Below are 57,671 nucleotides of genomic sequence, written 5' to 3'. Positions count from 1 at the left end.
CCGGACTCGAGGTGTTCACGTCGTCGAACGCCGCTGGGTCGTCGAGCGAAGTCCGGGCCGGCTCATGTTATACCGCCGCCTGGCCCGCGACTGTGAAACCCTCCCCGCCGATTCCCAAGCCATGATCCACACTGTCCCGATCAACAACCTCGCCAACCGCGTAACGACTGACATCTTCTCGCTGACTTTCACGTGATCTTGCCGGGGAGATGCCGAAGGCCTTGCCGTGCCGGGCGAGATCGGGCCTGTCCCGGAACCACGCGATCGCGAACAGAGCCTGAACCCAGCAGGTCGGCGCCCCGGAGCCCGTCCTGGTGCCGCGACTCTGGCGTTCGGTGCGCAGTAGGCCGACGACGAACTGATCGGTTCACGGGAGACGTCGAGCATGGCAGGACAGGCGATCACGTGGAGCCTTCTGGTAGTGGAGAGATCTTATGGTGAGACCTCTTTCACCGGAGGCTCCACGCCTATTTCGGGGCGTAGTGATCTGTCTGCGTGTCTACTCGAACGGCATGCCTGAGCTACGGAAAACCCTGCTATCCGAATCGATTCCGCTGAGAAAACTTCACTAGAATATAAGGTGCAATCTACTCAAATCAAACGCCCTCCAAGATGAATCGTGAGCATCCGCGCCAGGAGTTCCGGACACAGGCGGATCGCGCTCCACGACCCGTGGCGGCTGGAACTCCGTCACGTCACCTGATCGCGAAAAATATCAGCAATCACTACAAGTCTTATAGAAGGGTGTTAGTCTCCCGCATGTCTGTATCACACCTATGCAGGGGGCTAGGGAGTTATGACGCATTCATTATGGTATCTGGCGGTGCTTGCCAGGAGTCCTGGGAACTTTCACGCGCCCCTCCAAGTCTGGCCGGGCCATTCGGAAAAGCGTGAGCGAACCGGCCGTCCATGACCGGGGAGGGAGGACCGCGGACTCGTCCTGGGCCAAGGGGCGGTCGCCGAGGAGTTCTCCGAACCGAGGGGGGAGCCGGTCGACGCTGCGGTGGAGCGGCTGATTGAGACGACACTGGCGGTAGAGCATGGCTTCTTCCCTCCTTCCTGTGGGTCCTTGGCGGTAGCCGGATGCGCATCGACCACTCGGTGCGATCCGTACAGAGCCCATGGGTCTCCATAGCCGACTTCGCCGGACAGGTCGGCGCCTTCGCGAGACGGGGATCTTCGTCTTCTCCGTGGTTCGCCGGAACATCTCTGTCGCCCCCAATCGAGTGTGGACGGCCAGCGTGATATGGGAATCGCCAGCGGATTTGCTGCAGAGAGCGAGAATCCGAGGGCGCGATCGATTACGAGCGCCTAATCGGCACCGTTGCGACCCGCCTCTCAGGGTGGGCTCGCGCACCGACGCGCGGCTCGGTCAGGTGGTCATCGCCCTTGGCCTGGCGTGGGTCCTGATCCTTGTCTGCCTGGTCCACAGGCAGCTTCCAGATACGGTGTGGTATGCCTGGCGTGGCGGGATCATCTTGAGCGGGTCCGGCTCACCGCAGTCGCCCGTGGCAGACAACCGCGACTCTCGACACCGCGGCAGTGGTGGGTCCTCGTCTGCTTTCAGACGTCGCCCACGACCGCGGATGGCGGCGGTCAGGTCGGCGCAGTCCTCACCGTGTTCCTGTTGCCAGTCGCGGTCACCTATGAGCGACGATGGCGAGGGGGGCCGTCGGGCGAGGCGGGCGGTTCCCGCTCCTCATCGAGCCGGCCGCTTAGCGCCCGGTTCATCCCTACGTGCCGGTGGCAGGGATCCTCCCGCATGCCACGCGCTCCTCATGGGACACGGCAACTTCGCTCGCCGTGATCAGCAATCCGATCCTCTGATCTAAATCCTGTGCAAGATACGGCCGATACTTCGGAACAGGGAGACGCGTGGAGACCATGCTTAGCGTGCCGGAACCAGGGTGGGTAAACGCGTTGGGGTTCCTTGACCGACTGACGCCGCGGGAACTGGAGGTGTTCCTCCTGCTGGCCGACGGCGGGTCGAACCAGGAGATCGCGGACAGGCTCATCGTGAGCGAACGGACGGTACGCGCCCACCTGGCGCAGATCATGTCAAAGCTCCAGTTCGCCAACCGCCTGCAGGCGTGCATGGCGTCCTACACACACCGCCTAAGCCGCCCGGATGGCGAGCCGGCGAAGCACGAATATCGTCGCCAATGAGAATTGTCGGTCCGCCGGTCTGACGAAATGATTGCCATGTCCTTGGACTCCGGTAGCCGAGAGGAGGAATTCATGAAGGTTCACCAGGCTCCCGCACTCGTCGCGCGCGGCTCCTACGCGGCCGATACCGCCGGCTCCGGCTGCTGGGTAGGTGACCAGCTCGTGGGCCGTCTCATTGCGGAGGCGGCGGCGTGATCAGTGTTCTGGTCGCCGACGACCAGAAGAGCGTCGGGCACGGTTTCGCCGCGGCGCTGAACGCCCAGCCGGACATCACCGTCGTGGGTACCGCCGCGGACGGGGCCGAGGCGGTACGGCCGGCCAGGGAGTCCCGGCCCGACGTGGCGTTGGGCGAAGTATCGTCTGGCCATGGCCGATGATCCGCTGGAGTCGCTGCGCCGGCTCTGCCTCGCGCTCCCCGAGACCACCGAACGACTCAGCCACGGCGAGCCGACCTGGTTCGTCCGCGGCAGGAAGACGTTCGTGATGTACGCCGACCACCACCACGACGACCGGCTCGCCTTCTGGTGCGCCGCCTCGCCCGGCGTCCAGGAGGCCCTGGTCGCCGAGGCTCCCGAGCGCTTCTTCCGTCCGCCGTACGTAGGCCACCGCGGCTGGCTCGGCGTCCGTCTCGACGTTCCCCAGGACTGGACCGAGATCGCCGAGATCGTCGGGGACGCCTACCGGACCGTCGCGCCCAAGCGCCTGATCACCCGCCTGGAGTGAGTGGGGCCTACCCGAAGGCGGCGATACGGAACGACGCGGGTGTGACCGCTGCTTCGCAGGGGGGCGAGGGCGCGCATCGACCTGTCGGAACCTGTGAACGCCGAGACCCGCGACGCGTCGGCCAGGGCCGCCGTCGCCGACGGTTGACGTCACCAGTCCGCGGCGCCCACGGCCTCCCAGCGCAGCAGGTCTCCCGGCTGGCATTCGAGCGCCTCGCAGAGCGCGGCGAGGAGCGAGCAGCATCCGCAACACGAGTGCGACGAGTGCGACCCCCAGGCCTGCCACGACAGCCCCGCACATCAGGAGGATCATGCCCGGGGGGACGGCGTCGCCCGGCACCAGGATGACCGCGAGCGCGAACATCAGGAGGGCGGGGGCGTGACCGGCCCCACGCTGTACAAACACTTCTCCAGCAAGACCGAGATCCTCACCGTCGCGCTCAACCGAGACGATGGTCTTGCCCGCCTCATGACCGACCAGTGCGCACCAGCCCCTTGGATCCCGCCTGCGCCGAACCGCCCCCCGGAGTCCCCCGCCCGGCGGATGCCTCGCGTCTGCCCGTGTCCCTAGCCTGATCACGAAGCCAGGAGGGGACACATGAGACACGGTTGGCAGGACGCGGCGGCGAAGCTGGCGGAGGAGCGGCGCTGGGGGGACCTGTGGGACCTGGTCCAGCAGCGGGTCCCCCTCGTCGAGGCGGACCGCGTCCTGCCGCTGTTCGACGAGCGGTGGCGGCCGGACGGCCCGGCACGTCCCCTGTTCGACCTGCTCGCCGCGACCTCGGCCGGAACCGTGGAGGAGGCGTGCGCCACCCTGACAGCCGACCCCTTGCTCGAAATCCCCGTCGACGGCTGGATCACCACCGGCTCGCTGTCCCCGGACGGCCGATGGCTGGCGGTCTGCACAAGAGGCTGGACGTCCGTTCGCCGCCACGAACTCCAGGTGTTCGACCTCGACGACGGACGCCAGGTCGCCTGCCGGGCGGGCGACGCCGACTCCGGGGTGATGCTGAACAAGGGCACGTCCATCTTCAGCATGGACTGGATCCCACCGAACCCCTTCCTCGGTCTCGTGCGCAACGCCGCGGAGAGGACGATGTCGCAGCCCGAGGAGTTCTCCCTGATCGCGGCGCTGACCTGGCTGGACCACGACCGTTTCGCGGTGCTGGCCCGGCACTACCCCCACCTCGGCCGCGATCTGGAGCCCGCCGACTGCCACCTGACCTACTACACCGGCGACGGCGGGCGCATCGAAAAGGTCACCATGGAGGAGGACCTGGTCTGGGGCGAGCAGGGGCTGGACATCCTGCCGTCGCACATGGCCGCCGACCTGTCCTCCGGCCGGCTCGCCGTGGACGGCCGTACGCTGCGCATCATCGAACCGCCCTGCCATGTCCTGGCTCGCTCACCGGAACAGGAGCACTATCGCGAACTGTGTTTCCTCTCCCCGGACCGCCTGGCCGCGGCGGGCAACGAGTGCCTGGAGATCTGGCAGGCGACCGGCGCGACCCTGGAACGGGTACGAAGCATCGGCCTGCGCCCGCGCCGTAGGGGACACTGCCCGATCCTGATCCCGCAGCGCCACGAGATCATGATCCTGGACGGAACCCCTGACCCCAATAAGGGCGGCGAGGTCCGCTACCTCGACACCGAGACCCTGGCCGACGTCACAGGATCGCGTGAGCTGTCCGACTCGATCGGCATCGAACTGTGGCGCACCCCCGACGGCTCCCGCCACGCGCTGGCCACGGAAAGCGCGGTCTACGTGGTACGCGACCCGGCGGCCGGAGCCGTCGCCACCCTGGCCGAGCGCCCCCCAGCCACCCTCCGCTCGGCCGACCTCCCCGTGCTCGACTCCGTACGGCCCGCCACGGGGCCCGTGCGCCACCTGCTGACCCTGCTGCGGGCGGCGATGCGTCTTGCCTCGTAGGGCCGGTTCCCCGGCCGTTAACCTCGGTCTTTCGTGCGCCCAGCAGCGTCGTGACCTAGCGGCGGATCCCTGGGTTCGTAAGCTGCCGGTGTGAGTTCGGTCCGGGTAGCCGCCAGGAGGCCCGGTAGCAGACCGCGGTGTCAGGGGGCGCCTGGCGTCGGATCCGCGCGCCCGGGTCGCCGGGGGAGCGGGGACGCTGATCGGTGGCTCCGGTGCTCGGCTGAACGTCATTCCTTCGAGTGACGCGGACACTCCTCGCCTGCCCGCACAATTCTGCGCATGACTCCGATGAGCGTTCTACAGGAAAGAAAGATCGGCCCGGTCCACGTCCTCGACGCGGCGATCGGGATCGGGCTGGCGGTCTGGGCCGTCGGGCTGGCCTGGAGCCGTGACGGGATGATGACGCCTTTCCTGCTGCTGGCGACCCTGCCCCTGGCCTTCCGCCGGGTGAATCCGCCCGCGGCACTGGCCGCGACATTCGTCGGCGGCGTCGGGCTGCTCTTCACCGGGATCTATCCCATGTCCAATCTCGCGGTCGCCACATCCGCCGCCGTCGCCCTCTACACGCTGCTCAGGTTGCTGACGCGGCAGCAGGCCTGGGGGGTGACCGTGCTGGCCCTGACCGGGCTGTTCGTACTGGGCGTGTTGCTGAGCTGGGAAGGCAGGGGTGGGCTCGCCACCGCCGTGGTCTACGGGGCCATGATCGCGTTCTGTGTCGGTGGTATCGCGCTGCTGGCCGACCTCGCCCGCGCCCGGGGCGAGGTCAAGGAGGTCCGGCAGGAGAGCATGGAGCAGATGATCGCCGCACAGTGCGAGCAGGCCGCCATGGCCGAGCGGGCCAGGATCGCGCGGGAGATGCACGACATCGTGGCGCACTCCATCTCCAGGATCGCGGTGGAGGCCGAGACCGCCCCGTACACGGTCAAGGATCTCAGCGATCCGGCACGCGAGGGCTTCGAACAGATCGCGACCACCGCCCGCGAGACGCTGGTGGAGATGCGGCGACTGCTCGGCGTGCTGCGCACCGACGGCGGGGCGGGCGGCACCTCGCCGCAACCGGGCCTGGCACGCGTACCCGAGCTGCTGGAAGAGCACCGCAGGGCAGGGGGGACGGTCGATCTCGACGTCATCGGCGATGCCGTCCCGCTGCCCGCGGCCGTCGACCTGTCGGCGTACCGCATCCTGCAGGAGGCGCTGACCAACGCCCGCTCCCACGCGCCGGACGCGAACGTGCGCATCGAGCTCGCCTACCTGCAGGACACGCTGGCCATCAGGGTGAGCGACGACGGCCCCGGCCCTTCCCCGAACGCGGGCGGCCACGGCCTGATCGGGATGCGGGAGCGGGTGGTCATGCTGGGGGGCTGGCTCAACACCGGTACGGCGCCCGAGGGCGGCTTCCTCATCGAGGCGGGCCTTCCGCTGACGCAGGCGGAGGCGGCGGCGTGATCAGTGTTCTGGTCGCCGACGACCAGAAGAGCGTCAGGCACGGTTTCGCCGCGGCGCTGAACGCCCAGCCGGACATCACCGTCGTGGGTACCGCCGCGGACGGGGCCGAGGCGGTACGGCTGGCCAGGGAGTCCCGGCCCGACGTGGCGCTGATGGACATCAGGATGCCGGAGCTGAACGGCATCGAGGCGGTCCGTCAGATCGTCGCCGAGCTGCCCACCCGGGCGCTCATGATCACCACTTTCGACCTGGACGACTACGTGTACGACGCGCTCTCCGCGGGGGCGAGCGGGTTCCTGCTCAAGGACGTCAGGGTGAAGGATCTGGTGGAGTCGGTCCGGGTGATCGCGCGCGGGGACGCGTTACTCGCTCCCCAGGTGACCAGGCGGCTGATCGCCGAGTTCGCCAGGCAGCGGCCCCGCTCGTGCCCTCCCGCCGACCTCACCCCTCGCGAGCTCGAGGTGCTGCGGCTGATCGCGAAGGGTCAGTCCAACGCCGAGATCGCCGGAGAGCTGGTCGTCACCGAGCACACCGTCAAGACGCACGTCGCCCGGCTGCTGGCCAAACTAGGCCTGCGCGACCGCGCCCAGGCCATCGTCTACGCCTACGAGTCGGGACTCGTCGTCCCCTACGCCTGAAGCGGCACGTACCGGCATGTGCGGGCCCATACTCGCACCGACGACGAGGCGGATACTGGAACTGTCCGAATGGGGGCGGGATCGTGGCCGGCGTCTCGCGAAGGATTCGGACATCATCCGCCGGCACGGTGCGAACCGCATCGGTCAGAAGCTGCCAGTATTGCCCACGTTGGGGGTGAGGGGTGGCGCGGCTGGCGAAGGAGGCGTGTGGACGAGAGCGTGTCGTTGGCTCAGCTTGCCCATCGGCTGGAAGAGGTGGTCGGTGAGCTGCGCGGTATCCCCGTCGACGTCGAGCGGCTGGAGGACAGCGAGCTCGTCCGGCAGCAGATCGCGCAGGCCACTCACTCGGCGGGCGAGCTGCGCGCCATGCACCCGGTGGGCTCGTCGGAGAAGGGCCGTCAGGAGCAGAAGAGCAGACGCAGCGTGCTCGACGCCCTGCGGCGCGGCATGGCGATGCGCACGATCGTCCACGCGAGCGTGTTGGACGACCCGCGCAAGGCGGCCCGGATCAGGGAGCTGCACGCCGCCGGTAACCTGCACCGTGTCATCGAAGAGCCGATCCAGCAACTGCTCGTCTTCGACCGCGCAGTGGCGTTCGTCCGGATCACCCCCGTCGCCTACTCGCCGGGCGCCCTGGTGATCAGGCAGCAGAGTCTGATCACCACCCTCATCGACCTGTTCGAGCAGACCTGGGCCAGGGCCAGGGAGGTCACTGAGCCGACGCACCGGCTGACCCCGCGCGAGCGCGAGGTGCTCGCTCTGATCGCCGAAGGGCGCTCCAACAGCGCCATCGCCCGCGCGCTGTCGATCACGGAGGCGGCCGTCGGTAAGCACGTGGCCGGTGTGTTCGTCAAGCTGGAGCTACCCGCAACTCAGGACGACAACCGGCGGGTGCTGGCGGTGCTCGCCTATCTGCGCGGCGCGGCGCAGTAGTGCCAGGCCTACCTGGTTCTCGCCCCAGCCCCAATGCAGACGGAATCCGGCATGGACTTCAATGACGGCATGCAACGAATGACTGGATTGCTGGTTGGCGCGATCTTTGGCGCGGTCTTCGTCGTCGTCAACGCGCAGAGCCCGTTGAACGCCGTGACCGTGAATTTCCTGCGGGTGGCCGCCTGCCTGGGGGCCGCGAGTGTTGTCGCCATGTGGTTCGCCACAGCCCGGAGGAAACAGCCCGCCGTGGGCCCGCGGCGGAACATGTTCGGCCGTGGCTACCTGATCGTCGTCGCTGCCGAGGCGATCCTGCTCTTCGGCGGACTCCGGCTGCTCGCCGCCTGGGGACGTCCTGAGCAGACCAACGTGGCCTGGGTGGCGTTCGTAGTCGGTGTGCACTTCATCGCGTTGGCGCCTGTCTGGAAGGACTGGGGCATCGCCGTACCCGGTGTGGTTCTCACCCTGCTCGGTGCCGCCGGTCTCGTTCTGGCGTCGACGGCCGCCGTCGCCTGGGTGCCGTTCGTCAGCGGTGTGCTGTCCGGGGTGGTGCTCCTGACCGGCACCGCCACCTTCGGCTGGCGCGCCATGACAGCTCGGACGGCCTAGCCAGGCTGCCCGCTGCGGGATCGATCACGCAGCGGGCCGGGTGCTCACCTGGTCGGGACGAGCGGTTTTCGCGCACGGGAGGTCTGAACAGCGTGCGTGTTCCATCATGTTCGGTGAGGGGACTGCCCGGTGGGTGAGTCCGATGCCTTTGGAAGACGAACTGAATGGGAGCGTCATGGTCGACCGTCCTGACGGCTGGCGGATGCGTGACGGGCGGACGCTGGTCGCCGGGCCGGTGGAACCGTGGGACGCGGGTCCTCCCGGCCTCGATGAGATCTTCGGCGGTGAGTCCGCCGGCGCGGGCGGTGCGGGTGTCCGCACCCACTACGCGCTGGACGCCTCGGGAGCGGTGGACCGGGTGTACGACACCCGGGTGTTCTCGCTGGAGGACGAGTCGTACGTGACGGCGTACCGGGTCGAGGGGGACGCGCTGTACGCGCACCACTTCGTCTACGACCACCGGCACGCCGAGGGGCGGCACGAGAGATCGCTCGAATGCGCGGGGCTGATCCCGCTGGCTCCGGCACGGGTACCGCCGTGGGAACGGGTCCTGGCCGCGGTCGCCGAGCTGGCCGACCACGAACGGGCCGAGGCCGCGGTCCGCAGGGGCGGGCTCGACGCGGTACGCGCGTCCTTCGCCTCGGCGCTGCCGGACCACCCGGGGGACGGCGTGCTCCGGCTGGAGCTGACCCTGGAGGGGGAGCGGCCGGTCGTACGGCTGAGTGGAGGGCGCGTCCTGTGGTGGGCCACGACGGCGGACCACACCCACCGGGAACTACTGGCCCTGCTGCGGGGCGTCCTTCCCGCCGGATACGGCGACCGTCCGGTGGAGCTCGTACCGTCAGCGGCCATCGTCGACCACGCCCTCTGGGACCCCTGGAACTGACCGGGAACTCAGGCGGTCGGCACCACCATGGGGTGCCGGTGACCGGGTCGCCCTCCAAGGCCGCACGACCACCTTCACCGCCGACACCGCCGAGGAACTCGCGGCCCACGTCGTGCGCTTCCGATCAGGCTATCCCCTGACCAGACCCCAACCGCGGCGATAATCCGCACCGCTCACACCACCCTGCCCGATCAATGCCTTAAAACCGCGCTGTCCGCCAGGGCCTACACCATCGCAGGGCGAAACCAGGTGGATCACCCCCCGCCGATAGCCGTAAGAGTTCAATGATCAGGAAGTCGCTGAAGACCTCGGGGTAGGCATCTCTGGGGCGCGGGATCGAGGGGGTGACGAACGACGAACTGAGCGGTCCCGGGAAGCAGCGGATCGGGGAGGGCAAGCGTTCCTAGAGTATGAACGCTGAGATATCGCGGCTGGCGAAATGGGCGTCCCAGGCGCGGGGTCTGCCCGCGGTCCCGGCTGAGGTTCTGCTGACGGCCCTCTACCGCAGCCACAGGCTCGACCTGATACGGCTCGCGGTACTTCTCGTCGGCGATCGGGAGACAGCCGAGGACATCGTTCAGGATGTGTTCGCCCGGTTGCACGGCCGCCGCCCTGAGACCCTCACGCTCGCCTACGTCAGAACATGTGTGCTCAACGGCTCCAGATCGGTGCTCAGACGACGGATGGTGGAGTCGCGCTGGACGGAGAGGGGCAAGGAGACGCTCGACTCGTCGGAGACGGACGTGCTGCTCGGGGAGTCGCGCCGGGAGGTGCTGGACGCGCTGGGCAGGCTGCCGAAGCGGCAGCGAGAGACTCTGGTGCTCCGCTACTACCTGGACCTGTCCGAGTCGGAGACGGCCCGGACCATGCGCGTCAGGGCGAGCACCGTCCGGTCCACGACCGCCAGGGCACTGGCAAGACTCCACCGCGAGCTGGGAGGCAACGCATGAGCAGGATCATCGAGGACCGGCTGCGCGACGCGATGGCCGCCAGGGCACGGACCGTGCGGGACGATGGTCCACCCCCGCCTCTCCCCGGACCGCGCCGCCTCCTGTGGGGGAGGTGGACGTTGCCGCTCGCGGTCGCGGTGGCGACCGTTGCCGTAATGGCCGGAATCGGGGTGACCGTACGGGGCGGGGAGAGCGGACGACCGCCGGTGCTCGCGCCCGCGACAGCCCCCGCGCCGCCGTTCTATGTCGCGGCCGTGGTGACCTCCTCCACGGTCAAGACCAAGAATGCGACGCACACCAGCTCGACCCGAGGCCCGCTGGGCGTCTACGACAGCAGGACCGGTGAACGTACGGCGTGGTTGCCCGCGCTTGACCACAGCCAGGTCGCCGGACTTGGTGACGGCCGTACCTTCTTCATGGCCGGGAGAGAGCGGGAGGGCGCCCCGCTGCGGTTCTACCGGATCACCCTGACATCGGACGGCGAGATCGGTGAGCGGGTCGCGCTGTCGCTCCCCGCCGATCTGCGAACCGAGAGGCTTGATGTGCTGGCCGCCTCACCGGACGGGCGAAAGCTGGCGTACAGCGTCAGCAAGCCGTGGACCGACCTGCGAGAGGTGCGAGTGGCGGATGTCGTGACCGGCGAGGTGCGCCGCTGGCGTACCTCCAAACCCGGCGCCATCTACCGGATGGCCTGGGTGGGAGGCGCCCGCACACTGGTGTTCTCCTGGCAGGACAACGATCGGCCGTTCGGCCAGGAGGCGATGCTGCTCGACACCTCCGTCGCGGGCCGCGACCTGTTGTCCGCCAAGCCGGTCGACGGCGACACGACCTTCTTCGCCGCCAGGCCGGGCGGATCGAGCTTCGTCACCCAGGAAGGGGGGAAAGATGTGAGGGCTCCCTCCCTGGTCGAATTCTCAGTGACCACCGGTAGGCGAGTGCGCGCGTGGGTTCCCCAGGAGTGGTTCAAACCGGTGGCGTTCGACGCGTCGGGGCGGGTGCTGCTCGGTATCGTCCGAGGTGGGGCTCCTGCTCGGCTGGACGGTCAGCGGGTGACCCGGATCAAGACGCCCGAACTGCCGCAAGGGCAGGACGTAAGGCTGGAAACCACCTGGTAGGGGCATGGTGGCGCGCGGTTTCCGTGTTCGGGCCGCCTGGCGGGTGAAGGTCAGGCGGTCGGTACCACCATGGGGGTGCCGGTGACCGGGTCGGGTACGACGACGCAGGGCAGGTCGAAGACCTCCGAGATGAGCTCGGCGTCGACGATGTCGGCGGGGGCTCCCTCCGCGACGACGCGGCCGGCCTTCATCGCCACCAGGTGGTCGGCGAACCGGCAGGCCTGGTTGATGTCGTGCAGTACCGCGATGACCGTGCGCCCCTCGTCGCGCAGCCGCGCGAACAGCTTGAGCAGCTGGTACTGGTGGGTGATGTCGAGGAACGTGGTGGGCTCGTCGAGCAGCAGGTAGGGAGTCTCCTGGGCCAGCACCATCGCGACCCAGACGCGCTGGCGCTGGCCTCCGGACAGCTCCTCGACACCCCGCTCGGCCAGTTCCGCGACGCCGGCCGAGGCCATGGCCTCCTGCACGGCCCGCTCGTCCTCGGCCGACCAGGTGGACAGCATCGACTGGTGCGGGTAGCGACCCCGGGCGACGAGCCGCCGCACCACGATGTTCTCCGGGGCGACCAGGCCCTGGGGCAGGAACCCGATCTGTCTGGCGATGGCCTTGGGCCGGTAGCCGTTCACGTCGCGGCCGTCGAAGCCGACCGTACCGGCCGAGGGCTTGAGCAGCCGGACGAAGGAACGCAGCAGCGTCGACTTCCCACAGGCGTTGGCGCCGACGATGGCGGTGAACGCGCCGTCGGGCACGTCGAGGTTCACGTGCGCCGACACCACCCGCTCGCCGTAGCCGAGGGTGATGTCCTGGGCGGTCAGGCGCGCTGCCACGGTCGCCTCACTTCCTTGAAGAGCAGCCAGATGAGATAGCACCCGCCGATCGCGGTCGTCACGACACCGACCGGCAGCGCGACCGGCGCCAGCAGCAGTTGCGCGATGAGATCGGCGGCCAGTAGTAGCACCGCGCCGGTCAGCGCCGCGGGCACCAGGGGCACCCCGGCCTCGCCGGCGAGGCGGCGGCCGATCTGGGGGGCGGCGAGTGCGATGAACACGATCGGCCCGGCGACCGCCGTCACGGTGGCGGTGCAACCGACGCCGACCAGCACGATCAGCAGCCGGAGGCGGCCCAGGCCCACGCCCGAGGTGACGGCGAGCTCGTCGCCGAGCGCGGCCTGGTGCATCGCCTGCGACAGCGTGACGAGCAGCAGCGCGAGCACGCCGATGACCAGGAACGGCAGGCGTACCTCGTCCCAGTCGACGCCGTTCAGCGAACCCGCGCTCCACCCGGTCGCGGCGATCGCGACATCGAGCTCGGCACGGAGCACGATCCAGGAGTTGACCGCGGTCAGGATGGCGTTCATCGCGATCCCGATGACGACCAGCCGCAGGCCGCTGAGCCCCGCGTCCAGCGACAGCAGGTAGATGGCCGCCGCGGTCAGCAGGCCGCCCGCCACCGAACTCACGGCGAGCTGCGCGGAGGTCCCGCTCAGCAGCGTGAGCGCGGCCAGCGCGCCGGTGTAGGCGCCCGCGTCCAGGCCGATGACGTCCGGGCTGCCGAGCGGGTTGCGGGTGAGGTTCTGGAAGATCGCCCCGGCCAGCCCCAGGGCGGCGCCGAAGACGAACGCGGCGGCCACCCGGGGCAGCCGCCACTCCCGGATCACCAGGGCCGAGTCCCCATGACCGGCGAGCGCCGCGAACACCTCCGAGGGCGCGGCCCAGGAGGGGCCGTGGCTGAGGCCGAGGAAGGCCAGGGCCAGCGCGACGCCGGTGAGCACGAACGACATCAGGATCGTCCGGCGTTCGATCCTGACCGAGCGGGAGCCCGCGCGCAGCACGACGGCGTTCACAGCGACGCCGCCCCGTAGCGCCGGACGACCCAGATGAGCACCGGGCCGCCGAGGAAGGCGGTGACGACGGCCACCGGGACCTCGCCCGTCGGCAGCAGCACGCGCGATCCGATGTCGGAGACCAGCAGCAGGATCGGGCCGAGCACCATCGTGTAGGCCATCAGCCACGGAATCGAGCCGGCGGCCAGCCGACGGGCCAGGTGCGGAATCATGAGCCCCACGAAGGTGATCGGTCCGGCCACGGCCGTGGCGGCGCCGGCGAGCAGGGTGACGAGTACGAGAACGCCGAGCCTGGTCCGTGCGGTGTGACCGCCGAGCGTGTGGGCGACCTGGTCGCCCAGGACCATGGCGTTCAGCGGCCTGGCCATCGCCATGGCACAGACCAGGGCGATGCCGATCGCCAGCAGCGGGATGGTGTGCGACATCTGCTCGCGGCCGGCCAGCGCCCCGACGGACCAGAAGCGGAACCGGTCGAAGACGTCGGGAAGCATCAGGCGCATGCCGAGCGAGAGGCCCGCGAGTACCGAGCTGAGGGCGACGCCGGCCAGCACGAGCCGGAGCGGGGAGGTCCGGCCGACGGAGTAGACCAGGAGCACCGCGAGCACGGAGCCGGCGAACGCGAGCATCAGCTGCGCGAACTGTGACCCCGCGAGACCGAGCGCGCCGCCCAGGTTGATGACGAAACCGGCACCGGCGGTCACCCCGAGGATGCCGGGTTCGGCCAGCGGGTTGCGGGTCAGCGTCTGGATCAGTGTGCCCGAGGCGCCGAGGGCGGCGCCGACGAGGATGCCGAGGATCGTGCGCGGCACCCGGACATCGCGGACGATCAGATGATCGTCACTGCCGGCGTAGTCGGCGAAGGCACGCCAGATCTCGGCCGGTGCGATCGCGCGCGTTCCGACACTCACGCCGGCCACCGCCACCACAACGAGCAGCGCGAGGGCCGCGAGGAGGATCGCGGCCCGCGCCGGTAGATCAGTCCTCAAGCCCGGCAACTCCGCGCTTCCAGTATCCGGTGAACAGCGAGTCGAGCCGTCCCGCGCTCCACGAGCGCAGCGGCTTGATGTCGCCCGCCTCCCCGGCCGCGAACAGGAAGGTCCGCTCCTCGGGCAGGGGCAGGGAGCGCACCGTCTCCGCGAGCGAGGAGCGGGTGCCCTCGCGGACCAGCCAGACGACCTGCACCCCTTCGCGCGCCGCGAGCGGGTAGGCGTGCTCGGCGGCGTCGTCGGTCTCGATCACCACCTGGGCCGAGACGTCGGCCGGGGACTCCTCCAGCCAGCGCGCGACCGCGGGCAGCGCGGTGGCGTCGACCGCGAAGACGTAGTGGCCGTAGTTGTGGGGGAACGCCTTGGCCCCCGGCGGACCGGCGATCGTGAGCTCGTCGCCCACCTCGGCGGCGACCGCCCACGCCGACGCGACCCCGCCCTGGTGGAGCACGAAGTCCAGGTCGAGCTCGCCGGCCTCGGCGTCGTACCGCCGCACCGTGTACTTGCGCGTCGTGGGTATCGGCCTCGGCCAGTCGAGCTCCAGGTGGTCGTTGGCGACCGGGGCGCGGCGGGTGCCGTCCGGATCCGGGAAGACGATCTTGACGTGGTCGTCGGCCTGGTAGGTGTGGAACCCTTCGAGCCCGGGGCCGCCGACGGTCAGCCGGAGCAGGCGCGGGGTCACGTACTCACGCGCGAGCACCGAGACGGTGCGGACCCCGATCGGGTAGCCGATACGCGCGGTGCCGGTCCCGGACCGGTGGTGGGAGGCGACCCGGCCCTGCGGGTCGAGGCGGTCGATGCTCATCGGCCGAGCAGCGGCGCGAGCGCCTCGTCGATGGAGTCCAGCGCCTTGAGCGCCGAGCGGTACGTCGCCGCCTCGGTGTAGCGCAGCGGGAAGACGTTGCCGGCCTTGACCGCGGGCAGGTTCTTCCACAGCTTGGAGTCGAGGACGTAGCGCACCGGCTCGCTCACCGAACCGTCGCTCTCCAGCGTGTACGTGACGGCGTCGGCCTCGGCGAGGCTCTCCGGCAGCTCCTCGATCGAGGGGTGCTCGCTGACGTCGAGCGCGTTGCCGCCCTTCTCCTTGACCTCGCCGTAGTAGGTCACGCCGATGTCGGAGGCGATGTTGGTGCCCCACGACCCGGCGAACTCGCGATGGAACGTTCCCTTGGCGATGTCGCCGTAGGCGCCGACGTGGCCGAACTTCACGCCGTCCAGAGCGCCCCGGTACTTCTCGGTGAGCTCGGCGGCCTTCTTCTCGTACGCCGCCTTGGCGGTCTCGAAGTCGCCGAGACGGCCCGCGGCGTCGGACTGGCGTCGCGACAGCTCGCGCCAGGCGGAGGGGACGGTCGGGCCGAGGACGACGACCGGGGCGATGGACTCCAGCCGCTTCATGTCGAGATCGGCGAGGGCCGGCTTCGGGACGCCGATGACGATCAGGTCGGGCTTGGCCTTGGCGACGGCCTCGTAGTTGGTCTCGGCGGCCGTCTCTCCGGCGACCTTTTCGAGGCCGTTGTACGTCGCCAGGTCCTCCTCGGTCATCATCGCCAGACCACGTCTCCAGCCGGAGATGCCGACCAGGGGGGTGTTGGCCTCGATGAGCGCCGGCACCGCGTACCCGGTCGCGACGACGCGCTTGGGGTCGGCGGGGATGGTGATCTCGCCGTTGTCGGCGGCGAAGACGCGGGTCTCGGGCGCCGCGGCGGCGGACCCCTCGCCGGAATCGGTGGAACCGCAGCCGGCGACCAGGGCGAGTGTGAGGGCCAGAGCGCCGGCAAGGCGCCAGGGCTGTCGGGAGGACATGGGTGTGTTCCTTCGGGGTGTTTCAGAGCGGGAGAGTGGCCCGACCTCATGGTCAGACGCTACTTAGGTTAGCCTTACCAAAACCTTTCTGATATCGACGGGAGGCCATCCGATGTCGATGGGAAGTCACTCTGCGACCGGTGCCGGCCACTTCGGGACCGATCCGCTCTGGTGCGAGGAGTACGGCTACGGCCTGGGCACGCTCACCGGCATCCTCGTGCTCAAGTACCGTTCGGCGGCCGTGCTCGAATTCGGCCAGAGCAGGCAGGACTTCCTGCACCAGCTCTACTGGTCGCCCGACGGCGTGCTCTCCACCCGGCACGGTGCCGACGCGCAGTTCGTGGGCGCGCGGGAGGCGTTCTGGGCCCACCGCGCGGTGAGCCACGAGGTGCGGGCGGCGGACCGGCAGACCGTGTACCGGGTCTGCCTGCGCCAGGTGCCCGAGGTGCTCGGCGGGCTGCGCGCCGGCGCGGTGTCCATCGACGACGAGGCGGCCCGGCTCGTCCAGGCGATCGCCCGCCCGGGGTACGACGAGCAGGCGGCACTCGTCGCCCGCGAGCGCATCATGGCCGGACTCGGCGCGTCGACCCGTGACTTCGTCGGCCACCACGCCACCGGTACCGGATTCGCGATGACCGTCGCCCGCGCGCTGTCACACGACCCGGGCGACCCCGTCCTCCTTGAGGAGTGGGCCGAGCGGTTGCACGTCAGCGTCAAGACGCTACAACGCGACTTCGTGCGCGAGTTCGGCATGCCCTACTCGCAGTGGCGCACCAAGCTGCGCCTGCGTGCCTCGCGGGTGCTGCTGGAGAGCCAGCCGGTGGCCGAGGTGGCCCGCCGCGTCGGATACGCGACCCCCTCGGCCTTCATCACGGCCTTCGCCAGGGAGTACGGATGCACGCCCGGTCGCTACGCGTTGCGCGAGGCCGATTCGGCCTGACGGTCCGGATGGCGGTGCCGGCGCCCTGCTCGACGAGGTGCGCGGGGTCGTGCCTGGATCCGTGACGGCCGGCACCCTGGGGCGTCCGGTGTCCGCTCCTCATTTGGCTACGCACCAAACCGGGATATCGCCGATGGATAAATTCGATCCCGACGGGTCTCTCGTTCTCTCCGGCAGGTAGAACGTCGTTTTCGCGGAAGAAATCAAATCTCCTGTCGGAGAAGTAGATCCATCCGTTCCGTTTCCCCGTTAACTTGGGTGAATCAGCCGGCTGGTCAGGTGAGGGCGGTGGCGTGCGCGGAAAAGTTCTTCTGGCCTGGTTCGGCGCCAATGCCGAAGCGCTGATCGCGCTGGTGATCGCGGTTGTGGCGGGTGTGCTCGGGCTCACCGGTGTGGCATCGGTCGCGCATGTCAACAGCGCCATCCTGGTCACGCTCGCGGCGCTCTCGCTCGCGTTGCTGCGTGAGCGTTGGGGAAGGGAGTCCGAGCCGGATACTCGCAAGGCCCTGCTGGCTGCCGGGGCCGCCTTGGAGCAGTTGCCCGATCAGCTTGAGCGGATCAACGCCGTCGATGACGTGATCTCCGATGCCAGGGTCGCGCTGGACGAGGCGGCCAAGGTCAGGGTCCTGACCGGAAGCGAGATCTCCCGGGTCCTGGCCGAGGCCAGGAGCGAAGCCAAGGAATGGATTTTCAAGGGGGGCACGGCGACTTTCGTACGGGCGGTGGTGATTCCCGAATGTGTACGGCGGGCGCGGCAGAACCGCCGGGAGTTGAGTATCCGGCTGGAGATCCTCGATCCGATGAATTATGAGCTGTGCGCGCGATACGCGAACTATTTCCGGCGCATGGTCGACGACCCCAACGAGGACGAGAGATCCTGGACGGCCAAGCAGACGCAGGTGGAGTTGTACGCCACGATCTTCGCGGCGTGCTGGTGGCAACAGAGATACCCGCGCCTCAAGATCGCTGTGGGACTCTCGTCCACCATGACCATCTTCCGCTGGGACATGACGCAGGCGTGCGTGGTCATCACCGAGCGGGGCCCCCGCTTTCCCGCCATGCTGATCAAAGAAGGTCGCTTCTACTACGACTACTGGCGCAATGAACTGGACGAGAGTTTCAACCAGGCGCGGGCCGTGCCGTTGCGTCGCGCCCCGATGCTGAGCGATACGCCTACGGTGGAGGAAGCACGAGAACTGTTCACCCAGCTGGAGATGCAGCTTCCAGATGCCTACTCCGATTCGGACGTCGCAGCGGTCGTCAGGCACGCCATCGACGCCGACAACCCGTATGTGTGAGGTCGACCCGGTACGAGCTCTGCGTGACGGCGACACGGTGAGCCTGCGGCGGTGGGCGCGGGACACCATCGCCGAACTGTGCTCGGGACGCCGTTCCATCAAGGCGGTCCGGCACCCCCTGGAGTTCGTGTGCCTGCCCCTGCGTCGGGACGGATTGACCGGACTCTGCCTGCACCTGTGGGAAGGCGAGGGAGAGGAGGTGTATCCCGTCGTCCACGCGCACAGCTGGGACCTGTGCAGCTATGTGCTGTCCGGCACGGTGTTCAACGAGATATTCGAGATTCGTGACGACGCCGCCCGCCGGGGTCATCGCCTGTATCAGGTGGACAGTTCGGACGGTGTGGACGAGGCCCGGTTCACCGAGCGCTTCGTCACCTCCGTCCGCGAACGGCTGGAAGAGGTCCCGGAGGGACGGGTCTATCGCCTGGCGGCCGGGCAGTACCACCGCAGCGGGCATCGTGGCCGCACCGCCACCGTTGTGCTGGGAGAGCATCGTCCCGGAGTGCACAACCTGGTGCTGGGCCCGCTGGACGGTGAGCTGTCGACGAGCCGTCGTGAGTCGTACCCGGCGGACAGGGTCCTGGCCCTGTTGCGGCCCCTTGCCCATGCTCTGTGACGGGGCGGTACCGGATGGCTCGGGCGGGAGGGGCCCGGGGCCGGCCGATGAGGTCGGCCGGACCCGGGCGGTGTGCGGGAGTGTCAGCAGAGCAGCTCGAAGAGGGTCAGCCACCGGTCGGGGTGGACGAACGCCACCACCGTGTCGCGGTCCACTCGCGCCTCCGCGAACGCGGCGTCGACCCGGTGGGCCGCGTACCGCATCCGCAGCGAGGCGTGCAGCGAACCGCCGAGACCGGTGAAGCCGTACTCGACGAACTCGCGCCAGGCCGCGTCCCGCTCCGCGGGCAGCAGCCGGACACCGCGCGGCTCGATCCGCAGGATCGCCGAGTCGACGGCGGGCACCGGCCGGAAGCTCATCCGGCCGACGCGGCCGGCCAGCTCCCAGGAGTGACCCGGCCAGGTCAGTACGGTCAGCCTGCTCCAGCGGCCGAAGTCGCCGGACCGCTTGCGCGCGTACTCCAGCTGGGTGAGCAGGGTCGCCGAGGTGAGCGCGGGGGCGCGCAGGCACCAGTCGACGATCCTGGAGGTGATCGAGTACGGGATGTTCCCGGCGACCGCGAACGGTTCGCGCGGGGCCCGCGCGGTCAGGAAGTCACCCCTGATCACCTCGATTCTGTCGTCGCCGCGGGTGCGGGCGGCGAGCCTGCCCGCGTGTCGCGGGTCGATCTCGTACGCCACGACCCTCGCGCAGCTCTCGGCGAGGGAGAGGGTGAGAGCACCCTCGCCCGCGCCCGGCTCCAGGACCAGCCCGTGCGATCCGGCCGCGGCGGCCATCTGCCGGACGGCGTGCGGATCGACGAGGAAGTTCTGCGAGAGGGTGCGTCTGGCCCGGTCGCGGTCATCGCGACCGCCGCCGTTCCTTACCTTTCTCTGGGTGTGCGAATGGTTTCCGTGCGCGAAGGAGTGCGCCACAGCCGTCGCCCTTTCGGGTCCGAGGTGAAAAAGGTCTCGGAAAGGCCCTGGGCGCGCATCGGGGACGCGTGCGGAACGGAGTGGAGGTCGACGCGTCCCTAGCGGGCCAGAGCCCGGCTGCCGCGAGGACGGATCACGTAGCCGACCAGAAGGTTGGCGAAGTACATGCACATGGCTCTGGACGCTACGGGCCCCTCTCGCCGGCTCGCAACGGATTTTCCGCTCCGTCGGAGGGGATCTGTTCTGGTGTTCGCCGTGGCGGCGTGCTCAGATAACCGGCGTTTGCCGATAATGCGGAGATCTGTGTTCGTGATGGCCACCAGGTTGTTCGCGACCGCTCAAGGAGAGAACCACTGATGATCACTTTGAACAACGGGGTCTCCATGCCTCGGCTCGGCTTCGGCGTGTACCAGGTGCCGCCGCCGGAGACCGCCCAGGTGGTGAGCGCCGCGCTGGAGGCGGGATACCGGAGCATCGACACCGCGAAGCTGTACGGCAACGAGCAGGGGGTGGGCGAGGCGCTGGCCGCCTCGGGGCTGCCGCGTGACGAGGTCTTCGTCACCACCAAGCTGTGGAACAGCGACCACGGCTACGACGCCGCCCTCGCCGCCTTCGACGCGAGCATGGAGCGGCTGGGCCTGGAGCAGCTCGACCTCTATCTCATCCACTGGCCCACCCCGGCCAGGGACCTGTACGTCGAGACCTGGAGGGCGCTGGAGAAGCTGTACACCGAGGACCGGGTCCGCGCCATCGGGGTGTCCAACTTTCAGTCCGCCCACCTGCTCCGCCTCATCGAGGAGTGCGACATCGTCCCGGCGGTCAACCAGGTCGAGCTCCACCCGGCACTGCAGCAGGTCGAGTTGCGCAAGTTCCACGCCAGGCACGGCATCGTCACCGAGGCGTGGAGCCCGCTGGCGCAGGGGGCGGTGCTCGTCGACCCGGTGATCGTCGACATCGCCGAGAAGTACGGCAAGACCCCGGCCCAGGTGGTCCTGCGCTGGCACCTCGATCTGGGCAACGTCGTCATCCCCAAGTCGGTGACGTCGTCGCGGATCAGGGAGAACCTCGACGTCTTCGACTTCGCCCTCACGGACGAGGACATCGCCGAGATCGCCAAGCTGGACGCCGGCACCCGCATCGGCCCCGACCCGGACACCTTCAACCGCTGAGTGCGGTGTCCGTGCCGTGGCGGTGAGCCGCACCGCCACGGCACGGACCCCGTGTCGGGAGCGCGATGCCGGCTCCCGGTGTACGCGGGCGTCCGAGCACGCGGCGCCGGGCGGGAAAGACGTGACGTCAGCTCTGTGAGATCCGCCGGCGCAGCCACGCGTAGGAGGCCTTGGGGGTGCGCCTCCCGGTGGGGAAGTCGACGTGGACGAGTCCGAAGCGCTGGCTGTAGCCCTCGGCCCACTCGAAGTTGTCCAGCAGGGACCAGACGTAGTAGCCGCGCACGTCCACCCCCTCCGCCCGCGCCCGCTCGACGGCCCCGATGTGGCCGTCGAGGAAGTCGATCCTGGCCTGGTCGTCGACCGTCCCGTCAGGGGCCGGCTCGTCGGGCTGGGAGCAGCCGTTCTCGGTGATGTAGACCGGCGGGAGGGCGTCGCCGTACCGGGCCCGGAGGCCGACCAGCAGCTCGCGCAGGCCGTCGGGGACGACGGGCCAGCCGAAGGCGGTGGTGGGGTAGCCGGTGACGCCCGCGTCGGAGAAGGGGAGGCCCTCATCGGTGGGCGCGGCGATCCGGGTGGGGTTGTAGTAGTTGATACCGATGCCGTCGAGGGGCGCGCCGATCAGATCCAGGTCGCCGTCCCGGACACAGTCCAGGCTCACCCCGTACGCCGACAGGTCGGGATAGGAACCGAGCAGCACCGGGTCGTTGAACAGGCGGTTGTGCAGGGTGTCGTAGGCGTCGGCGGCGGCCAGGTCGGCGGGGTCGGCGGAGGCGGGCCAGACCGGGGTGCAGTTGTTGGTGATCAGGATCTGCTCCGCGCCGCGCGCCCGCAGCTCCCGCACGGCCAGGCCGTGCCCGAGCAACTGGTGGTGGGCGGCGGGGAGCGCGTCCAGGACCAGGGTCCTGCCGGGGGCGTGGGCGCCCAGCGCGTAGCCGAAGACCATGTGGACGAAGGGCTCGTTCAGGGTGATCCACATCGGGATCCGGTCGGCGAGCCGGTCGGCCACCGCCGCGGCGTACTCGGCGAAGCGGTAGGCGGTGTCGCGGTTCAGCCAGCCGCCCTCGTCCTCCAGGGGCTGGGGCAGGTCCCAGTGGAACAGCGTGGCCGCCGGGATGATGTCCCGCTCGCGGAGCGCGTCGGTCAGCCGGTCGTAGAAGTCCAGGCCGGCCTGGTTGATCGCGCCCTTGCCGGCCGGCTGGACGCGCGGCCAGGCGATGGAGAAGCGGTAGGAGTTCACGCCGAGGCCGGACATCAGCTCGACGTCCTCATCCCAGCGGTGGTAATGGTCGCAGGCCACGTCACCGGTGTCGCCGCCGCGGACGCGGCCGGGCTCGTGGGTGAAGGTATCCCAGATCGAGACGCCCCGCCCGTCCTCGGCGACGGCGCCCTCGATCTGGTAGGACGCGGTCGCCGTACCCCACAGGAACATTCCGGCCTCCAATGCATGAGTCTGGCTCATGTTAACCCCCGGGCCTGCTCGTGGGGGATGATGGGGGGATGACGAACGTCTCCGGGGGAACGCTTCGCCGCCGCCCTGCCCAGCGCCGCAGCCTGGAACGGGTCGAGCGCATGCTGGACGAGTGCGCGCGGCTGCTGGACGAGGTCGGCTACGAGGCGCTGACCACCAAGGAGGTCGCGCGCCGCGCGGAGGTGCCGATCGGTACCTTCTACCAGTTCTTCCCCGACAAGCAGGGGCTGGTACGGGCGCTGGCGCTGCGCAACCTGGAGGCGTTCCTCGGCCGGATCACGGCCAGGCTCGCGGAGGTGCGGCTCTCCAACTGGACGGAGATGGTCGACCTCGCGATCGACGAGTTCGTCGCGATGAAGCGGGCCACGCCGGGATTCGCCGTCGTCGACTTCGGGGAGGTGCTCGCCGCACCCGGCGGGCCCGTGGTCAAGGGGACCAACCGGATGCTCGACGCCGCGCTGGAGAACAACGTCATCGTGGCCGACCGGCTCCGTACGATCACCGTCGAACTGCTCGGCGCCCCGATCGGCCCCGAGCTGGATCGGGCGCTCTTCGTCGCGGTCGAGGCCGCCGACGCGGTGCTCAAGCTCGCCTTCCGCTCCCTGCCGGACGGGGACCCCGAGCTGATCGCCGAGTGCAAGCACCTGGTCCGCCGCTACCTGTCGGCGCACCTGCCGCAGGAATGACCCCGGGCGCCCGCGTTGGCAGGCGTTCCTGCCGGGGGAGGCGCCGTACCCGGCCTTCACGGCAGGGTACGGCGTGGTCGCGGGCCTGCCCCGGGCCTCCGTGACCTGGGGCGGGATCCCGATGCTCCTTCAGCGGGCGGCGTCCAGGCGGGCGCGGTGCTCGCCGTCGAGCTTGAGGTCCAGGGCGCCCAGGACCTCCTCCAGCTGGGCCACCGAGCTCACCCCGACGAGCGGGACCGTCGTGACGTCACCGCCGGTCAGCCAGGCCAGCACCACCTGGTTGACCGTCGCGCCCAGCTCGTCCGCGATCTCCCGTAGCGCGGCGAGCCCGCGCGTGGTGCCCGGGTGGTCGTAGGCGTCCTGCATCGGCCGGTCCGCGCGGGTGTAGGAGCCGGCCATGAGCGTGTTGTACGCCCACAGGGTCAGACCGGGCTCCGAGCGCAGGTAGTCGAGCATGTCGTCCTCGACCAGGACGTGACCTGAATCGGGCAGCCGCGTCCCGTACCGGGGGTGCAGGTAGGTGTGGCGGAGCTGCACATGGGTGTAGAGCGGCCGGCCGGTGGCCCGAGAGATGGCGCGGGCGCGCTCCAGACTCCAGGCCCGCACGTTGCTCGCGCCGATCTCACGGACCTTGCCCGCTCCGACCAGCTCGGCGAAGGCGCCCAGGGTCTCCTCCAGGGGTGTGGAGCGGTCCTCGATGTGGGCCCAGTACACGTCGACGTGGTCGGTGCCCAGCCGCCGCAGGCTGCCCTCGGCGGCGGCGGCGATCGCCTTGGCGGACAGGCCCTCGGCGGAGTCCAGGGTCCGGTCACCGGGGACGGTCGGCCGGGCGCCGCACTTGGTGCTCAGCACCACCCGGTCGCGGTTGCCCCGGGCGGCCAGCCAGCGGCCGAGGGCCAGCTCGCTCTCGTCGCCGGTGGCACCCTCCTTCCAGAACGCGTAGTTGTTCGAGGTGTCCAGCAGGGTGCCACCGGCCTCGGTGAACCGGTCGAGGATCGCGAAGGCGGTCTTGTCGTCGAGGAGGGTGCCGAAGGGAATGGTGCCCAGGGCGAGGGGGATGTGTGTCATGGGGATGACCTTGAACGCTGGAGTGGACTCCAGGTCAAGCGGGTTCATCCAGAAATTTTTGGGCTTGACCTGGAGTGGGCTCCGGGTGGCATGCTGCCTGATGCGGTCCGTGTGATCCGGTCCGTGCCTTGCAGCATGCGCTCTACCGGGCGGCCAAGGCCGACCCCGGACGAAGATTCCATGCGCTGGCGGACAAGGTCTATCGCAGAGACGTCCTTTGGCGCGGGTGGGCCGCGGTGCGTGCGAACAATGGTGCACCGGGCATCGACAAGACCACGCTGGAGAGGGTCGAGGAGTACGGCGTCGTCCGTCTCCTTGACGAGCCGGCCGCTGAGTTGAAGGAGGGGCGCTACCGGCCGTTGCCCGCGCGAAGGGTGTTGATCCCCAAGCCCGGGTTGCGAGACGAGTACCGTCGGTTGTCGATTCCTTCGGTTCGGGACCGGATCGTGCAGGCCGCGTTGAAGATCGTGCTCGAGCCGGTCTTCGAGGCCGATGATGCGACTGTCATGTGCTGGTGAGGTGAGGTTGAGCATGGCGGTGATCTCGGCGACCCAGGCGCCTTGCCTTACCTGCCCCTCGGCGTCGTAGGCGGGTGTCCATGCGCCGGCGGGCAGGCGCAGGATCGCCTCACCGATGTCGTCGGTGATGGTGAATCCGATGGAGTACTTCAACCACCGGCCCGGACGCGTCAGCCAGGTGAGGAACTCATGGGTGCCGCCGCCTGAGTCGGTGCGGATCAGGACGTGGCGGCGTCGGGCTCTGGGCAGTTACAAAGCTCTGAACTGTGGCCCGATCGGGCTCGGAGCGATCGGGTTTCGGCGACCTCTAGTCGCGTTGCCTCTGGGACCGGATTGGCCGCTGTGCCGACGCAACGGCTCTGACCTGGATGGATGAGGTCCGGTAGACCGGACAGAATGCAAGATCTGTTCTGTCGGACGATGTTACCGGCGGGTACCGCCAACGGCTGTCCGCAGTTTCCTCAACCCCGGGTCGCGCGCGGCAGGGGCGGTACCGCGTCCAGGGCCGTCCCTGCGGCGTGCCGGTGGGCGGCGGAAGGCCGGCTCGTGGGCGGGCGGTGGTGGCCGGCCGCAGGGGTGGCGGTTTCTGCTATCCGAGGCGACTTGGGGTTTTCTCGACTAAATCTCACCTAGTCGATCTCAAGTCGGAAGGAGTACAAAAATCGCGTTTTGTACCTGTGCAATCCGGTTTGTCGTGGAGGTCTCGTGCGGGCACGTGGACTGCTCAGAATATTGTGTGCGGTGCTCGTCACGATGAGCATGACGGCCGGGCTACCTCAGACCGCGTCGGCGCGGTCCCAACGGGACGCCGAGACCACCGCCCTGCTGGCAGGGGTGAAGCGGTTCGCCGACGTGAGCCGGGGCTTCGCCACCCTGGGCAGGCTCGGTGAGCGGTTGCCGCTGGTCGGGCTGGTCCCCGGAGCCGAGGCGGGCCTGGGCCTGGAAACCCTGTTCGATCAGGCGATGTACGACCCGATCAAGGACATCACGAGCCTTTCCGAACTCGAACCGGAGTACACCACGCCGGGCCCGCGAGCAGGCAGGCTTCTCGCGAGCACCCGTGAGGAGGGTAACGTCAAGCGCCTCGACCTGACCCTCGACGTCACCAGGTCGGTCGGCGACCAGCCGGTCAGCATCTCCAGCGCGACGCCCAGGGTGTCGTTCACCACGTCGAAGAGCGTGGACGTCGACCTGAAGCTGAACGCGAAGCTGTCCTTCGGATACGACCAGGCCACCCGGTCCGTCTACCTGATCAAGGACGCCTCCGGTCCCGCGCTGACGGTCCAGGCCGCCGGACGGCTGGACTCCGCGGCGAAGGCCACGGCGGCGTTCGGCATTCTCGGCGTGGACGTGCTGGGAGACTCGGCGCTCGACATCGGCTCCACCCTCACCTTCTCGGCCGCCGACCCGAACGGCGACGGCAGGCTGGACCTGACCGGGACAGGCGAGCTGGCCGCGGAGGGCGCAGCCGCCGGTCTGTTCCGCGTCTCCCCGGCGGGGTCGGCCGCCGCCACCTTCAACCTGCGGGCCCAGCCCTTCGCGGGGGCACCGGTCGACGGCGCGACCGCGACCGTCAAGGTGAACTGGCCGGACATCGCGACCGGGACGCCACAGGTCACCGTGGCCCAGTCCGACCTGGACCGGCTCAACCGCTTCCAGAACCTGACGCCCAAGGACCTGCTGGACGGGCTGGCGCACCTGGCCAACGCGATCAACGCGGTCCAGCGCTCCCAGTGGCGCAAGAACGCCCAAAGCCCGCTGGAGGGCAACCTGGACCTGCCGTTCATGCGCGGCAGCCTGGCGGACGCGGTGCGGGTCTCCGAGGCGATCGAGAAGTTCGTCAAGGACAGCGTCAACGGTGACACCGGCGAGCCGACGTTCACCTCGATCCAGAGCATGCTGGCCGCGCTGGGAGCGGCGAAGAACCTTCCCGGCGGCGCGGTCATCAAGGTCACCGAGGCCGGATACGACGACTCCGACAAGAAGATCGCCTTCACGATCGTCATCGACCGCAACGTCAACGTGACGCCGGAACCGCTCAACCCGGCGGGCCAGACGACCAGTGGCGGCGGCACCGGCGTCACCTATGCCGCCCGGACTCTCAAGCACACGGGCAGGAAGTGGGAGAAGGACGAGTTCAAGGGGCGCACGGTCATCGCGGGCACATCGAGCGGCATCGTGGCCGGCAACTCCGTGGACACGATCACCCTGGCCGGCGACTGGCGCAAGAGCGTCCCCGCGCCCGGCGTGACCTACCGGATCGCCTCATCCGATCCGCTGATCGGCCAGGTGACCTTCGGCGAAACCTTCAAGGCCAACGCCGGGATCACCAGGGCGAACGCCGCGGCGTCGACGGCACAGGTCATGCGGGGCTACCACGCCTCGGCGACGGTCGTACTCGACCTGAGCGACCCGGTCACCGGCCAGGGCTGCGCGAGCAGGCCGGACGGCCAGGGCAAGGCGTGCCCCTACCGCCACACCAACCCGGACGGCACCTCGACCGTGGTGTCCGAGCTGCCCCGCGCCGCCGACCGCACCCTGCTCCGCACGGGACGCGACCTGTTCGGTGCCCAGCTGTCGGTGCTGACCGGAGTGAACGTCGACGCGGGCGTCGGCTACCTGGGTGTGCGGCTCACCGGCAACCTGTCGATGGGGGCCAGGAACACGGGCGACCTGCTCAGGGTGACGCTCAAGGACCAGGGTGACGTACGGCTGACACAGCTGTTCGAGCGGCTCGCCGCCAAGCCGGACGAGCTACTCGACGTCGAGGTGAACGCCGAGGCCAGGGGACGGCTCGCGGTGGGTGTTCCCGGAGCGTCCGACTTCTTCGGCGGCACGATCTCTGGAGATGTCGTGATGCCGGACATCGGCGATCCGGCCACCGTCGAGTTCCGCGGGTTCGACAGGCTCGGCGAGGTCGGGGAGTTCGGTTTCGACCCCGACAACCCCCGCGCGCTCTTCGGCACGCTGATCAAGTCACTGGGGGCGCTGGCGGCCTACCTCGACAACGTCAAGGGGACCGGCCCGGTGCAGGACGCCCTGGCCACGAAGCTTCCCCTGGTCGGCCGCTCGGTGTCCGAGCTCGTCGCCGCCGAGGAGACAGGCGGCGGCTCCGGCGTCCTCTACGGCAACGGCGGCTGCCGCCCCGACCTGGGCCACCTCACCGACCCCTCGCACACGTTCACCGACGCCTACGTGGGCCGGGGGGTGCATGTCGGCAGCCGGCTCCTGCAGGTGGCCGCCGTCTGCGGCGACGACACCCTCGCCTTCACCGAGAAGTTCACCGGCAACGTCCCCGAGACCGGCACGCGGTACCGCCTGCGACCTCCCCTCAGGGACGCGATCGACCGGCTGACGGCGGCTCCGCCCGACACCCTGCAGGGTCTGGTGGACGAGCTGAACAAGGCGCTCGGCGGGCAGGTCGGGATCAACTACCTGCCGGGCTCCCCCGGTGAGCTCAAGATCACGCTGAACTACGACAAGAAGGCCACCTCCGAGGAGCCGCTGCGGTTCTCGTTCGGCGACAAGAGCCTGGTCGCCGCCTCCGGCTCCGGCACTCTCGACGTCGGCGTGGACGGCGGGGTCCAGCTCGGCCTCGTCGTGCCGCTCAAGGCCGCCTTCGACCCCGCCGAGGACCTGCGGATCGACCCCACCTCGAATGTGTGGCTCGGGGCCCAGGCGGAGCTGAACGGCACGGTCGAGGGCACCATCGGGCCGCTGCCCGTCGCGCTCGGCAAGCAGGACGACGACCCCCTGCAGGTCAAGCTCGCCTACAGCGTCAACCTGCGCTACGCGGGAGAGACGGAGGAGCCCGTCAAGCTGGCCGACTTCTTCACCGGCGTCGACCTGTCGCTCAACGAGACCAGCGACTCGGTCCAGTGCGCCCAGGACCCGCAGCGCGAGCAGACGGACCTGGCGCTGTGCGCGGTGCTCCCCACCTACCTCAACGGCGGTCCGGTGACCACCGACGGCAAGCACGCCTTCGTCGTGCGGCTCCCGCGCGTGGCCCCGCTGTCCGACATGTTCGACCTCACCACCGAACTGCCGGACGGGATCAAACGGCTGGAGGTGCCGGACTTCGATTTCGGCACCCTGCCCGCCGGTATGGAGCTGGACTGGTACAACCTGGGCGACGGCATCGAGCGTTACCTCACGCTGATGGAGTCCGGCCTGCGGTTCGCCGCACAGGACGGCAAGCTGCCCGCCGTCGGCGACGACCTCCAGCAGGGTGCCGACTTCATCGGAGCCAAGCGCCAGGAGATCAAGGAGGCGCTCTCCAAGCTGCCGAACCAGGGCAGGGTCCCCACCGGCAAGGACCTGCGGACCTGGTACACCACCTACCTCGCGCCCAAGATCGGCCCAGGAGTGCAGCCGGTGATCAGCTGTGTCACCGCGCAGGGGCCCGCCGAGGGAGAGGCGTGCGACGCCGTACCGGGCCCGCAACTGACCGGCATCAAGTTCACGATCGACATCGGCGTCGGAGAGCTCGACCCGGTCAAGGGGTGCTCCGGCGACTGCGAGAGCGTCGAGCGGCGGCTGGACATCGGCGTCCCCGGCCTCGCGCTGCGCCAGGGAGAGGGGGACGGCGTGCAGGCGAACCTCGCCTGGAGGCTGCACGCCACCATCGGCCTGGACCGCCAGAGCGGGTTCTTCGTCAACTCCGAGCAGGACGACCGGCCCAACCTCGGAGTAGGGGTGAACGTCAAGCTGCCCAAGGAGATCAACGCCAAGCTCTCGATTCTGGACGTGAAGCTGGAGAACCAGCCCACGGCGGCACCCGAACTCTTCGCGGGCACGTTCGTCGTCGGTCTCAAACCCGTCGGCCGGATCGGGATGGCCCAGCTGGCCGACCCAGGAGATCTCGTGGAGACCACGATGTCGGCTCGGGCGAACATCGACTGGAAGTTCACCGTCCAAGCGGGTTCACCGATGCTGCCCGGCCTGTACGGCGGATTCCGTCTCGACTGGGACCTCACCAAGGGGGGCACACCGGACCCCGACGACCTGCACATCTCCTTCAACGACGTGACCCTGGAGGCGGGTGACTTCTTCCGCACCGTGCTCGGCCCGGTGGTCACCCAGGTCAAACGGCTCACCGAACCGGTCAGGCCGGTTATCGACCAGCTCTACGCGCCGATCCCCGTGCTGTCGGACCTGAGCAGGGCGGCCGGGGGCACGGACGTGAACCTGATCACGATCGCCGAGAAGTTCAACACCCTCGGCGGGGGAATGGACACGGAGTTCCTGACCAAGGTGGTCGAGGTCACCAGGGTCCTGTCCAGCCTGCCCGACTGCCAGGGCTCGATCGCCATCCCGATCGGGAGCTTCCAGGTGCTCGGCGGCCATGCGCTGGACACGCCGAACTCGCCGGACGTGGCGGACTCGCTCATCACCGGGGAGCGCTTCGCCACCGAGGATCTCTTCAAGGCGCTGGACGACAAGGCCAGGACCTGCGCGAAGGCCGGCGCCAAGAGCGGCGCGAAGGCGAAGGCCGCCCCGTCCGGCCCCATCGACCACGCGGAGAGCGCCGGGTTCAGCTTCCCCGTGCTCGAGAACAAGGGGAAGGCGATCTTCAGCCTGCTCATGGGCAAGGACGTGGAGCTCGTCGAGTACGACTCGGGCCCGCTGCGGCTCGGGTTCAACTACAGCCAGTCGTTCGGCCCGGTCTACGCCCCGCCGCCGATCATGGTGGTCATCTCCGGCAGCGCCGGCATCGAGGGGCGCATCAGGGCGGGCTTCGACACCTACGGTATCCGCAAGGCGATCGAGGAACGTAAGGTCGACATCCGCATTCTCGACAGCCTCTATCTGGTGACGACCGACGAGCGCGGGCTCCCGCTCCCGGTGATCACCCTGCGCGGTGAGCTGGAGGCCGGGGCGGCGGTGGAACTGTTCCTCATCAAGGCCGGGATAAACGGGGGCATCTCCCTGACGATCGCGATGAGCTGGGCGGACCCGACCAACGACGGCAAGTTCCGGTTCGGCGAGTTCGTGACCGTGCTGCTGCACAACCCGCAGTGCCTGTTCAACATGGACGGCAAGCTCAAGGTCTACCTGAAGGCATGGGTGGAGATCGGAGTCTCGATCTTCAAGAAGCGGTTCGACTGGACGATCGTCGAGGCCACCCTGCTCGACTTCGCCGTACGGCCCGACTGCGAGGTCGAACCACCGAAGCTGGCGACGGCGAGTGGAAACGCCCTCGTCCTGCACATCGGCCCCATGCGCGGGGCTCGCGGTGGCGACTGGGCGGATCCGGGCGACGACGCCGAACAGTGGACGGTGATCCAACTCCCCGCCGACGACACGCAGGAGGCGGGATTCGCGGTCAGCGCGCTCGGCTTCCGTGAGGAGTACCGAGGCGGTGGGTTCGACCGGGTGCTGGCCGACGGCCATGGGGCGACCGGCGACCTGCGGCTGCTCTTCCAGGGCTACGCGGACTCGGACGGCAAGCCGTACCCCTTCGACAAGAAGGTGGTGGCCTTCGGCGGCGCGGCGAACGACGTGGTCATGACGGGCGTGGGCGCGTCCGTGGTGGACGGCGGCGCGGGCGACGACCAGATCACCACGGGTGACCAGTACGGCGGTGCCAGGGCCTTCGTGGCCGGCGGGCCGGGCAACGACTACCTGACCGTGGGCGGCGCGGGCGACTGGGTCGCGGGCGACGGCGGACTCGTTCCCGGCAAACGCAAGGTCGGTGGCGTCGAGGTCGCGGACTGGGACGGGGACGACACTCCGGAACAACCGCAGGATCGCGCCGACGACGGTGACGACAGGATCACCGCGGGTCTGGGCGGCAACCACCTGTGGGGCAACGGTGGAGCCGACACGATCAGCGTGGGCTCCGACAGCCCGCTGGCCGCCGGCGACCCGTCCCCCCGCTACCGCGCCCAGCCGAACACCCTGGTCGGCGGGCCGGGCGGGGACACGCTGACCGGCGGCTCGAACGACGACGAGATCTACACGGGTCCGCGGCAGGCCACCGAGCCGGAGGACGAGGGCCCGGAGGACTTCGGGGTCAACTACGTCGACACCGGCGCGGGCGACGACAAGGTCTACGGCGGCAGGGGCGTCGACCTGGTCGCCGGGCGCTCGCAGCCCGGCCAGGTCAGCCGGATCTTCGGCGGCGGTGGCGAGGACGTGCTCGCGGGAGGCTATGGGAAGGACGAGATCTTCGGCGGTCCCGGCGACGACTGGGTGATCGCCGAGCCGTCCGAGGTCGGCGAGGTCACCGGGACGGAGCCGTACGGGCCGGTGCGCGCCGTGAACCACCTGCCACTGCCGGAAGGGGTGGTCGCCTCGGCCAAGCTGCTGGTGGGCGGGTACGGCGCCGACCACCTGGTCGGCGGGGACGGCGGAGCCACCATCTTCGGTGACCGTCGTCGCGCCGAGCCGTGCGAGGAGGCCGAGGACGCCGAGGACGGCCGGGACCTCATCCTGGGCGGCGCGGGCCGCGAGGTCGTGTCGGCGGGCGGTGGCGACGACCGCGTCGCGGCGGGCGGTGGCGACGACCGGGTCTGCGGCGAACGTGGTGACGACGAACTGTACGGCGGCGCCGGCGACGACACCGTCGAAGGCGGGTCGGGCAAGGACATCGGATACGGCGACGACGGGGCCGACCAGGTGTCGGGCGACGGCGGCGACGACACCCTGTACGGCGGCGCCCAGGCCGACACGGTCGAGGGCAACGACGGCGAGGACACGCTCTTCGGCGGCGCCGGGGACGACCTGCTCGTCGGCGGAGGCCGTCTCGCCGGAAAGGACGACGGGGCCGACACGCTGTACGGCGACACCGGCGCCGACCGGCTGGTCGGCGACAACGGCACAGCGACGGGGTCGCACGACCTCGACGGGACGCCGGCGACGGCGGGCGCCGGGGACGTGATCCATGGCGGGGCCGACGACGACACCGCCTTCGGCGGGATCGGCGACGACGAGATCCACGGCAACGACGGCGCGGACCACCTGGAGGGCGGCAACGACGCGGACACCGTGTACGGAGAGGCGGGCGAGGACGAGATCGTCGGCGGAGGAACCGGAACGTACCCTGACAAGGGGGACACACTGTTCGGCGGTGACGGGCCCGACGTGATCGCGGGCGACAACGCCGTCCTCTCCACGACAGGGGAGGCCACTCCCGTGGCCCGCAGGCCAGGGCAGCAGCGCGCCCATCGGGTGCAACCACTGGGCGGCGGCTCCGGCGCGGACGTGGTGGACGGCGGCGCGGGCGACGACGCCCTCTTCGGGCAGGAGGATACCGACCGGCTGCGCGGCGGTGAAGGAGACGACTACGCCGAAGGCGGCCAGGACACCGACTGGGTGGAAGGCGACCAGGGCGACGACGATCTGGTCGGCGGCTCGTTCACCGGTGCGGCCGACCAGGCCGACGCGTTGTACGGCGGGCCGGGCGACGACGTCGTGGCGGGCGACAACGCCGAGATCCTCCGGGTGGCCGGGGCGGAGAAACCGACCCGCGTCACCGTGCGGATCGGGTCGCGGGGAGCTCCGATGGCCGCCAGGGCGGTGCGGCGGCTGGGCGGCGCGGCGGGTGAGGACCGGATCTCCGGCGGCACAGGAGTGGACGTGCTCTGGGGCCAGGACGGCGACGATTTCCTCTCCGGCGGCGGCCACGGCGACTACGTGGAGGGAGGCGGCGGAGCCGACGTGCTCCGCGGTGACCTCCCACTGTCGGCGAACTCCGCGCAGACCACCGTCACCCCGCTGCCCGACCCGGGCTGGCCGGGAACGGCGGGCGGGGCCCAGGACCTCGAAGGCGCCGATCCGGAGGCGGGACAGGACGACTTGATCGGCGGATCCTCGGCCCCCGGCGCGCCGGACGGCGACGACGCGATCGAGGGCGGCGGCGCGGACGACGTGCTGCTAGGTGACAACGGCTCACTCGTCCGCACCCTGACCGGGACGGCGGAGCGGGTCTACACCGAGCGGTACGCCGCGGGCCAGGTGCCGGCGAACGCCACGCGCAGCCGTACCCACGACCCGGACCTGCCCGGCTCCGCCACCCGGTTCTGCACCGAGGCGCAGCGGACGTGTGAACCTGCGGGCGCGTTCGGCGCGGACCGGATGTACGGCGACGACGGCGACGACGGACTGTGGGGTCAGGACGGTGACGACCGGATCTCCGGCGGCGCGGGGAACGACGACCTGTTCGGCGAACTCGGCGCCGACGAGATGGACGGCGGCGCGGGCGAGGACGCCATGCTCGGCGACCGGGGCGGTGTCGTGAACGAACGCATCGACGCGGGGGACGCGCGACGGCTGAGCTTCACGGTCAGCCTCAAGTCGCCGCCCAAGGAGAGCTACACCGGTTTCCGTGAGGGCACCTACGACCGGCGGGCCGACCTGCTGCACGACGCCGACGGCGACGTCTGGGTCGGCGCGCCCACCGATCCGGCCATGCCGCACGACGGCCTCACCTCGGGTGGCGACGACATCATGCGAGGCGGTCCCGGCCGTGACAGCCTGCACGCCGGGTACGGCGACGACCTGGCCAACGGAGACAGCGGCGGCGACGAGGTCTTCGGCGGCGGCGGCGCGGACGTGCTGTGGGGCGGCAAGGGCTGCGACCCCGTCCTGGACGCGGCGACCCCGGACTGCCTGAGCTCCAACGGGACGTTCAGCCCGGGCGCCAGGGGCACCGGCGATCGGATGGTTGACCACGTGTTCGGCGGCGCGGGTGGAACGGAGCCGGTCGTGCTCGGCTCGGACCTGCTCGACTACAACCCCCGGGGCTCCTACCCGGGCAACTGCGCCCCCGGGCGCTGGCCGGCCGACACGCCGACCACCAGCGTGGACCCGTGCCTGTGGTTCAAGCTGACCGACAAGGCCGACGCCGAGGGTGGCGACGACCAGCATCACCAGGGCGTCGACTGGCTGTACGGCGGAGCGGGCCGGGACGTGCTGCAGGGCGACATCACCGCCAACGGGCCGAACCCGGGGGACAAGATGATCGACTGGAACGGCTCGTACAACCTGTTCAGTCACTGCGGCGCGGCCAACGGCGGCCACAACATCGTCCGCCAGCACTCCCCGGCCATGCAGGACTTCCTCGCCAAGGTGGCGTGGGGTTCGGGCGCCGGCCGTGCGGCGGCGGACGCGACCACACCCGGTACGTCCGCGCACGCGGAGCTGGCGATCCCGGCCAACGACAGCGGCTCGGCCTACCCATCCACGCCTGGACATTTCGACTCGCCGTGGGCATGCGCGAGCTGAGAAAGGATTCGTCAATGCTGCATCGACTACTGGCGGTGGTGCTCGTGGCCACCGGCCTCTCCGCCGGAGGGGCGATCGCCCACGCGGAGACCGGACCCGGACCCGCCGCCGCGAAGCGGTGCGTGCCCGGCGACTGCTTCGCCGTCACCGCCACCCTCGACCGGGCCCCGGCCGTGGGGCAGACCGCCACGCTGAGCGTCACGGTCACCTCGAAGGAGAAGGCGGCGAACGTGCGGGTCCTGGTGGACCTGCCCGAGAACCTGCGCTGGGTGAGCCCGCCCTCGGGAACGAGCCGGGGCCCCGCGACGATCGGGCGCAGCCACCTGGACCGTGCGAGCCGTACCGGCCCGATGCGGGAAAACGAGCAGGCGCGTTACGTCGGCACGGTGACGGCCACCGCGCCCGGCCCGGCCGCCGTCAACGTCCACGTCACGGACGGGCGGCCCGGCCCGGGCAACGAGGCGCTGGCCTACGTCACCGTCGGGAAGGAGAAGTCCTTCTTCGGCATGGCGCGACCCGCGACCGTGACCCTCGCCCCTCCGCCCTCCGAGACGCCCGCGGCGGTGGACGCGACGGTGGACGCGACGGTGGACGCGACGGAGGCGGACACCTGCGTGCAGGGCACGGTCGCGCACCTGACGGTCGAAGGGACCGTCCAGGGCGTTCCCCGGCTCAGGCTGCACGTCATGGACCGGGACGCCGAAGGGGGTGATGACGTGCTCGCCAGAGGCGAGACCGACGACCAGGGCGACTACGAGCTGTGCTTCGACGGAGACGACAGCGACGAGAGCGGCGGTCAGGACGTCTACGTGACGGGTCTGTCCTTCAACGACTACTGGTCGGTTCAGGATCCGAGGAACAAGGCCCTCTACACGTTCCAGACGCCCGTCGTCCCGGATGTCGAGCGGGGCGACAGGGAGATCGTCGACTACCTCCCCACGCCCGGCAGCACGGACGAGGGCACGTTCCGGATCTTCACGGCCGCGCACACCGCGTGGAAGGCGTACACCGGCTGGACCGGGAACCCGGGCGGCTGCTGGGTCGCCGGCGCCTCACCCTGCCGCTCGATACCGATCAGGTGGGCCCCCGACTTCACGGTCCCGTACGCCGTCTTCAAAAACTGCGTTTCGAGCTGCTCCGAGCCCGACCACATCATCATGAGCGCGACGGATCACCTCGCGAAGATGACCGTGGCCCACGAAGTCGGCCACTTCATCATGGACTACGCCTACGCCGACGCGTACCCGTCGGCCCCCTCGTGCGGCGGCCAGCGCTGGATGAACCAGGTGACCTCGGAGGGATGTGCCTGGACGGAGGGGTGGGCCACCTGGTTGGCGGTCCAGGCCTATGGGGAGACTCACCGGCGCTGGGGGCCGCTGGACGCGTCGGTCGACCTGGAGAACGCCACCTGGGACACCCCCGAATGGGGAGGAGCGACGGGACCCGACATCGAGGGCCGGGTGGCCGGCGCGCTGATGGACATCGCCGACGGTGACCCGAGGAACGAGGTCTACTGGGACCTCTCCTCCGAGGGCCCGGAGAAGGTCGCCTCCGTCGTCGCGGCGAGCAGGCCGAACACCGTCAGCGAGTTCAAGAACGCCCTGCTGGCGGGGATACCGACCCCGGCGGGAAAGCATGAGGCGCTGGCCGCCTTCTATCAGAACACCATCGATCCAGAGTTCTTCGAACCGCTGCTGGACAGGGTCGAGCTCAACCGCCCGCCCTTGCCGTCCGGCGACTACTCCCTCACCATCGCACGGCCCGCCTGGTCGGTGGTGGCCGCGCTCCTGGTCGATTCTCCCAGGCGAGACGTCCACGTGAGCCTCTTCAAGGATCAGTCGCACACGAACGGGGTCTCGAGCAAGCAGACCGGCAACGACAAGCCGGACTTCGTCGCCGTCGACGCCACGTCCGGTCCGAAGAACTACTTCCCCCACGTCCACAACGCGAGCGCGCTCGACAGTGATTCCTACCTCGTCGAGTTCGCCGAGTCGGAGGGCTCGCTCGCGCCGGCGACCTCCACCGAGCTGTCCATGGAATCGGCCGACATCGTCGAGATCCGCACCGCGGACCTCACGACGGGCAATCCGGTGAGTTTCACCGTCACCCCCCTCGACGGTCAGGATCTCGACATCTTCACGATGGCGCCCAGCGCGTCCAAGTGGGCGAGACCGAGAGCGGACGCGAAGGGTGCCTTCGCCCGGGGACCGGGCATGGCCGAGCGCATCACCATCACACCGACCGTGACCGGCTCCCACGCCGTGATAGTGATCCAGAAGAACGGGAGCGGGCGCTTCACCCTGGCCCGTTCCTGAGGGCCGGCCCCGGTGGACGGCGGCGCCGCGCGGGCGTCTTCGTAGCGGATGCGTAGCCGCTTGAACCGGTGCAGCCAGGCGAAGGTCCGCTCGACCACCCACCGGATGGCGCCCAGCCCTGAGCCGTGCGCCATGCCACGGCGGGCGATGACCGGCGGTGGCTGGGGTAGTCGTAGCCGCGGTCGGCGTACAAGCGCCGGGGCTTGTGCCGGGGACGCCCGCGCACTCCGCGGATGGGTGGAACCTTGTCCAGCAGGGGAAACAGCTGCGAGACGTCGTGGCGGTTGCCGCCGGTCACCGACACCACCAGCGGGGTGCCACGTGCGTCGACGATCAGGTGGTGCTTGGATCCGGGCCGGCCCCGGTCAACCGGTGACAGCCCGATGTGGTCCCCCCTTTGAGGGCGGGGATGTGCGAGCCGTCGATGGCGGCGGCCTCCAGATCGAGCAGGCCCGCAGTCCGCTCAGCAGCAGCTGGTGCAGGCGCGGACAGATGCCGGCTTCGGTCCAGTCGCGCAACCGGCGCCGGCAGGTCACTCCCGAACAGCCGATCATGGAGGTCGGAACATCGCGCCAGGTCACGCCGGTGCGCAGTACGTAGATGATGCCGCCCAGGGCCATGCGGTCATCGACCGGCCGCTGCCCCGGATGGTGCCGGCGACGCGGCGGGCGGGGCGGCAGCAGCGGGGCCATGCGTTCCCACAGATCGTCGGGAACGAGGTCGGGGGAAGACGCGCGGCTGATTTTCCTTGAGCAGCACGGTCGTCACCAGTTGACACGCCGCTCATCTTGAAACGAGCTGTAAGTTGTGTTGACCCGCCGGTGGCGGCAGGGGGGCAGCTTTCAGTTAGGTGGTGGTTTGGTGGAGCCCACGGGTGTGAGTGTGTACACACCGGGACAGGTGGTGGAGGAGACCGGTTTCAGCCTCGACACACTCCGCTACTACGAGCGGATCGGGCTGCTTGAGTCGATCGACCGCAACGCGGCCGGACAGCGCAGGTTCACCGAGAAGGACGTCGGCTGGCTCGGCATGATCCGCTGTCTGCGCGACACCGGGATGCCGATCGCGGAGATGCTCCGCTTCGCGGAGATGACCAGGGCGGGCGACCACACGGTGCGCGAGCGGATCGCGCTGCTCGAAGCCCACGACCGGCGGGTGCAGGAGCAGGTCGACAACCTGCGCGAGCGGCAGGTGGCGATCCGGAACAAGATCGCTTTCTACCACTCGGTGGTCGACCAGTGCGCAGCCGGGGAACCCGCACCGGCTTCCCGGCGGAGCTGAGCCGAGGTCGTCGCCGCCGAATCCGGTGATCGTGGACGGTGGGCGAAGTGCAGGCCACGGCCGTAGACTCTCGCGGCTTATGGTCGGCTAGAACCCGTACGGCGGCTTTGCCGCTGGTCGAGGTGCCCTTTTCGGTCCGGCTGTTAAACCGGTATCGGGGAGGGGTCATGGTCGCACCGCGCGCACGCCGGATCAACATTCCGCTGCGGCACGTCGCCCTGATGTGCGGCGGGATGCTGTTCGCCCTCCTCGCCAACGTGACCTACCTCCAGGGGCTGGACTCCGAGCGGCTCAACGAGGACCCGCGCAACCAGCGGACGATGATCGCTCGTTTTCACAGCCCCAGGGGGCAGATCCTGCTCCACGACGGCACGGTCATCGCGACCAGCCGGAAGGCCAGGAGCGCCACCTACCGGTATCAGCGGTTCTATCCCGATGGCCCGCTCTACTCGGCGATCACCGGGCACTTCTCGCTCCACGGCGGCGCGGGCATCGAGCAGGCGGAGGAGGCCCTGCTCTCGGGAGGCGACCCCCGGGTGAGGGTACGCGGGCTGGTCGGGGGCACCCGCGGCGGCGCCACGCTCCGGCTCACCGTCGATCGCGGCGCCCAGCGGGCCGCCTACAACGGGCTGCGCGCCACCGGAAAACCCGGTGCCGTTGTCGCGATCAATCCCCGCACCGGCGCGATCCTGGCCATGGTCTCGCTGCCCTCGTACGATCCCAACCTGTACGCGAGCTTCGACGCGGCCAGGCTGGACAGGGTGGACAAGCGGCTGCGGGGTGACCCCGCGAACCCGCTGCTGAACCGGACGATCCAGCGGAACTACCCGCCGGGATCCACCTTCAAGGTCGTCACCGGCGCGGCGGCGCTGCACTCCGGGCGGTACGGCCTCGGCACCCACGTCAGCGCCCCGGCATCCCTGCGCCTCCCCGGCACCAGCACCTACCTGCGCAACTTCGGCGGCGATACCTGCGGCAACGGAAACCCGCCGCTGCTCCAGGCGTTCAAGCTCTCGTGCAACACCCCCTTCGCGAAGATCGGGGTCGACCTCGGCCAGGACGCGCTGCGCGAGCAGGCCGAGGCGTTCGGGTTCGACACGGACGATCTGGAGGTCCCCATGCCGGTGGCCAGGAGCGTCTACCCTCCCGTGCTGGACGACGCGCAGACCGCGATGTCGGCGCTTGGCCAGTTCGACGTCCGGGCCACCCCGCTCATGATCGCGATGATCGCGGCGGCGGTGGCCAACGACGGCTCGCTGATGCGCCCCCACCTCGTGAAGGACGTACGTCTCGCCGACGGCACGATGATCGACGAGACCGAGCCGTCGGCGTACCGCCGGGTGCTCGACACGGAGGAGGCCGAACGGCTCACCGTGATGATGGTCGCCGCCACCGGGAAGGGGGGGACCGGTTCCGCCGCGGCCATCCGGGGGGTGAAGGTCGCCGGCAAGACCGGTACTGCGGAGAACGCCGCCAAGGGCAGGGCCCACGCGCTCTTCACCGGCTTCGCCCCGGCCGTCTCCCCCCGGATCGCCGTGGGGGTCCTGGTCGAGGGCGGCGGATCCGGAGGACGGGTGGCGGCTCCCATCGCCAAAGCCGTCATGGCGGCGTTTTTGGGTGGTCAGGCGGAGTAGGTGGTGGGTTCGGGGGACGGGTGGCGGTCTCTGTTGCCGGAATCGTTATCGCCAAAGCCGTCATGGCGGCGTTTTTGGGTGGTCAGGTGGAGTAGGCCCTGGCCTGGAGGCCGTAGAGGTCGGCGTACAGGCCGTCGAGGCCCATGAGCTCGTCATGGGTGCCGTGCTCGACGACCTTGCCGTGGTCCAGGACGTAGATCCGGTCGGCGTAGCGGACGCTGGCCAGCCGGTGGGTGATCAGCAGGACGGTGCGCCCGTCGGCGTGCTGCCGGATGCGTTCGAACAGGGCGTGCTCGGCACGGGCGTCCAGGGCCGCGGTGGGCTCGTCGCAGATCAGCAGCGGGGCGTCCCTGTGAAAGCCGCGGGCCACCGCGATCCGCTGCCACTGACCGCCGGACAGCTCCTGGCCGTCCTTGAAACGCCGGTCGAGCAGCGTGCTGTAACCGTGCGGCAGCTCGGCGACCACCTGGTCGGCGCCCGCGACCTCGGCCGCCGCGACGAGCGCGGGTTCCCCCTTGTCGGTGCCCATGCTGATGTTGTAGCGGGCGGTCAGCGGCCAGCGGGTGTGGTCCTGGGCGATGACCGCGATGCGGTGGCGCAGCTCGTCGGGATCGACCCCGGCCAGATCGGTGTCGTCCCAGCTGACCCGGCCGCCGTCCGGTTCGTACAGCCCGGAGAGGAGTTTGGCCAGCGTGGTCTTGCCCGAGCCGTTCTCCCCGACGAGGGCGATCACCTCGCCCCTGTCGATGCGCATCGTGAGTCCCTGGAGCGCGGGGACGGTGGAACCCGGATAGGTAAAGACGACGTCCTCGGCGATGATCCGCTCGAAGCTCTCCGGCGCCCGCGCCGGCCGCCCGGCGGGCAGCCTGCGCTCCGCCTCCGCGCAGAAATCGAGGAAGTCGGTGAAGTACAGCCCCTCCTCGTAGAGCCGGTTCGTGGCGAACATCAGGTTGGCCAGGTAGGTCTGGCCCGAGCGGATCGCCAGCACGGCGGTGCCCGCCACCGCCAGGGGGACCGCGCCCATCGCGAGCAGCACGCCCAGGGCCACGTAGACCACGGCGGTGCCGACCCCGCCCAGCGCCTCGCCGACGACCTTCGCGAGCACCTGCCGCCGGGCCAGGCCGAGCATGACCGTCTGCTCGGCGGTGGCCACCGCGTCGTACATCCGCATCAGGAAGCCGCGCATGGTGAACGAGCGCACCTCGGCGGCCGGTTCGCGCTCCGCGAGCAGCTCCGCGATGATCCATTTTCGGCGGCGGGCGGGGATCAGTGCGTACATGGTGGTGTAGCGCATGCGCGCGGAACGGACCGCCGCCCAGGCGTCGGGCAGCACCGCCAGCACCAGCAGCGGCAGCAGGACCGGGTGGAGCACCCCCAGCACGCCCGCCGCGGCGGCGATGCCGATGATCGCGGTCAGCGCGTTGATGGCCGTGACCACCACCTCGTCCGCCATGGACACCCCGCGAGCCCTGGCCCGCTGGAGCGTGTCGTGGAAGTCGGGGTCGTCGAAGGCCGCCAGGCCGACCTGGCTGGTCAGCCCGTACAGGCGCTCCTCGGCGATCCGGCCGACCTGGGGCTCTAACCGCGACTGAGCCCAGCCCGCGCCCGCCTGGGTGAGGGTACGCAGGGCCGCGGCCACGCCCACCAGGATCAGGCTCGGCAGGGCGGCCCGCACCCGCTCGGGAGTCGGGCCCGCCTCGAACAGCGCCGACAGCACCCCGGTCGTGGCGAGCAGCCCGAACGCGGTGAACACCCCGCCGAACAGGTTCAGAGTGATCGCGACGGCGGTGTCGCGGGGACTGGCCAGCCACGCCAGCCTGACGGCCTGCGAGACCAGCGCGGGAAGCCTGCGGGCGATGGTCAGGAAACCGACCTTCGCCATCTTGTCGGTGTGCGCGTACCAGTCGGAGAGGCTGAGCTCGCCAAGCTCGGGGGCCGGATCGGTGGGAGAGTCTGCCATGCGAGCAGTGTGAGCCGCCGCACCGGCGATGGCCATCGGATGGCCGGTTACGGTCGGCTGCGCCTCGCGCGCGGACTGTCACGGCCCGCGACGGATCGCCGCTCCGAGACGGTGCGAGCGGTCGCGGCCGGGTGGCGGGGAGGCGGAACATGCCGGGACGGGATGATCTGTGGACCGGAAATGGTCTAAGACTGGGCATGGTTCGGTAATTGATGTCACACTTTCTGTGACGGTTCTACCCGCGACCTCTTTAAGAGCCGATGACCCAGGAAACCGCACACGCTTCCCTCACCGGAGGCAACCTGCCTCTCGAACCCAACGGCTTCGTGGGGCGTGAAGCCGACGTGGAAGAACTCGCAGACCTACTGGGCGTCGCCCGGGTGGTGACCCTCTGCGGGGCGGGCGGCATCGGCAAGAGCAGGCTGGCGATCCGGGTCGCGACCCAGCTGGCGGAGGAGTTCCCCGGCGGTGTCTGGCTGGTCGAGCTGGCCGACGCGGTGCCGGGCGACCTGATCGAGCCCCGGGTGGCCGCCGTGCTCGGGGTCAAGGCCGAGCCGTCCCGCGCGCTGGCCGACACCCTGATCGACGCGCTCGGCGAACGGCGGCTGCTGCTGGTCATGGACAACTGCGAGTCGCTCATCGAGGAGTCCGCCAGGTTCTGCCGCGCCGTGCTCACCGTCTGCCCGGACGTACGCGTGCTCACGACCAGCCGCGAGCCCCTGCGGGTGGCAGGGGAGACCGTGTGGCGGGTGCCGCCGCTCAGCCTGCCCAGGAGCGAGGGCCACGACGTCGGCGCCAGCGAGGCGGTGCGACTCTTCGTCGACCGCGCCACCGCCGCCTCGCGGGGCTTCGCCATGACCGAGCAGAACGCGGCGGACATCGCCGGGCTCTGCGAGGCGCTCGACGGGATGCCGCTCGCCATCGAACTCGCCGCCGCCCTGTGCAGGGTGCTGACCGTGGAGCAGATCAACGCCAGGATCCGGGACCGGTTCCGGCTGCTGTCGGCGGGCGACAGAACGGCCCCGGCCAGGCAGCGGACGCTCAGGGCGACGGTCGACTGGAGCTACCAGTTGCTCAACGAGCCCGAGCGGATCCTGCTGCGGCGGCTGGCGGTCTTCACCGGCGGCTGGACGCTCGACATGGCCGAGCAGGTCTGCGCGGGTAACGCCCTGTGGGCCGAGGACGTTCTGGGGGTGCTCTGCGACCTGGTCGACAAGTCGCTGGTCCTGGCCGACGCCGAGGTCGCGGGTGAGACGCGCTACCGCATGCTGGAGACGATCCGCGAGTACGCCGCGGAGCAGCTCGAAGCCTCCGGAGAGGAACCCGAGTTCCGGCGGCTGCACCGCGACCACATGATCGAGCTCGCCGCCCGGATCCACCAGACGATAGTCCGGCGGCCCCGGCCCACCTGGGCCGAGATCTGCCCGATGCTGGTCATGCTGGACGAGCTCCAGGCCAACGTCTGGGCGGCGGTGCGCTGGTCGGTCGAGGCCGCGAGCGACCCGGAGAGCGCGCTCCGCCTCCTGGTGCTGCTCCGCTGGCCGATCATCGCCGGGGGGAGGTTCACCCCGACCGACAAGTGGCTGGACCGCCTGCTCGACACCGCCCCCGAGGAACTGGCGCCGTACGTGCGCGGCGACGCCCTCGCGCTGCGCGGGCAGGTGGCCTTCGGGCAGGGCGACCCGGACACCGCGCAGATCGCCTGCACCGCGGCGGTCGAACTGTGCCGCGAGACGGGCCTGCCCGGCCCGCTCAGCGGCGCGCTGGCCATCCTCGCCTGGGTGGCGATCTACCAGCGCCGCCCGGAGCGGGCCAGGTCCCTGCTGGACGAGGCGCTGGAGGCCGTGCACACCGTCGACGACCCGTGGCACGAGACGGTCATCCGCTCCATGGAGGGCACTTTCGCACTGTCGGAGGGCAGGGCGAAGGAGTCGCAGCGCTCCTTCGAGGCCGCGCTGGCCATCGCCCACGAGCTGGACAATCACTGGGCGGCGCCGGTGGCCCTCATCGGTCTGGCCCAGGTCGCCTGGCTCCGCGGCGACCTGGCGGAGGCCCGCGCCCACTACGAGCGCGCCCTCGACATGCTCCAGGACATCACCGCCCACTGGCAGTCCATCACCTGCCTGTCAGGTCTTGGCCGGATCGCCCTGGCCCAGGGAGACCTCGTCACCGCGCGGGCCAGGCTGATCGAGAGCCTGCGGCTCTGCACCGGGACCGGCCAGCGGCTCGGCGTGGCCCGCCGGATCGAGACGCTCGCCCAGCTCGCCCTCGCCGAGGAGGACGACCGCAGGGCGGTCCGCCTGGCCGGCGCCTCCGCCGCGATCAGGAGCGCGATGAGCGGCGCCGTGCTGCCGCCAGGGTTCGGGGCACGGATGGAGGAGCTGCTCCAGCCCGCCCGGGTACGCCTCGGTGACGCGCTGGTCGCCCAGCTGTGGGCGCACGGCCAGGAGATGTCCCAGGAGCAGGCGGTCCGCTACGCACTTCAGCTCGACGAGCCGTGCGAGACGCCGGTGCTGCTCGGCAGGCCTCCGGTCATCGCCCCGCTGACCACGCTCACCTGCAGGGAGGCGGAGATCGCCGAACTGATCGCCAGGGGAATGAGCAACAGGGCCATCGCCGACGAGCTGGTGATCAGCCCCGCCACCGCGGCCAGGCACGTCGCCAACATCCTGGCCAAGCTCGGCTTCTCCTCACGTACGCAGGTCGCCACCTGGGTCGTCGAGCAGAATCGTTCCTGACACGCGGGCCGGGAGCGGTCACCGGTCGTGGGCTCGGCCGCGGGGTGGCCGGCCCGGAGCCGGCGAGAATCCGCGGTCACCGGGTCGGCCGCTCGGGCTCTACACACTCCGGACTACACATGTGCGGGCGTGAAGATACATCTCGGGATACCTAGTCCGGAGTATGTTCCGGGGTCGCCGCCCGCCGTACGTTTTCCTGGTGTTCGACCGATGACGTCCAGCCTTCCGCACCGTGCCGGTCACAGTTCCGGTCCGGAACGGTGGGTCCACACCATCCCGGGCGTCTCGGTCGAGCACGTCGCGGTCGTCGCGTGTCCCGGTAGACGGCGAGGTCCCCTCGGAGGGGTGGGGGCCGGAGCCAAGGGCCGCACGCGGCAGCGGGCTCGAGTCGCGCAGGGCTCGAGCCCGCCTTCCGTTGTGGGGGACCGCTCGGGGCGCTGCTTTCGGGGCCTGATTCGGGGGACTGCGGCTCGGGGGGATCACTGGACATCTGGGGCGGATGCCCCGTCCTTCGGGGAGGGGGAAGCACTGCTCGTTTTTCGCTTGGTGTGCGGGTGTGCCTCGGTGGGGTCGGGGTGTTCCGCGATGACCAGGTGAGGCATGTTCATCCGAACGCGGCGGGGCGCGCCCGTGTTCGCGCGGGGAGGCTTCGGGATTGCCCGGGCAGGCGAATCGCGAACCGGCGGACCCGACCGGCAGGTCGGGTGCTGGAATCCCCGGCTTTCAAGACATGAAAGGGCGTCACGGGGCCGAATACACAGTCATCTACATACATCTGTCGATGCCCCTGTGGACAGGCGACCCTACCCTCATCGGAATGAGACCCACCTCGCCGTCCACCAGCTGCACACTCACCGAGGCGGTGTTCGGCTACGCGCACGGGCGAGGTGATCGGCCGGCCCTGATCGACCTCGGCGCCGGAATGGTGTACGGCTACCGCAGGCTGGCCGCGGAGGTGACCCGAGGAGCCTCGGGCCTGGTGCGGCGGGGGGCACGGCGGCGTCAGGTGGCCGGAATCCACGTGGACAGCGCGGTGGCCCAGACGTTGGCGGTGCACACGGTCATCGCGGCCGGAGGGGTGGCGGCGCCGATCACCTCGGGGTGTGCGGAGATGGCCGATCTGCTGGCCGAGTGGGAGGCACGGCTGCTCATCACCACTCCGCGCCTGGCGGACGCCTCGTTGCGGGCCGTGGAGGACTCGCGGGTCCGGCAGGTGATCGCGTTCGGCCAGGCCCGCGACACCGTCGACTTCGCCGACCTGCTGCTCCTGGAGCCCGTCCCGCTGCCCTTCCTCGACCCCGCGGTGCAGCCCGCCCTGCTGATCGAGGACGGAGGGGTGCTCACCCACCAGGACCTGATCACGAGGATGAGCCTGCTCGACAGGGGCGCCGAGCTGGGGAAGTCCGACGTCCTCCTGGTGACCTGGCCACTGAGGTGCAGCCTGGCCCTGACCACCCTGATCGGGCTGGCGTTGATGCGCGGCTCCCTGGTCGTCGTGGCCCCGGGTCTCTCGTCCGAGGACCTGGCGGCGACCATCCATGACTTCGGCGTCACCGTCGTCGCGCTCTCCGACGGTGCGGTCCAGCGCGTCTGAGCCCGCCCACGGAGCCTTACGAGCTCCTCTTCCCGCGGCGGCATCGAGCGCCAAGACCGGGTTGCGTCCACGAACATGGCGTACGAGCAGCCGAATCCGGGGGAGCCGGTCACGGTTGTCCCCCACCCCGGTGCCCAATATGACCGCTTTGTTTCCTCCTGGAGTGCTATTTCGCACTTCTCCACCTATGCGGTGCGCTGTGGTTTCGCGTGGGTGTGTGTCCGACCGGTTCGCTGTCACCGGAGGGTGTCATCTGGTGCTCATATCCCGGGATATTGAGCTGTTATCCGCGCGACCTTGACGGCGCTTGGTGCGGAGTGGCTTGATTGCCGTACTGACAACGTTGTCATATTTTCGGGGGTTTTGTGCACCCCAAACCCCGAAGGGACGGAGAGCTGTGCGACGACAGTGGATGGCAGCCGTCGCGGTCACCGTGGCGGGCCTGCTCGCCCTGACCGCCTGTGGTGACGGCGGCGGTGACGGTGCCACGCAGAGCCCGCAGGCCGACGCGAAGAAGAAGGTCGAGGTCTTCTCCTGGTGGACGGGACCCGGCGAGGCCGACGGCCTGAAGGCCATGAAGGAGATCTTCGAGAAGCAGAACGCCGGGCTTGAGTTCTTCGACGCGGCCGTGGCGGGCGGGTCCGGGGACAAGGCGCGGGCCCTGCTGACCACCAAGCTGCAGGCCCAGACCCCGCCGGACACCTTCCAGGGGCACGCGGGCGCCGAACTTCAGGGCTACATCAAGGCCGGGCAGCTCGAACCGCTCAACTTCCTCTACGACGAGCTCAAGCTGAAGGAGGTCTTCCCCCAGCAGCTGATCGACCAGATCAGCGTCGAGGGCCAGGTCTACTCGGTGCCGGTCAACATCCACCGCTCCAACGTGATGTGGTTCAACCCGGCGGTGCTGAAGGAGGCGGGCGTCACCGAGGTGCCGAAGACGATCCCCGACTTCGTCGCGGCGCTGGAGAAGGTCAAGCAGAAGGGCAAGATCCCGCTCTCGATCGGCTCGGAGTGGACCATGGTCCACCTGCTGGAGAGCGTGCTGCTCGGCTCGCTCGGCACCGACGCCTACAACCAGCTCTGGACCGCGGGCTCCGACTGGTCGGGCCCGGCGATGACCAAGGCGCTCGACGACTTCAAGACGATCCTGTCCTACGCCGGTGACCCGGCCGACGACTGGCAGCCCGCGGCCAAGCAGGTGGCCGACGGCGAGGCCGCGTTCAACATCATGGGCGACTGGGCGTACGGCTACTTCCACAACCCGCCGGACGGCGGCCTGGGCAAGACCTCCAAGACCGACTTCGACTGGGCGCCCTCGCCGGGCACCGGCGGCACGTTCATGTGGCTCTCCGACAGCTTCACCCTGCCCAAGGGTGCGCCGAACCGCGATGGGGCGGTGGCCTGGCTGAAGGTGGCCGCGAGCAAGGAGGGCCAGGACGCCTTCAACCCGAAGAAGGGCTCCATCCCGGCCCGCAAGGACGCCGACACCGCCCTCTACACCGACTACCTCGCGGACGCGCTGAAGGACTGGGGCGGCGGCAAGCTCGCCGGTTCCATCCAGCACGGCGTGGTCGTGAACGACGCCTGGCGCGTCGCGATCAACGAGGCGGTCGGCCTGTTCCACGGAGACAAGGACGTGGCCGCGCTGCAGAAGGCGCTGGCCGAGGCCGCGAAGAACTCCGGGCAGTGATTTTCGGTACGGCCCGCGAAGGCGCGGGCCGTACCTCGCGGAAGGGGTGTCCGTGACACGGGTACGCAGGTGGCTGCCGGGGCTGCTGCTGGTCACACCGTCGATCATCGCGATCGCGGTCTTCGTCTACGGCATGCTCGGCTGGAACTTCCAGTTGGCGATGACCGACAGGCACGACGAGGTGTCCGAGGGGAGTTTCGTCGGTCTGGAGAACTTCTTCACCCTCTGGGACCAGAAGCGCTGGGGCATCTCGGTCAACCACGCCATCGTCTTCACCGTGGTCTTCGTGTTCGGGGCGCTGCTGCTCGGCTGGCTGCTGGCGTTCCTGATGGAGAAGGGGATCAGAGGCGAGGGGACCTTCCGGGCGGTCTACCTGTTCCCGATGGCGATCTCCTTCGTGGCGACCGGGGTGGTCTGGCGCTGGCTGATGAACTCCGGTCAGGGCGAGCGGGCGGTCGGGCTGAACCGGCTGTTCGACAGCCTCGGGCTGGAGTTCCTGCAGTGGCAGTGGTTCCGCGATCCCGACTGGGGGATGGCCGCCATGGCCATCCCCGCTATATGGCAAATGTCGGGATATGTCATGGCGTTGTTCCTGGCGGGGTTCCGGGGGGTCCCCGAGGACCTCCGGGAGGCGGCCCGGGTCGACGGGTGCGGCGAGTGGCAGGTCTACCGGCACATCGTGCTGCCGATGCTCCGCCCGGTCACCCTCTCCGCCCTGATCATCCTCGGCCACATCTCGCTCAAGGTCTTCGACCTGATCGTCGCGGTCTCCGGCAAGCAGATCATCACCGACGTGCCCGCCGTCTTCATGTGGGTCGCGGTCTTCGACTCCCACGACCCGGCCAAGGGCGCCACCATCGCGTCGTACATCGTGCTCGCGGTCAGCGTCTTCGTCATCCCCTACCTCGTCTGGACCCTCCGCAGGGAGCGGCGCTCATGACCTCCACCGTGACCGACACCCCCGCCGCCCCCGTACGGGACGGGAACCCCGGCGGACGGGCCAGGCGGCGGGCGCGGCTGTCGCGCGGCGTCCGGCTGACGCTGCTGGTCGCCTTCCTGCTCGTCTTCCTGATCCCGATCTACGTGCTGCTGGTCACCAGCTTCAAGCCGCTGACCGAGGCCGATCCCGGCCGGGCCTGGGCGCTGCCCGAGGTGTGGACGGTCGAGCCGTGGCGGGTGGCCTGGGAGAAGCTCGCGCCCGGCATCTGGAACAGCGTGCTGCTGGCCGTACCCGGCTCGCTGATCTCGGCGGTGCTCGGCTCGATGAACGGCTACGTGCTGTCGAAGTGGCGCTTCCCCGGCTCCGATGTGCTGTTCACGCTGTTCCTGTTCGGCATGTTCATCCCGTACCAGGGCGTCATGATCCCGCTGGTGCAGCTGCTGGTGAAGCTCAACGAGGTCACCCTGGCGGTCACCGGCGTGCCGGGTGTCTTCTACGGAGCGATCCCCGGGCTGCTCCTGGCGCACGTGGTCTACGGCATCCCGATCTGCACCCTGATCTTCCGCAACTACTACGTCACCATCCCCGACGAGCTGATCGAGGCGTCCAGGGTGGACGGCGCGGGGATGCTGCGGACCTACTGGTCGGTGGTGCTGCCCGTCTCGGGTCCCGCCTTCGCGGTTGTGATCATCTGGCAGTTCACCTCAATGTGGAACGACTTCCTGTTCGCGGTCTTCCTGACCGGTCCGCAGAGCTGGCCCACCACGGTCATGCTCAACAACATCGCCGGAGCCCAGACCGTCCCCTACAGCCAGCAGATGGCCGCGGCCCTGCTCGCCTCCATCCCCACAATGATCATCTACGTCCTCCTCGGCCGCTTCTTCATGCGCGGCCTCATGGCCGGAGCATTGAAGGGCTGACATCTTGACGATTTTGTGTTAGATATCGCCTCTTTTTCTGGTGTGGAGGCCGTTCGGTCTCTAACGTGCAGGTCATGCTCTCCGCCTCACGGGCTGGTGCGTCGCCTGATGGCAGAGGGACCGCCGTTATCACCGAACTGGTCTGCTATCCCGTCAAGGGATGCGCCGGCGTCTCGATGACCGAGACGCTGCTGACGGTGGCGGGCCTGGCGCACGACCGCAGTTTCATGGTGGTCGGTGACAACGGCGTGTTCCGCAGCCAGCGGCGCGACCCACGGCTCGCCACCATCCGCCCCGAGATCAACGCGGAGGGGGATCGGCTCACGCTCCGGCTGCCGGGTTTCGACGCGCTGACCGTCGATGTGGATCTGCTCTCCACCAGGCGCGATGTGGAGCTGTTCGGCACGCCGTACCAGGGGATCGACCAGGGGCGGGCGGCGGCCGAGTGGCTGTCGGAGGTGTTGGGCGCGCCGAGCAGGCTCGTGCGGGTGCCGCCGGAACACCGTCGGGTGACCGACGGCTGGACACCGGGTACGTCCGGCTACGCGGACAGCAGTCCGGTGCATCTCATCTCCGAGGCCACCCTCGCCCTGCTCAACCGGCGACTTACCGAAGGTGGCGGTGCCCCGCTGCCCATGGCCCGGTTCCGCCCCAACATCGTGATCGGCGGGTGGACGGAGCCGCACCGGGAGGACGGGGCCCGGCGGATGCTCGTCGGCGACACCGAACTCGGTTACGCCAAGCTCGCCATCCGATGCGCCGTCACGATGGTCGACCAGGACAGCGGCACCAGAGCGGGGCCGGAGCCCCTGCGCACGCTGGCCACCTACCGCCGCGCACCCGAGGGCGGGGTCGCGTTCGGCGTGAAACTCTCCGTCGTACGGCCCGGCAAGCTCGCCCTGGGCGACCAGGTGAACGTCCAATCCTGGAGCGAGCCGGAACTTCGGTAGGCCGTTGCCGAGACGACTGACGGGCAGGGGACACGCCCATGGACGTGGTGTGCGGCATCCGAACCCTGCAAACGGGGTGCCGTACACCATATCCGTGGATCCGACCCAGCTCTGAAGGGTGACACGATCATGCGACTGTCCGTCCTGCTGTTTCTTGTCGCGCTGACCGCTTGCGGCGCCCCCGCGAGCACGGCTCGAACCTCGGACGCCTTGGCAACGGCATCCACACCCCCTACGCGGGAAGCACCGGAGACGGGGGCCGCACCGAAAACATCGGTGTCCCCGGCCTCGACGGGGCCGACGCCCCGATCCGCGTGCGCCCCGGTCCCGGCCAGAGCACTGAACCTCAGGCTGCTCCGGCAGACGGCCTTCGACTACGACCCGCTCAACTCCCCGGAGGAACTCGCGGCGAAGGCCCCACTGGTCGTCGCGGGCACCGTCGAGGACTTCCTGCCGGGGCAGATCGTCGAGGAGGGGATCCCCGGTGACCGCACGCACTACGTGCTGATGCCGGTGCGGGTGACCGAGCGGTTCAAGGGACCGGCCGCTCGCCTGGTCCGCGTGAAGTTCTATCAGGGGGCGCGAAGAAACGAGAGCCCGGCCCTTTCGGTGGCAGATTTCCGCCGGGCGGTGCCCCGGGGCACCCGGGTCCTGCTGTTCGTCTATCCGGACACCCGCGAGGGAACCGTCATCAAGGACCGCGCCGCGCTCCCGGCCGGAACGCCGATCTACTCGGCTCACCCGCAGGGCGTACTCCTCGGCCGGGGCCTGACGGTCATCGGCGGCATGGAGGAGATCAACCCGGCCTCCCGCTGGGCCGACCCCTGCGGCCTGGACGGCATCGCCACCCGCCTACGCGCCGCCGGCCACCAAGGACAGTGACCACCTCCACCACAGGCGGAAGCCCGCACTCGGCTTCCGTGAACGATTCCCGAACGCCCGTCAGCCGCCCTGACCTTCCCGATTGATCAGACGCCCGCAGTAAGGGCCGACCGGTGAACGGTCTCACCGGGAAGCGTCGAGGGCCGGTGATCGGCTGACCAGGGAGTCGCCCAGGGGGGTGCGGTGGTAAAGGACGGTGCGGCCGGTGCGGTTGCCGGTGATCAGGCCCGCGTTGCGCAGGGCGGCGATGTGGCCGCCCACGGTACCGAGGCTCAGGCCCAGCAGGGTGACGAGCTGGGTGGTGGTGGCAGGGGTCGCGAGTTCCAGCAGCAGGCGGGTCCTGGTCCTGCCGATCAGGTGGACCAGGCCGTCCGCCGCCTCGGCCGGGATACCGACGCCCCTGGCCGGATAGCTGATCGCGTACGGCCAGTCGTCCTCCAGGTAGGAGCCCATCTTGATGGGGAACACGGTCGGCACGAAGAGCAGCCCGCGCCCGTTGAGCCGGTGGGTCTCGTCCGCGCCCCCGGCCAGCACCTCGATGACACCGTCGGGATGCCACCGGATCCGCGGGGTGAGGTCGTCGAGCGCCGCCGCCCAGCCGTAAGTCGCCAGGCGGCCCGCCCGCTGGATCACGTCCCGCTCCAGGATCGCGTGGAAGCGCGGCCACGCGGGGGAGACGATCTCCTCCCAGATCGCCTGGAGCGCCTCGGCGAAGAGCCGTACGACGTCGGGGGAGAACAGCACCTCCCTGACAGGCGCGGAAGGGCGCGGCATCCCCTCCAGGTTCCTGGCGATCTCGTCATGCGCCTGCGCCACCGGGGTGGCCCGTACCACCGCGAGCTCCGCCTCGAACGGGGTGTCCACTCCGGTCGGCGGCGGTGCGGGGAAGTCGGCGTTGTAGTGCCGCTCGCGGAAGAGCGCCACCAAAGGGGCCAGTCCCGGCTGCGTGAGCAGCAGTCTCTTGTACGGCTCCCGCATCCGGTCCGCCCACGACCGCCACTGGCCGGACCCCCTGGCCCCGGACAGGATCCAGAGGGCATGCTTGGTCACGATGAGCGGGGAGATGGCGAACCTGCTGGCCATGATGTCGTGCGGGGTGACCTCGATGCGATAGACCACTGAGCAACCTTTCGGATATATCCGAAAGATTAGCCAGCGGTCCGGGTGCCGTTCAGCATCGTCTCCATGACCACAGAAGAACGCGGCGCGACCTACACGGAGGTCTTCGCGAGCGGTGAGTTCCGTGTCCTGTTCGGAAGTTTCACCCTTCTGGTGGCCGGTGACCAGGTCAAGATGCTGGCCCTGTCGGCGCTGGTCTACGCGCGGACCGGCTCGCCGGGGCTGTCGGCGGCGGCGTACATGCTGGGCTTCCTGCCCTACGCCGTCGGCGCGACGTTCCTGCTCTCGCTGGCCGACCGGATCCGGCCGCGCGCGCTGATGATCATGGGGGAGCTGCTGCGGGTGGTGACCTGCCTGCTGATCGCCTTCGCCGGACTGTCCGTCTGGGCGATGCTCGCCCTGGTCCTGGTCACCGGCCTGTTCTCACCGGTCTTCGGGGCCGCGCGGATAGCCCTGCTGCCCGACCTGCTGCCGGGGGACGCGTTCGTGCTGGGCAGGTCGGTGCTGACCGTGACGTCGGCGGGAGCGCAGATCGGCGGGCTGGCCGTGGGCGGCGGCATCCTCGCCGCCACCGGACCCTCGGGGGCGCTGGCCGCCACCGCCGCGCTGTCCGTGCTGGCCGCCGTGGTGCTCCGCTTCGGCCTGCCCGACTTTCCGGCCAGGAACGCGGAGGCCGGTGGCCGGGCGGAGGACGACGACGCCCCCACCGGCGCGGAGGGCGGCCGCCCTGCCGGTGATGGCGCTGTGCGGGACGGCGGTTCTCCCGCGAGTTCTCCCACCGGAGAGGCGGAACGCGGGGGCGTGCGCACCAAGCAGGCGAGAGGCAGGGGTGCCGTCTGGGAGACCCTGCGGGTCAACCGGGTGCTGCTGGCGGATACCCGGATACGCGGCCTGCTTCTCGCGCAGTGGCTGCCGGTGGCGTTCGTGACGGGTGGTGAGGCGGTGCTGGTCCCCTACCTGGGGAGCACCGCCGGGTACGCGCTCGCCGCGGCCTCCGCGGGCCTGGCGGTGGGAAGCTTCGTCGTCGGCCGGCTGGTCTCGCCCTCGGGCAGGGAGCGGCTGGCGTTTCCCATGGCGGTGGCATCGGGCCTTCCGCTGCTGGTGTTCGCCCTGCAGCCGGGGCTCGGGGGAGCCGCGCTGCTCGTACTGCTCGCCACGGTGGCGTCGACCGCCTACGAGCTCGGGTTGCAGCGGCGGTTCGTGGAGGCGGTGCCCGAGTCGATCAGGGGGCAGGCGTTCGGCCTGGCCTCGGCCGGGATGATGTCCGGCCAGGCGCTCGGCGCGGCCCTGGTGGGCGTGGCCGCCGAGCTGACCTCCCCGCACATGGCGATCGTCCTGGCGGGGGCCACGGTCGTCTGCTGCTCACTCGCCCTGCACCGCTCCCTGCGGCCGGAGCCTTCCTGACCGGACCTCCTCGTACGGTCGGCGAGAATGGAGGTTCGTGCAGAACGTTCCACCTCGCGGCAGGAGATCACCTACGTTGTCCCAGAAGCGCGAAGTCCCCCTGGCGGGCGGAGACCGTCCCGGTCTGCGGGCCGACTGTGCGAACTGCTTCGGGCTGTGCTGTGTCGCGCTGCCCTTCGCCGCCTCGGCCGATTTCGCGATCGACAAGGACGCGGGGAAGCCGTGCGTGAACCTGCGGGCGGACTTCCGCTGCGGCATCCACGCGAACCTCCGCGAGCGGGGCTTTCCCGGCTGCACCGTCTTCGACTGCTTCGGCGCGGGGCAGCAGGTCTCCCAGGTCACCTTCGGCGGGCAGGACTGGCGGCAGGCTCCGGGCACCGCCGGGCAGATGTTCGAGGTGTTTCCCGTCATGCGGCAGCTCCATGAGCTGCTCTGGTACCTGACCGAGGCACTGGCGCTGCCGCAGGCCCGCCCCATCCACGATGATCTCCGTCACGCGCTGGACGACACCGAGCGCCTCACCCGTGGCAGTGCCGAAACGCTCGTGGAAACGGACGTGGCGACGGTCCGTCAGGGCGTCAACGCCCTGCTGCTCCGCACCAGCGAGCTGGTACGGGCCGAGGTGCCCGGCCGCAAGAAGAACCACCGGGGAGCCGATCTCATCGGGGCCAGGCTCAAGGGCGCCGACCTGCGCGGGGCCAACCTGCGCGGGGCCTACCTCATCGCGGCCGACCTGCGAAACGCCGACCTGCGTACGGCCGACCTCATCGGGGTGGACCTCCGGGACGCCGACCTGCGCGGTGCCGACCTCACCGGGAGCATCTTCCTCACCCAGGCCCAGGTCAACGCGGCCAGGGGAGACGCCGCGACCACGCTGCCCGCCGCGCTCACCCGCCCCGCGCACTGGTAGCGCTCCAGGTTCAACGACCCTGGTGGGCCTCGCGGGCGTCGAGCAGTGCGGGCAGGTGCGCCTCGGCCCATTCGCAGCAGGCGGCCATGGGCTTGAGGAGCGTGATTCCAAGCGGAGCCAGTTCGTACTCGACTCGTGGGGGGATCTCGGCGTAGGCGGTGCGTGTGATCAATCCGTCGCGCTCCATCGCCCGCAGTGACTCGGTGAGGACCTTTGGCGTGATGCCGCGTAGAGGCACCTGCAGTTCGGAAAACCGTCGAGGGCCCGCCTCCAGGCACCGGATGATCTTCCCTGTCCATTTGTCGCCGATCCGGACCGGGGAGGTGACGTGTGCGCATCCGTGGAACATGTCGGGATCAAGTGGCTCGCTCACGCCGGCAAGCGTACGTAACTATCGTTGCGGAAACCAAGGGGGCGCCCAATAGTGTCCGTGGCATCGGCCACCGATTCAGGTCGGCCTTGTCGAACGGAGCGTCGTCTCATGAGCAGGATCGTTGTCTTCGGTGCCGGTGGGCGTGCGGGTCGACGTGTGGTCGCCGAGGCTGTCACCCGCGGTCACCAGGTCACGGCGGTAGTGCGGGATCCGGCCAGGCACCAGGACCTGGCAGGTGACGGCGTGGTGCTGGCCGCCGGTGATGTCACGAGCGCGGACAGCATCGCGGCGGTGGCAGCGGGGCACGACGCGGCGATCAGCGCCGCCGCCCGGCTCGACATGTCGTCAGAGGAGTTCTTCGCGGGCGCGGCCCATGCCCTGCTCGATGGCCTGGCACGGTCCGGGGTGGTCCGGCTGCTGCTGATCGGGATCGGCACCACGCTGGAGATCGCGCCTGGGGTGCCCGTCCATGACGCGCCCGATTTTCCGGCGGAGGGCCGCGCGTTCTCCCTCGGGCATGCGGCGGAACTCGACGTGCTCCGTGCGGCGGACACGGAGATCGACTGGCTGGTCCTCGCCCCGCCGCCGGTCGTCCTCGACAATGACGCGCCACGCACCGGCCGGTACCGGATCGGTGGTGGCCAGGTTCTGCCGGCCGATGACGACGCCGCCACGTTCTCCTACGCCGACCTGGCGGTCGCGCTTGTGGACGAGGTCGAGACGGCGAAGCACCACCGCATGCTGGCGGCGGTAGCCCACTGATTGCGGCAACGACGGGGCATCCTGTCATCGGCGGCGGTTCGACGGTCACGGGGACGAACGCCCCAAGGCCGTCGACGAGGTGCCGCGAGCTCGCCCCCTTCAGGGCCGAGAAGCTGACAGCCAGGTGAGACGCCGAGCCCACCGGCTCTGGTGGTGCCTCATCCGGGGAGCTCTCCCGAGCCCCGGGGAATGAGCCGGGTCGGCAGCTCGACCCGCTCGGGGGTGCCCTGTTCGCCCGACAGGCGGCGGAACAGCAGCTCGGCGGCGGTCCTGCCGAGTCGCACCGGGTCCTGGGCCACCACGGTCACGCCGGGGACCAGCAGGTCGGCCAGCTCGAAGTCGTCGAAGCCCACCAGGGCCGGCCGGTGTCCGGTACGCAGCACGGCCACGGTGATCCGGCCGTTGCCGGTGAACACCGCGGTGGGCGGGGCATCGCCGGAGAGCATCCGGTTCAACGCCGGACCCGCCTGCTCGGCCGGGCCGGTCGCGACCAGTGACGGGTCGAAGGACAGGCCCGCCTCGCGGAGGGCACGGCGGTAGCCGTGCAGCCGCTCGCCCGCGGTGAAGATGGACGCGCTGTCGCCGATGAAGGCGATGCGGCGGTGACCGTGCCGGATCAGGTGGCTCACCCCCGCGTGCGCGCCGCCCGCGTTGTCGCAGAGCACGGTGTCGGCGTCCAGCCCTCCCGGCCGGTCGGCGAAGACGGCGGCGATGCCCGCGTCGAGTTCGGGCCGCAGGTAGTCGTGGTCGGTCCCGGCGGGCACGATGACCAGGCCGTCGACCCTGCGCGAGCAGAAGGCGAGGATCAGCTCCCGCTCGCGCCGGGGGTCCTCCCCCGAGGAGCCGCTGAGCACCAGCGAGCCGTGCCGGAGCGCCACGTCCTCGACCGCGCGGCTGAGCCCCGAGTAGAAGGGGTCGGCCACGTCCTCGATCACCAGGCCGATGGTCGCGGTCCTGCCCTGGCGCAGCACCCGGGCGCTCTCGTTGCGCCGGTAGCCGAGCCGCTCGATGGCGGCCGTGACCCGTGCGGCCGTGGCGGGGTTGACCCCCGGCTCCTCGTTGACGACCCGGGAGACGGTCTTCAGCGCCACCCCGGCCGCCTCCGCGACGTCCTTCATGGTGGGACGGCCTCGCACACTCTCTGTCACGACTCGATCATCGCCCATGCACAGCGTACTGACAACGTTGTCAACAGTGATCGGGTGAACTCGCGTCCGAGCCGTCGTCCGTTGCGGGCGGGCCCGTGGGGTCCGGCCACGCCCGGACCCCAC

At 69.8% G+C, this 57,671-nt stretch carries 45 protein-coding genes and 3 pseudogenes (1 of these 48 running past the window's edge); 33 read left to right on the top strand and 15 right to left on the bottom strand.

Annotation, left to right across the window (positions count from 1 at the left end):
- The 5 genes and pseudogenes from ABZU75_RS15515 to ABZU75_RS15495 form a co-directional block, all read left to right on the top strand.
- Positions 1–196 (top strand): annotated as a pseudogene (locus ABZU75_RS15515) (IS5/IS1182 family transposase) (its annotated part extends 201 nt beyond the left edge of the window); the annotation flags it as partial.
- 1,688 nt (positions 197–1,884) lie between these two features.
- Positions 1,885–2,166: a helix-turn-helix transcriptional regulator gene (locus tag ABZU75_RS15510; protein WP_355554370.1), complete on the top strand. Its 282-nt coding sequence runs from the start codon at positions 1,885–1,887 to the stop codon at positions 2,164–2,166.
- Between the two features lie 72 nt (positions 2,167–2,238).
- Positions 2,239–2,361, top strand: coding sequence for a hypothetical protein (locus ABZU75_RS15505; RefSeq protein WP_355554342.1), 123 nt, complete (start codon positions 2,239–2,241; stop codon positions 2,359–2,361).
- A complete protein-coding gene (locus tag ABZU75_RS15500) occupies positions 2,358–2,543 on the top strand; it encodes a hypothetical protein (RefSeq protein WP_355554340.1) in 186 nt (61 codons plus the stop codon). Before ABZU75_RS15505 ends, ABZU75_RS15500 begins: the two co-directional genes overlap by 4 nt.
- Positions 2,533–2,889: an MmcQ/YjbR family DNA-binding protein gene (locus ABZU75_RS15495; protein ID WP_355554338.1), complete on the top strand. Its 357-nt coding sequence runs from the start codon at positions 2,533–2,535 to the stop codon at positions 2,887–2,889. Before ABZU75_RS15500 ends, ABZU75_RS15495 begins: the two co-directional genes overlap by 11 nt.
- A 149-nt stretch (positions 2,890–3,038) precedes the next feature.
- On the opposite strand, the gene ABZU75_RS15490 is transcribed toward ABZU75_RS15495, so the two are convergent.
- On the bottom strand, positions 3,039–3,179 hold the full coding sequence (locus tag ABZU75_RS15490; RefSeq protein WP_355554368.1) for a helix-turn-helix domain-containing protein: 141 nt from the start codon (positions 3,177–3,179) through the stop codon (positions 3,039–3,041).
- A 307-nt stretch (positions 3,180–3,486) separates the two neighbouring features.
- Between ABZU75_RS15490 and ABZU75_RS15485 the strand changes: the two genes are divergently transcribed.
- From ABZU75_RS15485 to ABZU75_RS15450, 8 genes are all read left to right on the top strand, one after another.
- Positions 3,487–4,818 carry a hypothetical protein gene (locus tag ABZU75_RS15485; protein ID WP_355554336.1) on the top strand — a complete coding sequence of 444 codons (1,332 nt, stop codon included), beginning with the start codon at positions 3,487–3,489 and terminating at the stop codon, positions 4,816–4,818.
- A 288-nt stretch (positions 4,819–5,106) separates the two neighbouring features.
- Positions 5,107–6,264, top strand: coding sequence for a sensor histidine kinase (locus tag ABZU75_RS15480; RefSeq protein WP_355554334.1), 1,158 nt, complete (start codon positions 5,107–5,109; stop codon positions 6,262–6,264).
- Positions 6,261–6,902, top strand: coding sequence for a response regulator transcription factor (locus ABZU75_RS15475; protein WP_355554332.1), 642 nt, complete (start codon positions 6,261–6,263; stop codon positions 6,900–6,902). The genes ABZU75_RS15480 and ABZU75_RS15475 overlap by 4 nt, the downstream gene beginning before the upstream one ends.
- 207 nt (positions 6,903–7,109) lie before the next feature.
- On the top strand, positions 7,110–7,835 hold the full coding sequence (locus ABZU75_RS15470) for a helix-turn-helix transcriptional regulator (protein WP_355554330.1): 726 nt from the start codon (positions 7,110–7,112) through the stop codon (positions 7,833–7,835).
- A 51-nt stretch (positions 7,836–7,886) separates the two neighbouring features.
- Positions 7,887–8,441 (top strand): hypothetical protein, encoded by a 555-nt coding sequence (locus ABZU75_RS15465; RefSeq protein WP_355554328.1) that lies wholly within the window; start codon positions 7,887–7,889, stop codon positions 8,439–8,441.
- A gap of 175 nt (positions 8,442–8,616) precedes the next feature.
- Entirely contained in the window at positions 8,617–9,327 is a 711-nt protein-coding gene (locus ABZU75_RS15460) for a hypothetical protein (protein ID WP_355554326.1), read from the top strand.
- Positions 9,328–9,737: 410 nt separating this feature from the next.
- Positions 9,738–10,277, top strand: coding sequence for a sigma-70 family RNA polymerase sigma factor (locus ABZU75_RS15455; RefSeq protein WP_355554324.1), 540 nt, complete (start codon positions 9,738–9,740; stop codon positions 10,275–10,277).
- Complete coding sequence (locus tag ABZU75_RS15450; protein WP_355554322.1) at positions 10,274–11,392, top strand: hypothetical protein; 1,119 nt, start codon at positions 10,274–10,276, stop codon at positions 11,390–11,392. The genes ABZU75_RS15455 and ABZU75_RS15450 overlap by 4 nt, the downstream gene beginning before the upstream one ends.
- Before the next feature lie 50 nt (positions 11,393–11,442).
- On the opposite strand, the gene ABZU75_RS15445 is transcribed toward ABZU75_RS15450, so the two are convergent.
- Genes ABZU75_RS15445 through ABZU75_RS15425 form a run of 5 tightly spaced genes read right to left on the bottom strand, consistent with a single transcriptional unit; the run spans position 11,443 to position 16,024 of the window.
- The gene (locus ABZU75_RS15445) at positions 11,443–12,219 is read right to left on the bottom strand and encodes an ABC transporter ATP-binding protein (RefSeq protein ID WP_355554320.1); all 777 of its coding nucleotides are present in this window, start codon (positions 12,217–12,219) and stop codon (positions 11,443–11,445) included.
- The gene (locus ABZU75_RS15440; protein ID WP_355554318.1) at positions 12,204–13,235 is read right to left on the bottom strand and encodes an iron chelate uptake ABC transporter family permease subunit; all 1,032 of its coding nucleotides are present in this window, start codon (positions 13,233–13,235) and stop codon (positions 12,204–12,206) included. Before ABZU75_RS15440 ends, ABZU75_RS15445 begins: the two co-directional genes overlap by 16 nt.
- Positions 13,232–14,221: an iron chelate uptake ABC transporter family permease subunit gene (locus tag ABZU75_RS15435; protein ID WP_355554316.1), complete on the bottom strand. Its 990-nt coding sequence runs from the start codon at positions 14,219–14,221 to the stop codon at positions 13,232–13,234. Before ABZU75_RS15435 ends, ABZU75_RS15440 begins: the two co-directional genes overlap by 4 nt.
- The gene (locus ABZU75_RS15430; RefSeq protein WP_355554314.1) at positions 14,211–15,026 is read right to left on the bottom strand and encodes a siderophore-interacting protein; all 816 of its coding nucleotides are present in this window, start codon (positions 15,024–15,026) and stop codon (positions 14,211–14,213) included. The genes ABZU75_RS15435 and ABZU75_RS15430 overlap by 11 nt, the downstream gene beginning before the upstream one ends.
- Positions 15,023–16,024, bottom strand: coding sequence for an ABC transporter substrate-binding protein (locus ABZU75_RS15425; RefSeq protein ID WP_355554312.1), 1,002 nt, complete (start codon positions 16,022–16,024; stop codon positions 15,023–15,025). Before ABZU75_RS15425 ends, ABZU75_RS15430 begins: the two co-directional genes overlap by 4 nt.
- Before the next feature lie 118 nt (positions 16,025–16,142).
- Here ABZU75_RS15425 and ABZU75_RS15420 point away from each other — a divergent pair, with 118 nt between their 5' ends.
- The 3 genes from ABZU75_RS15420 (at position 16,143) to ABZU75_RS15410 (ending at position 18,878) form a co-directional block, all read left to right on the top strand.
- Positions 16,143–16,964, top strand: a complete 822-nt coding sequence (locus ABZU75_RS15420; protein WP_355554310.1) for an AraC family transcriptional regulator — start codon at positions 16,143–16,145, stop codon at positions 16,962–16,964.
- 293 nt (positions 16,965–17,257) lie between these two features.
- Positions 17,258–18,262, top strand: a complete 1,005-nt coding sequence (locus ABZU75_RS15415; protein ID WP_355554308.1) for a hypothetical protein — start codon at positions 17,258–17,260, stop codon at positions 18,260–18,262.
- Complete coding sequence (locus ABZU75_RS15410) at positions 18,255–18,878, top strand: hypothetical protein (RefSeq protein ID WP_355554306.1); 624 nt, start codon at positions 18,255–18,257, stop codon at positions 18,876–18,878. The genes ABZU75_RS15415 and ABZU75_RS15410 overlap by 8 nt, the downstream gene beginning before the upstream one ends.
- Positions 18,879–18,961: 83 nt before the next feature.
- Here ABZU75_RS15410 and erm read toward each other — a convergent pair whose 3' ends face one another.
- On the bottom strand, positions 18,962–19,792 hold the full coding sequence (erm, locus tag ABZU75_RS15405) for an ErmE/ErmH/ErmO/ErmR family 23S rRNA (adenine(2058)-N(6))-methyltransferase (protein ID WP_355554304.1): 831 nt from the start codon (positions 19,790–19,792) through the stop codon (positions 18,962–18,964).
- 356 nt (positions 19,793–20,148) lie between these two features.
- On the opposite strand from erm, the gene ABZU75_RS15400 reads away from it, so the two are divergent.
- Positions 20,149–20,961 carry an aldo/keto reductase gene (locus ABZU75_RS15400; RefSeq protein WP_355554302.1) on the top strand — a complete coding sequence of 271 codons (813 nt, stop codon included), beginning with the start codon at positions 20,149–20,151 and terminating at the stop codon, positions 20,959–20,961.
- A 127-nt stretch (positions 20,962–21,088) separates the two neighbouring features.
- On the opposite strand, the gene ABZU75_RS15395 is transcribed toward ABZU75_RS15400, so the two are convergent.
- Positions 21,089–22,390 (bottom strand): GH1 family beta-glucosidase, encoded by a 1,302-nt coding sequence (locus ABZU75_RS15395; RefSeq protein ID WP_355554366.1) that lies wholly within the window; start codon positions 22,388–22,390, stop codon positions 21,089–21,091.
- A 68-nt stretch (positions 22,391–22,458) separates the two neighbouring features.
- On the opposite strand from ABZU75_RS15395, the gene ABZU75_RS15390 reads away from it, so the two are divergent.
- Positions 22,459–23,115: a TetR family transcriptional regulator gene (locus ABZU75_RS15390; RefSeq protein WP_350912090.1), complete on the top strand. Its 657-nt coding sequence runs from the start codon at positions 22,459–22,461 to the stop codon at positions 23,113–23,115.
- A gap of 129 nt (positions 23,116–23,244) precedes the next feature.
- Here the strand turns inward: ABZU75_RS15390 and ABZU75_RS15385 are convergent, their stop codons facing one another.
- Positions 23,245–24,183 (bottom strand): aldo/keto reductase, encoded by a 939-nt coding sequence (locus tag ABZU75_RS15385; protein WP_355554364.1) that lies wholly within the window; start codon positions 24,181–24,183, stop codon positions 23,245–23,247.
- Positions 24,184–24,311: 128 nt separating this feature from the next.
- On the opposite strand from ABZU75_RS15385, the gene ABZU75_RS15380 reads away from it, so the two are divergent.
- Complete coding sequence (locus tag ABZU75_RS15380) at positions 24,312–24,701, top strand: hypothetical protein (RefSeq protein WP_355554300.1); 390 nt, start codon at positions 24,312–24,314, stop codon at positions 24,699–24,701.
- Positions 24,702–24,719: 18 nt separating this feature from the next.
- Here ABZU75_RS15380 and ABZU75_RS15375 read toward each other — a convergent pair.
- Positions 24,720–24,923, bottom strand: a pseudogene (locus tag ABZU75_RS15375) (IS1380 family transposase); the annotation flags it as partial.
- A gap of 519 nt (positions 24,924–25,442) precedes the next feature.
- Between ABZU75_RS15375 and ABZU75_RS15370 the strand changes: the two are divergent.
- On the top strand, positions 25,443–34,928 hold the full coding sequence (locus ABZU75_RS15370; protein WP_355554298.1) for a calcium-binding protein: 9,486 nt from the start codon (positions 25,443–25,445) through the stop codon (positions 34,926–34,928).
- 14 nt (positions 34,929–34,942) lie between these two features.
- Positions 34,943–37,243 carry a hypothetical protein gene (locus ABZU75_RS15365; protein ID WP_355554296.1) on the top strand — a complete coding sequence of 767 codons (2,301 nt, stop codon included), beginning with the start codon at positions 34,943–34,945 and terminating at the stop codon, positions 37,241–37,243.
- 38 nt (positions 37,244–37,281) lie between these two features.
- Here the strand turns inward: ABZU75_RS15365 and ABZU75_RS15360 are convergent.
- Positions 37,282–37,935 (bottom strand): annotated as a pseudogene (locus ABZU75_RS15360) (IS5 family transposase); the annotation flags it as partial.
- 184 nt (positions 37,936–38,119) lie between these two features.
- Between ABZU75_RS15360 and ABZU75_RS15355 the strand changes: the two are divergent.
- Together ABZU75_RS15355 and ABZU75_RS15350 are read left to right on the top strand one after the other, a co-directional pair.
- The gene (locus ABZU75_RS15355; RefSeq protein WP_355554294.1) at positions 38,120–38,524 is read left to right on the top strand and encodes a MerR family transcriptional regulator; all 405 of its coding nucleotides are present in this window, start codon (positions 38,120–38,122) and stop codon (positions 38,522–38,524) included.
- Between the two features lie 167 nt (positions 38,525–38,691).
- Positions 38,692–40,158: a penicillin-binding protein 2 gene (locus ABZU75_RS15350; RefSeq protein ID WP_355554292.1), complete on the top strand. Its 1,467-nt coding sequence runs from the start codon at positions 38,692–38,694 to the stop codon at positions 40,156–40,158.
- A gap of 82 nt (positions 40,159–40,240) precedes the next feature.
- Here the strand turns inward: ABZU75_RS15350 and ABZU75_RS15345 are convergent, their stop codons facing one another.
- Complete coding sequence (locus ABZU75_RS15345) at positions 40,241–42,118, bottom strand: ABC transporter ATP-binding protein (RefSeq protein ID WP_355554290.1); 1,878 nt, start codon at positions 42,116–42,118, stop codon at positions 40,241–40,243.
- A 344-nt stretch (positions 42,119–42,462) separates the two neighbouring features.
- On the opposite strand from ABZU75_RS15345, the gene ABZU75_RS15340 reads away from it, so the two are divergent.
- From ABZU75_RS15340 to ABZU75_RS15310, 7 genes are all read left to right on the top strand, one after another.
- Positions 42,463–44,856, top strand: coding sequence for a tetratricopeptide repeat protein (locus tag ABZU75_RS15340; RefSeq protein WP_355554288.1), 2,394 nt, complete (start codon positions 42,463–42,465; stop codon positions 44,854–44,856).
- Positions 44,857–45,673: 817 nt separating this feature from the next.
- Positions 45,674–46,450 (top strand): AMP-binding protein, encoded by a 777-nt coding sequence (locus ABZU75_RS15335; RefSeq protein WP_355554286.1) that lies wholly within the window; start codon positions 45,674–45,676, stop codon positions 46,448–46,450.
- Positions 46,451–46,847: 397 nt separating this feature from the next.
- On the top strand, positions 46,848–48,140 hold the full coding sequence (locus ABZU75_RS15330) for an ABC transporter substrate-binding protein (RefSeq protein ID WP_350912104.1): 1,293 nt from the start codon (positions 46,848–46,850) through the stop codon (positions 48,138–48,140).
- 52 nt (positions 48,141–48,192) lie between these two features.
- Positions 48,193–49,080 (top strand): sugar ABC transporter permease, encoded by an 888-nt coding sequence (locus tag ABZU75_RS15325; protein ID WP_355554283.1) that lies wholly within the window; start codon positions 48,193–48,195, stop codon positions 49,078–49,080.
- On the top strand, positions 49,077–50,000 hold the full coding sequence (locus ABZU75_RS15320; RefSeq protein ID WP_355554281.1) for a carbohydrate ABC transporter permease: 924 nt from the start codon (positions 49,077–49,079) through the stop codon (positions 49,998–50,000). The genes ABZU75_RS15325 and ABZU75_RS15320 overlap by 4 nt, the downstream gene beginning before the upstream one ends.
- A gap of 74 nt (positions 50,001–50,074) precedes the next feature.
- Positions 50,075–50,950, top strand: a complete 876-nt coding sequence (locus ABZU75_RS15315; RefSeq protein ID WP_355554279.1) for an MOSC N-terminal beta barrel domain-containing protein — start codon at positions 50,075–50,077, stop codon at positions 50,948–50,950.
- A gap of 276 nt (positions 50,951–51,226) precedes the next feature.
- Positions 51,227–51,832 (top strand): hypothetical protein, encoded by a 606-nt coding sequence (locus ABZU75_RS15310; RefSeq protein WP_355554277.1) that lies wholly within the window; start codon positions 51,227–51,229, stop codon positions 51,830–51,832.
- 123 nt (positions 51,833–51,955) lie between these two features.
- On the opposite strand, the gene ABZU75_RS15305 is transcribed toward ABZU75_RS15310, so the two are convergent.
- A complete protein-coding gene (locus ABZU75_RS15305; RefSeq protein WP_355554275.1) occupies positions 51,956–52,951 on the bottom strand; it encodes a winged helix-turn-helix domain-containing protein in 996 nt (331 codons plus the stop codon).
- Between the two features lie 66 nt (positions 52,952–53,017).
- Between ABZU75_RS15305 and ABZU75_RS15300 the strand changes: the two genes are divergently transcribed.
- Both ABZU75_RS15300 and ABZU75_RS15295 read left to right on the top strand, forming a co-directional pair.
- Entirely contained in the window at positions 53,018–54,355 is a 1,338-nt protein-coding gene (locus ABZU75_RS15300; protein WP_355554273.1) for an MFS transporter, read from the top strand.
- Positions 54,356–54,431: 76 nt separating this feature from the next.
- Positions 54,432–55,265 (top strand): pentapeptide repeat-containing protein, encoded by an 834-nt coding sequence (locus ABZU75_RS15295; RefSeq protein ID WP_355554271.1) that lies wholly within the window; start codon positions 54,432–54,434, stop codon positions 55,263–55,265.
- Positions 55,266–55,275: 10 nt separating this feature from the next.
- Here the strand turns inward: ABZU75_RS15295 and ABZU75_RS15290 are convergent, their stop codons facing one another.
- Complete coding sequence (locus ABZU75_RS15290) at positions 55,276–55,638, bottom strand: helix-turn-helix domain-containing protein (protein ID WP_355554269.1); 363 nt, start codon at positions 55,636–55,638, stop codon at positions 55,276–55,278.
- A gap of 108 nt (positions 55,639–55,746) precedes the next feature.
- On the opposite strand from ABZU75_RS15290, the gene ABZU75_RS15285 reads away from it, so the two are divergent.
- Positions 55,747–56,400, top strand: coding sequence for an NAD(P)H-binding protein (locus ABZU75_RS15285; RefSeq protein ID WP_355554267.1), 654 nt, complete (start codon positions 55,747–55,749; stop codon positions 56,398–56,400).
- 158 nt (positions 56,401–56,558) lie between these two features.
- Here the strand turns inward: ABZU75_RS15285 and ABZU75_RS15280 are convergent, their stop codons facing one another.
- On the bottom strand, positions 56,559–57,566 hold the full coding sequence (locus ABZU75_RS15280) for a LacI family DNA-binding transcriptional regulator (RefSeq protein WP_355554265.1): 1,008 nt from the start codon (positions 57,564–57,566) through the stop codon (positions 56,559–56,561).
- Between the last annotated feature and the right edge of the window lie 105 nt (positions 57,567–57,671).

Source organism: Streptosporangium sp. NPDC005286, assembly GCF_040607515.1.
In the GTDB taxonomy this organism is placed as follows: domain Bacteria; phylum Actinomycetota; class Actinomycetes; order Streptosporangiales; family Streptosporangiaceae; genus Streptosporangium.
This window is presented reverse-complemented; position numbering and strand designations above follow the sequence as displayed.

Excerpts from the sequence above, each read along its gene's own strand:
- ABZU75_RS15510 (WP_355554370.1), top strand. The coding sequence starts at position 1,885 with ATGCTTAGCGTGCCGGAACCAGGGTGGGTAAACGCGTTGGGGTTCCTT.
- ABZU75_RS15505 (WP_355554342.1), top strand. The coding sequence starts at position 2,239 with ATGAAGGTTCACCAGGCTCCCGCACTCGTCGCGCGCGGCTCCTACGCG.
- ABZU75_RS15495 (WP_355554338.1), top strand. The coding sequence starts at position 2,533 with ATGGCCGATGATCCGCTGGAGTCGCTGCGCCGGCTCTGCCTCGCGCTC.
- ABZU75_RS15485 (WP_355554336.1), top strand. The coding sequence starts at position 3,487 with ATGAGACACGGTTGGCAGGACGCGGCGGCGAAGCTGGCGGAGGAGCGG.
- ABZU75_RS15480 (WP_355554334.1), top strand. The coding sequence starts at position 5,107 with ATGAGCGTTCTACAGGAAAGAAAGATCGGCCCGGTCCACGTCCTCGAC.
- ABZU75_RS15465 (WP_355554328.1), top strand. The coding sequence starts at position 7,887 with ATGGACTTCAATGACGGCATGCAACGAATGACTGGATTGCTGGTTGGC.
- ABZU75_RS15460 (WP_355554326.1), top strand. The coding sequence starts at position 8,617 with ATGGTCGACCGTCCTGACGGCTGGCGGATGCGTGACGGGCGGACGCTG.
- ABZU75_RS15455 (WP_355554324.1), top strand. The coding sequence starts at position 9,738 with ATGAACGCTGAGATATCGCGGCTGGCGAAATGGGCGTCCCAGGCGCGG.
- ABZU75_RS15450 (WP_355554322.1), top strand. The coding sequence starts at position 10,274 with ATGAGCAGGATCATCGAGGACCGGCTGCGCGACGCGATGGCCGCCAGG.
- ABZU75_RS15430 (WP_355554314.1), bottom strand. The coding sequence starts at position 15,026 with ATGAGCATCGACCGCCTCGACCCGCAGGGCCGGGTCGCCTCCCACCAC.
- ABZU75_RS15425 (WP_355554312.1), bottom strand. The coding sequence starts at position 16,024 with ATGTCCTCCCGACAGCCCTGGCGCCTTGCCGGCGCTCTGGCCCTCACA.
- ABZU75_RS15420 (WP_355554310.1), top strand. The coding sequence starts at position 16,143 with ATGGGAAGTCACTCTGCGACCGGTGCCGGCCACTTCGGGACCGATCCG.
- ABZU75_RS15410 (WP_355554306.1), top strand. The coding sequence starts at position 18,255 with ATGTGTGAGGTCGACCCGGTACGAGCTCTGCGTGACGGCGACACGGTG.
- ABZU75_RS15400 (WP_355554302.1), top strand. The coding sequence starts at position 20,149 with ATGATCACTTTGAACAACGGGGTCTCCATGCCTCGGCTCGGCTTCGGC.
- ABZU75_RS15395 (WP_355554366.1), bottom strand. The coding sequence starts at position 22,390 with ATGTTCCTGTGGGGTACGGCGACCGCGTCCTACCAGATCGAGGGCGCC.
- ABZU75_RS15390 (WP_350912090.1), top strand. The coding sequence starts at position 22,459 with ATGACGAACGTCTCCGGGGGAACGCTTCGCCGCCGCCCTGCCCAGCGC.
- ABZU75_RS15385 (WP_355554364.1), bottom strand. The coding sequence starts at position 24,183 with ATGACACACATCCCCCTCGCCCTGGGCACCATTCCCTTCGGCACCCTC.
- ABZU75_RS15365 (WP_355554296.1), top strand. The coding sequence starts at position 34,943 with ATGCTGCATCGACTACTGGCGGTGGTGCTCGTGGCCACCGGCCTCTCC.
- ABZU75_RS15350 (WP_355554292.1), top strand. The coding sequence starts at position 38,692 with ATGGTCGCACCGCGCGCACGCCGGATCAACATTCCGCTGCGGCACGTC.
- ABZU75_RS15345 (WP_355554290.1), bottom strand. The coding sequence starts at position 42,118 with ATGGCAGACTCTCCCACCGATCCGGCCCCCGAGCTTGGCGAGCTCAGC.
- ABZU75_RS15335 (WP_355554286.1), top strand. The coding sequence starts at position 45,674 with ATGAGACCCACCTCGCCGTCCACCAGCTGCACACTCACCGAGGCGGTG.
- ABZU75_RS15320 (WP_355554281.1), top strand. The coding sequence starts at position 49,077 with ATGACCTCCACCGTGACCGACACCCCCGCCGCCCCCGTACGGGACGGG.
- ABZU75_RS15315 (WP_355554279.1), top strand. The coding sequence starts at position 50,075 with ATGCTCTCCGCCTCACGGGCTGGTGCGTCGCCTGATGGCAGAGGGACC.
- ABZU75_RS15300 (WP_355554273.1), top strand. The coding sequence starts at position 53,018 with ATGACCACAGAAGAACGCGGCGCGACCTACACGGAGGTCTTCGCGAGC.
- ABZU75_RS15285 (WP_355554267.1), top strand. The coding sequence starts at position 55,747 with ATGAGCAGGATCGTTGTCTTCGGTGCCGGTGGGCGTGCGGGTCGACGT.
- ABZU75_RS15280 (WP_355554265.1), bottom strand. The coding sequence starts at position 57,566 with ATGGGCGATGATCGAGTCGTGACAGAGAGTGTGCGAGGCCGTCCCACC.